At 43.1% G+C, this 56528-nt stretch carries 64 protein-coding genes (1 of these 64 only partly in view); 21 read left to right on the top strand and 43 right to left on the bottom strand.

The window, feature by feature from the left end; translation table 11 throughout:
* From J4N45_RS10285 to J4N45_RS10250, 8 genes are all read left to right on the top strand, one after another.
* A protein-coding gene (locus tag J4N45_RS10285; protein ID WP_252011314.1) for an Ig-like domain-containing protein crosses the window boundary here: on the top strand, positions 1-136 show its end. Its footprint begins 2321 nt before the window's first position; 136 of the gene's 2457 nt are visible here — the last part of the coding sequence; its start codon lies off the left edge, out of view; it ends in the stop codon at positions 134-136.
* Positions 137-305: 169 nt separating this feature from the next.
* Entirely contained in the window at positions 306-839 is a 534-nt protein-coding gene (locus J4N45_RS10280) for a hypothetical protein (protein ID WP_252011313.1), read from the top strand.
* Positions 832-2232: a conjugal transfer protein TraH gene (locus J4N45_RS10275; RefSeq protein ID WP_252011312.1), complete on the top strand. Its 1401-nt coding sequence runs from the start codon at positions 832-834 to the stop codon at positions 2230-2232. The genes J4N45_RS10280 and J4N45_RS10275 overlap by 8 nt, the downstream gene beginning before the upstream one ends.
* A 1-nt stretch (position 2233) precedes the next feature.
* Complete coding sequence (locus J4N45_RS10270; RefSeq protein WP_252011311.1) at positions 2234-8602, top strand: conjugal transfer protein TraG N-terminal domain-containing protein; 6369 nt, start codon at positions 2234-2236, stop codon at positions 8600-8602.
* A gap of 88 nt (positions 8603-8690) precedes the next feature.
* On the top strand, positions 8691-10136 hold the full coding sequence (locus J4N45_RS10265) for a hypothetical protein (protein WP_252011310.1): 1446 nt from the start codon (positions 8691-8693) through the stop codon (positions 10134-10136).
* Positions 10136-11431 carry a hypothetical protein gene (locus tag J4N45_RS10260; protein WP_252011309.1) on the top strand — a complete coding sequence of 432 codons (1296 nt, stop codon included), beginning with the start codon at positions 10136-10138 and terminating at the stop codon, positions 11429-11431. Before J4N45_RS10265 ends, J4N45_RS10260 begins: the two co-directional genes overlap by 1 nt.
* A gap of 530 nt (positions 11432-11961) precedes the next feature.
* Positions 11962-12885 (top strand): hypothetical protein, encoded by a 924-nt coding sequence (locus J4N45_RS10255; RefSeq protein ID WP_252011308.1) that lies wholly within the window; start codon positions 11962-11964, stop codon positions 12883-12885.
* Positions 12886-13352: 467 nt separating this feature from the next.
* Positions 13353-13646 (top strand): hypothetical protein, encoded by a 294-nt coding sequence (locus J4N45_RS10250; protein WP_252011307.1) that lies wholly within the window; start codon positions 13353-13355, stop codon positions 13644-13646.
* A gap of 5 nt (positions 13647-13651) precedes the next feature.
* On the opposite strand, the gene J4N45_RS10245 is transcribed toward J4N45_RS10250, so the two are convergent.
* Together J4N45_RS10245 and J4N45_RS10240 are read right to left on the bottom strand one after the other, a co-directional pair.
* Positions 13652-14680, bottom strand: a complete 1029-nt coding sequence (locus J4N45_RS10245) for an EAL domain-containing protein (RefSeq protein WP_252011306.1) — start codon at positions 14678-14680, stop codon at positions 13652-13654.
* 419 nt (positions 14681-15099) lie between these two features.
* On the bottom strand, positions 15100-15411 hold the full coding sequence (locus J4N45_RS10240; protein ID WP_252011305.1) for a hypothetical protein: 312 nt from the start codon (positions 15409-15411) through the stop codon (positions 15100-15102).
* A gap of 292 nt (positions 15412-15703) precedes the next feature.
* On the opposite strand from J4N45_RS10240, the gene J4N45_RS10235 reads away from it, so the two are divergent.
* Positions 15704-16078, top strand: coding sequence for a hypothetical protein (locus tag J4N45_RS10235; RefSeq protein ID WP_252011304.1), 375 nt, complete (start codon positions 15704-15706; stop codon positions 16076-16078).
* Between the two features lie 124 nt (positions 16079-16202).
* Here J4N45_RS10235 and J4N45_RS10230 read toward each other — a convergent pair whose 3' ends face one another.
* Positions 16203-17384, bottom strand: a complete 1182-nt coding sequence (locus J4N45_RS10230) for a coiled-coil domain-containing protein (protein ID WP_252011303.1) — start codon at positions 17382-17384, stop codon at positions 16203-16205.
* A gap of 754 nt (positions 17385-18138) precedes the next feature.
* Here J4N45_RS10230 and J4N45_RS10225 point away from each other — a divergent pair.
* On the top strand, positions 18139-19308 hold the full coding sequence (locus tag J4N45_RS10225) for a tyrosine-type recombinase/integrase (RefSeq protein WP_252011302.1): 1170 nt from the start codon (positions 18139-18141) through the stop codon (positions 19306-19308).
* A 64-nt stretch (positions 19309-19372) separates the two neighbouring features.
* Here J4N45_RS10225 and J4N45_RS10220 read toward each other — a convergent pair whose 3' ends face one another.
* The 8 genes from J4N45_RS10220 to J4N45_RS10185 all read right to left on the bottom strand — a co-directional run bounded on the left by J4N45_RS10220 (position 19373) and on the right by J4N45_RS10185 (position 23774).
* A complete protein-coding gene (locus J4N45_RS10220) occupies positions 19373-19915 on the bottom strand; it encodes a hypothetical protein (protein WP_252011301.1) in 543 nt (180 codons plus the stop codon).
* Positions 19916-20036: 121 nt separating this feature from the next.
* Positions 20037-20519: a hypothetical protein gene (locus J4N45_RS10215; RefSeq protein ID WP_252011300.1), complete on the bottom strand. Its 483-nt coding sequence runs from the start codon at positions 20517-20519 to the stop codon at positions 20037-20039.
* Positions 20520-20530: 11 nt separating this feature from the next.
* Positions 20531-20800: a hypothetical protein gene (locus J4N45_RS10210; protein WP_252011299.1), complete on the bottom strand. Its 270-nt coding sequence runs from the start codon at positions 20798-20800 to the stop codon at positions 20531-20533.
* Positions 20797-21018 (bottom strand): hypothetical protein, encoded by a 222-nt coding sequence (locus J4N45_RS10205; protein ID WP_252011298.1) that lies wholly within the window; start codon positions 21016-21018, stop codon positions 20797-20799. Before J4N45_RS10205 ends, J4N45_RS10210 begins: the two co-directional genes overlap by 4 nt.
* A gap of 48 nt (positions 21019-21066) precedes the next feature.
* Complete coding sequence (locus tag J4N45_RS10200; protein WP_252011297.1) at positions 21067-21312, bottom strand: hypothetical protein; 246 nt, start codon at positions 21310-21312, stop codon at positions 21067-21069.
* A 284-nt stretch (positions 21313-21596) separates the two neighbouring features.
* Positions 21597-22004 carry a hypothetical protein gene (locus J4N45_RS10195; RefSeq protein ID WP_252011296.1) on the bottom strand — a complete coding sequence of 136 codons (408 nt, stop codon included), beginning with the start codon at positions 22002-22004 and terminating at the stop codon, positions 21597-21599.
* A 97-nt stretch (positions 22005-22101) separates the two neighbouring features.
* Entirely contained in the window at positions 22102-23367 is a 1266-nt protein-coding gene (locus tag J4N45_RS10190) for a Y-family DNA polymerase (protein WP_252011295.1), read from the bottom strand.
* A complete protein-coding gene (locus tag J4N45_RS10185) occupies positions 23364-23774 on the bottom strand; it encodes a LexA family protein (protein WP_252011294.1) in 411 nt (136 codons plus the stop codon). Before J4N45_RS10185 ends, J4N45_RS10190 begins: the two co-directional genes overlap by 4 nt.
* Positions 23775-23995: 221 nt before the next feature.
* On the opposite strand from J4N45_RS10185, the gene J4N45_RS10180 reads away from it, so the two are divergent.
* On the top strand, positions 23996-25594 hold the full coding sequence (locus J4N45_RS10180) for a hypothetical protein (RefSeq protein ID WP_252011293.1): 1599 nt from the start codon (positions 23996-23998) through the stop codon (positions 25592-25594).
* A 32-nt stretch (positions 25595-25626) separates the two neighbouring features.
* Here the strand turns inward: J4N45_RS10180 and J4N45_RS10175 are convergent, their stop codons facing one another.
* Positions 25627-27009, bottom strand: a complete 1383-nt coding sequence (locus J4N45_RS10175; RefSeq protein ID WP_252011292.1) for a tetratricopeptide repeat protein — start codon at positions 27007-27009, stop codon at positions 25627-25629.
* Positions 27010-27210: 201 nt separating this feature from the next.
* On the opposite strand from J4N45_RS10175, the gene J4N45_RS10170 reads away from it, so the two are divergent.
* From J4N45_RS10170 to J4N45_RS10155, 4 genes are all read left to right on the top strand, one after another.
* Positions 27211-27708 (top strand): hypothetical protein, encoded by a 498-nt coding sequence (locus J4N45_RS10170; protein ID WP_252011291.1) that lies wholly within the window; start codon positions 27211-27213, stop codon positions 27706-27708.
* Positions 27708-28151 carry a hypothetical protein gene (locus J4N45_RS10165; protein WP_252011290.1) on the top strand — a complete coding sequence of 148 codons (444 nt, stop codon included), beginning with the start codon at positions 27708-27710 and terminating at the stop codon, positions 28149-28151. The genes J4N45_RS10170 and J4N45_RS10165 overlap by 1 nt, the downstream gene beginning before the upstream one ends.
* Before the next feature lie 43 nt (positions 28152-28194).
* Positions 28195-28476: a hypothetical protein gene (locus J4N45_RS10160; protein ID WP_252011289.1), complete on the top strand. Its 282-nt coding sequence runs from the start codon at positions 28195-28197 to the stop codon at positions 28474-28476.
* Positions 28477-28580: 104 nt separating this feature from the next.
* The gene (locus tag J4N45_RS10155) at positions 28581-29378 is read left to right on the top strand and encodes a hypothetical protein (RefSeq protein WP_252011288.1); all 798 of its coding nucleotides are present in this window, start codon (positions 28581-28583) and stop codon (positions 29376-29378) included.
* Here J4N45_RS10155 and J4N45_RS10150 read toward each other — a convergent pair.
* The 5 genes from J4N45_RS10150 to J4N45_RS10130 form a co-directional block, all read right to left on the bottom strand.
* On the bottom strand, positions 29359-30252 hold the full coding sequence (locus tag J4N45_RS10150) for a DNA cytosine methyltransferase (RefSeq protein ID WP_252011287.1): 894 nt from the start codon (positions 30250-30252) through the stop codon (positions 29359-29361). The two genes, J4N45_RS10155 and J4N45_RS10150, sit on opposite strands and share 20 nt — an antisense overlap.
* Positions 30253-30293: 41 nt before the next feature.
* Positions 30294-30716: a hypothetical protein gene (locus J4N45_RS10145; protein ID WP_252011286.1), complete on the bottom strand. Its 423-nt coding sequence runs from the start codon at positions 30714-30716 to the stop codon at positions 30294-30296.
* A 109-nt stretch (positions 30717-30825) separates the two neighbouring features.
* Complete coding sequence (locus J4N45_RS10140; RefSeq protein WP_252011285.1) at positions 30826-31359, bottom strand: Lcl C-terminal domain-containing protein; 534 nt, start codon at positions 31357-31359, stop codon at positions 30826-30828.
* Positions 31356-32951: an Lcl C-terminal domain-containing protein gene (locus J4N45_RS10135; RefSeq protein ID WP_252011284.1), complete on the bottom strand. Its 1596-nt coding sequence runs from the start codon at positions 32949-32951 to the stop codon at positions 31356-31358. The genes J4N45_RS10140 and J4N45_RS10135 overlap by 4 nt, the downstream gene beginning before the upstream one ends.
* Before the next feature lie 158 nt (positions 32952-33109).
* Entirely contained in the window at positions 33110-33394 is a 285-nt protein-coding gene (locus J4N45_RS10130) for a hypothetical protein (RefSeq protein ID WP_252011283.1), read from the bottom strand.
* Between the two features lie 189 nt (positions 33395-33583).
* Here J4N45_RS10130 and J4N45_RS10125 point away from each other — a divergent pair, with 189 nt between their 5' ends.
* From J4N45_RS10125 to J4N45_RS10115, 3 genes are all read left to right on the top strand, one after another.
* On the top strand, positions 33584-33793 hold the full coding sequence (locus J4N45_RS10125; protein ID WP_252011282.1) for a hypothetical protein: 210 nt from the start codon (positions 33584-33586) through the stop codon (positions 33791-33793).
* Between the two features lies 1 nt (position 33794).
* Entirely contained in the window at positions 33795-34145 is a 351-nt protein-coding gene (locus J4N45_RS10120; protein ID WP_252011281.1) for a hypothetical protein, read from the top strand.
* Positions 34146-34382: 237 nt separating this feature from the next.
* Entirely contained in the window at positions 34383-34742 is a 360-nt protein-coding gene (locus J4N45_RS10115) for a hypothetical protein (RefSeq protein ID WP_252011280.1), read from the top strand.
* Between the two features lie 30 nt (positions 34743-34772).
* On the opposite strand, the gene J4N45_RS10110 is transcribed toward J4N45_RS10115, so the two are convergent.
* The 5 genes from J4N45_RS10110 to J4N45_RS10090 form a co-directional block, all read right to left on the bottom strand.
* Entirely contained in the window at positions 34773-35351 is a 579-nt protein-coding gene (locus tag J4N45_RS10110; RefSeq protein ID WP_252011279.1) for a DUF2913 family protein, read from the bottom strand.
* Positions 35352-35536: 185 nt separating this feature from the next.
* Positions 35537-35908, bottom strand: coding sequence for a hypothetical protein (locus tag J4N45_RS10105; RefSeq protein ID WP_252011278.1), 372 nt, complete (start codon positions 35906-35908; stop codon positions 35537-35539).
* 13 nt (positions 35909-35921) lie between these two features.
* The gene (locus tag J4N45_RS10100) at positions 35922-36101 is read right to left on the bottom strand and encodes a hypothetical protein (protein WP_252011277.1); all 180 of its coding nucleotides are present in this window, start codon (positions 36099-36101) and stop codon (positions 35922-35924) included.
* A 2-nt stretch (positions 36102-36103) separates the two neighbouring features.
* Positions 36104-36286 carry a hypothetical protein gene (locus J4N45_RS10095; RefSeq protein ID WP_252011276.1) on the bottom strand — a complete coding sequence of 61 codons (183 nt, stop codon included), beginning with the start codon at positions 36284-36286 and terminating at the stop codon, positions 36104-36106.
* A gap of 344 nt (positions 36287-36630) precedes the next feature.
* Positions 36631-37329, bottom strand: coding sequence for a hypothetical protein (locus tag J4N45_RS10090; RefSeq protein ID WP_252011275.1), 699 nt, complete (start codon positions 37327-37329; stop codon positions 36631-36633).
* A gap of 268 nt (positions 37330-37597) precedes the next feature.
* Between J4N45_RS10090 and J4N45_RS10085 the strand changes: the two genes are divergently transcribed.
* From J4N45_RS10085 to J4N45_RS10075, 3 genes are read left to right on the top strand one after another with little or no spacing between them, the layout of a single operon-like run.
* Positions 37598-38170 (top strand): hypothetical protein, encoded by a 573-nt coding sequence (locus J4N45_RS10085; protein WP_252011274.1) that lies wholly within the window; start codon positions 37598-37600, stop codon positions 38168-38170.
* Positions 38171-38179: 9 nt separating this feature from the next.
* The gene (locus J4N45_RS10080) at positions 38180-38410 is read left to right on the top strand and encodes a hypothetical protein (RefSeq protein ID WP_252011273.1); all 231 of its coding nucleotides are present in this window, start codon (positions 38180-38182) and stop codon (positions 38408-38410) included.
* Positions 38411-38435: 25 nt separating this feature from the next.
* On the top strand, positions 38436-38885 hold the full coding sequence (locus tag J4N45_RS10075; RefSeq protein ID WP_252011272.1) for a hypothetical protein: 450 nt from the start codon (positions 38436-38438) through the stop codon (positions 38883-38885).
* 494 nt (positions 38886-39379) lie between these two features.
* Here the strand turns inward: J4N45_RS10075 and J4N45_RS10070 are convergent, their stop codons facing one another.
* From J4N45_RS10070 to J4N45_RS09970, 21 genes are all read right to left on the bottom strand, one after another.
* Positions 39380-39655, bottom strand: coding sequence for a hypothetical protein (locus J4N45_RS10070; RefSeq protein WP_252011271.1), 276 nt, complete (start codon positions 39653-39655; stop codon positions 39380-39382).
* Positions 39656-39735: 80 nt separating this feature from the next.
* Positions 39736-40179, bottom strand: coding sequence for a helix-turn-helix domain-containing protein (locus J4N45_RS10065; RefSeq protein WP_252011270.1), 444 nt, complete (start codon positions 40177-40179; stop codon positions 39736-39738).
* Positions 40180-40387: 208 nt separating this feature from the next.
* Positions 40388-40939, bottom strand: coding sequence for a hypothetical protein (locus J4N45_RS10060; protein ID WP_252011269.1), 552 nt, complete (start codon positions 40937-40939; stop codon positions 40388-40390).
* 100 nt (positions 40940-41039) lie between these two features.
* The gene (locus J4N45_RS10055) at positions 41040-41480 is read right to left on the bottom strand and encodes a hypothetical protein (RefSeq protein WP_252011268.1); all 441 of its coding nucleotides are present in this window, start codon (positions 41478-41480) and stop codon (positions 41040-41042) included.
* 16 nt (positions 41481-41496) lie between these two features.
* The gene (locus J4N45_RS10050) at positions 41497-41988 is read right to left on the bottom strand and encodes a hypothetical protein (RefSeq protein WP_252011267.1); all 492 of its coding nucleotides are present in this window, start codon (positions 41986-41988) and stop codon (positions 41497-41499) included.
* Positions 41989-42000: 12 nt separating this feature from the next.
* Positions 42001-42531, bottom strand: coding sequence for a hypothetical protein (locus J4N45_RS10045; RefSeq protein ID WP_252011266.1), 531 nt, complete (start codon positions 42529-42531; stop codon positions 42001-42003).
* A 99-nt stretch (positions 42532-42630) separates the two neighbouring features.
* Positions 42631-43311, bottom strand: a complete 681-nt coding sequence (locus tag J4N45_RS10040) for a hypothetical protein (protein WP_252011265.1) — start codon at positions 43309-43311, stop codon at positions 42631-42633.
* 100 nt (positions 43312-43411) lie between these two features.
* Positions 43412-43906: a hypothetical protein gene (locus J4N45_RS10035; protein WP_252011264.1), complete on the bottom strand. Its 495-nt coding sequence runs from the start codon at positions 43904-43906 to the stop codon at positions 43412-43414.
* Positions 43907-43954: 48 nt separating this feature from the next.
* Positions 43955-44182, bottom strand: a complete 228-nt coding sequence (locus J4N45_RS10030; RefSeq protein ID WP_252011263.1) for a 2Fe-2S iron-sulfur cluster-binding protein — start codon at positions 44180-44182, stop codon at positions 43955-43957.
* Complete coding sequence (locus J4N45_RS10025; RefSeq protein WP_252011262.1) at positions 44172-44633, bottom strand: DUF4314 domain-containing protein; 462 nt, start codon at positions 44631-44633, stop codon at positions 44172-44174. Before J4N45_RS10025 ends, J4N45_RS10030 begins: the two co-directional genes overlap by 11 nt.
* A 335-nt stretch (positions 44634-44968) precedes the next feature.
* Positions 44969-45364 (bottom strand): hypothetical protein, encoded by a 396-nt coding sequence (locus J4N45_RS10020; protein ID WP_252011261.1) that lies wholly within the window; start codon positions 45362-45364, stop codon positions 44969-44971.
* Positions 45365-45439: 75 nt separating this feature from the next.
* Positions 45440-47050 carry a hypothetical protein gene (locus J4N45_RS10015; protein WP_252011260.1) on the bottom strand — a complete coding sequence of 537 codons (1611 nt, stop codon included), beginning with the start codon at positions 47048-47050 and terminating at the stop codon, positions 45440-45442.
* 276 nt (positions 47051-47326) lie between these two features.
* Positions 47327-47989 carry a hypothetical protein gene (locus J4N45_RS10010; protein ID WP_252011259.1) on the bottom strand — a complete coding sequence of 221 codons (663 nt, stop codon included), beginning with the start codon at positions 47987-47989 and terminating at the stop codon, positions 47327-47329.
* A 133-nt stretch (positions 47990-48122) separates the two neighbouring features.
* Positions 48123-48527 (bottom strand): hypothetical protein, encoded by a 405-nt coding sequence (locus tag J4N45_RS10005; RefSeq protein ID WP_252011258.1) that lies wholly within the window; start codon positions 48525-48527, stop codon positions 48123-48125.
* A gap of 600 nt (positions 48528-49127) precedes the next feature.
* Positions 49128-50321, bottom strand: a complete 1194-nt coding sequence (locus J4N45_RS10000; RefSeq protein ID WP_252011257.1) for a DUF7146 domain-containing protein — start codon at positions 50319-50321, stop codon at positions 49128-49130.
* A 38-nt stretch (positions 50322-50359) separates the two neighbouring features.
* Positions 50360-52618 carry a hypothetical protein gene (locus J4N45_RS09995; RefSeq protein WP_252011256.1) on the bottom strand — a complete coding sequence of 753 codons (2259 nt, stop codon included), beginning with the start codon at positions 52616-52618 and terminating at the stop codon, positions 50360-50362.
* 60 nt (positions 52619-52678) lie between these two features.
* Positions 52679-53707, bottom strand: a complete 1029-nt coding sequence (locus J4N45_RS09990; protein WP_252011255.1) for a DUF3150 domain-containing protein — start codon at positions 53705-53707, stop codon at positions 52679-52681.
* A gap of 91 nt (positions 53708-53798) precedes the next feature.
* Positions 53799-54068 carry a hypothetical protein gene (locus tag J4N45_RS09985; protein WP_252011254.1) on the bottom strand — a complete coding sequence of 90 codons (270 nt, stop codon included), beginning with the start codon at positions 54066-54068 and terminating at the stop codon, positions 53799-53801.
* 71 nt (positions 54069-54139) lie between these two features.
* Positions 54140-55231, bottom strand: a complete 1092-nt coding sequence (locus tag J4N45_RS09980) for an AAA family ATPase (protein ID WP_252011253.1) — start codon at positions 55229-55231, stop codon at positions 54140-54142.
* A gap of 69 nt (positions 55232-55300) precedes the next feature.
* Positions 55301-55453, bottom strand: a complete 153-nt coding sequence (locus J4N45_RS09975) for a hypothetical protein (protein WP_252011252.1) — start codon at positions 55451-55453, stop codon at positions 55301-55303.
* A gap of 22 nt (positions 55454-55475) precedes the next feature.
* A complete protein-coding gene (locus J4N45_RS09970; protein WP_252011251.1) occupies positions 55476-56348 on the bottom strand; it encodes a single-stranded DNA-binding protein in 873 nt (290 codons plus the stop codon).
* Positions 56349-56528 lie beyond the last annotated feature (180 nt).

Genomic DNA, 56528 nt, shown 5'->3' with positions numbered 1-56528 from the left:
ACCGGGAGAAACAAAAACGATCCCTTACGTGATAGACAATATTGAGGGAAAACTGAATATCCCGCTGTTTCCCAAAGGTGATAACCAAACCGATACTGTGAGTCATTTCTCTGTGGAGATCATGACCATCAAGTAAGGGCAGCTTGGTGATTCATCAACTCTTACCATGAAGCTAACAGCCAGTGCTATCACTGGCTTTTTAGTCTGTGCACCTTAGTGCTCGAAAAAACGCCCCTTAATCGCCATTTTTGGATGTTTTTTTACCGACAATAGTGAAAGTTTGAACCCATCACGGACTGATCACTATGAAAATGTCGATATTCCCCCTGCTATTGTTGTCACTCATTGCGTGGAAGTCGTCAGCCGATTCAGCAATACCTAACACGGATGTCGACACTTTAGATAATCCAGTGCTACGGGTGATCCGAGTCGAGTTGCCAGATTATCGTGCGATGTTTGAAAACATCCAAGATGTGAAAGACAACAAAGAAGAGTTAAAGCGTGAATTACTCACGTTCTATTCAACCCTCTTACCAGTACTAAGAAAAAACGCATTCTCGCATCGCATTTATGAGGCGGAAGTGGCATATACACTAGCGGAACCATCTGGTTACGACCTTGTGAAGCTCCATTTAGTCGATGTTGATTCTATGACGGCCGAGGAATATAACTTTTTCGAACGTGTTGTTCTTAACAACTCTTACAGTGCTGCTCAAAAACTGGTTTTAGACCTACTCCCTCAGATACCAGAGACGGTTGATGCGTTTACCGGTGATCAAGTCGTAGTCAACAACACCTCCTTAATGAAGACAGCGACGGCTGGAGGCAGATATGACTAAGATATCTACAGTATTCGCTGGTATGTTGCTCGCCGCCTCTTTCGGCTCTGTAGCGAACCCAATGCAACGCGCATTTGATGGCTATACAACATCACATGGGACAGTTACTTATGAGACTGACAAACGACGCGCCATAGCGATGGGTTCGTTTTCGTATAGGTTCAAGTCTCACGATACCAATATTTTCTCATTTAGACCGCCTTCCATTAAAGCAGGCTGTAATGGTATTGATATGCAGCTAGGGTCGTTTTCAATGATTAAAGACCTTGCTGGCACCCTTCAAAATAGTATGCGCCAGATTGCCGCAGGGGCCGCGTCGTATGCGTTTAACCTCGCCCTCGATGCACTCTGTCCAACGTGTGCTGCCAACATAAAAGCTCTCAAAAAGAGCATGGATGACTGGAACAAGTTTTTCAAAGATAGCTGCGCCGCTGGTGAAGCTCTCGCCGCTCGAGCGGTAGGAGCATATGAAGGTGACAATGCCTTCATGACAAGAATGCAAGCCGTTGCTCAAGGTACTGGTGTGACAGAAGATGCCTCTTCGTGGGCACAACTGTCACCGGGCAAATCTTTGTTGGAGCTGGCCAATGAAGTTGGATTAGACGCAGCCAAGATGGAAGGGAACATTGTTGTATCCTTGAAGCGCCAAGGTGCAATTAACGTGAATATTTCGCGTGTGCCAGACCTTACAGAAATAGTCATGTCATTAGTGGGAACTCGCATTGTCTCAATACCTGGTACTTCGGGCACCAATGATGAAGGGTTAGCGCTTTCGGATTTAGAACGCACGGCCATTCCACCATCAACGAGTCTATTGGAACTCTCATTTAAGAAGAAAGACCCTGCTGGCATCTATCGTCTGAAATGTGCTGTCAATCCAGATACCAACCCTAGTTCAACCGACCACTGTCTTGAACCTACTAAGACCTTGGAATCTTCTTGGAAGCCCATGGCAGAAGAGGTGTTTGAAACGCTCAATGCTCAAAGCGGGGCATATACTGGTGTTCTTGAAATTTATCGAGCCGGTGGTAGAACGTCGTCTTTCACTACAGACCAAGACGCTCTTATGAAAAATGGGGTTGTAGATATCTACGGTTATGTTGAACAACTGGCTAAGCGTTATAAGCATAGTGAGAGCGTCACTGAATATTATAAAGCCATCTCAGATGCCTATGCTTATGATTTTGCAAATTTATATTATGAAGCGGTCAGAGGCTACTTGAAGGATATTGAAGCGATAGCTCGTTCAGAAAGTAACGCTGAAGCATTGGATTTCTGTGAAAAAGCAGAAAGGGAAATCATCCAACAATTCAATGATGTTAAGACATTCTACTCTAGCCGTGAGCATCAAGGCTTACTCACCGAATTAGTCAAAGAAAGTCGGGGGCACTAATATGGATCCTTTTGTTATTTACACCATAGGTAACTTTGAATGGATCGTTCAGGTTTTCACTGGACTTTCGATGGCGTTCGATACAGGCAGTGGTGAGTTTGGTATCACCAATTACGTGTTCGGTCTTGGATTGTTGCTGAGCTTCTTCGCTGCAATGTTGAAAAACATCATCGAAAAAGGTCAAATCGGTGGTTCTGCGTTAGCACCTGTTGTTCAAGGGTGGCTGATTTGGATGCTACTTTTCTATCCAAGGGTCGATGTAGCGCTCGAACATGCAGGAACCGGCGATACGGAATATTTTACTGATATACCTGTAGGCCTTGCCATAGGTGGCACCGTTTCAACGACATTACCCATCGCGTTTACGGATATTCTTCAAGATATTTTCATCATGCCAAATAGTTCTGGCCACCTAGATGCATTACGCACCCTAGTCGCTTTGGAAGGCAATGTTGATAATACCCCAATTAGAAACTGGGGAACCACTGACACAGACTTCATCCGTACGATGGACAACTACTACAACGATTGTGTGTTTAAAGATGTAACGATCGGCGGTGTCCTTCAAGAAGCAAAAGTTAGTAAGATGATGTCTTCTTATGATACTTGGCAAGCAATGAAGGTCACATCGACCGTTTGGTATACGGAAGCATTCTTAGGCGCATCTGGAACCGGTCTGTTCTCATGTAAGGATGCATACGATCTCATTTCCACCTATATCAACAACGATAATTCAGCTCTAGCGCAAGGTTTTTATGCCAGTCTAGAGCAGCAAGGCATTTCTGATCTGGATGTTGCTTCGGCTGCGCAACAACTTGGTCAACCTGCTGCAGACGCATACGGATTGCAGATTAAGAGTTTTCTTGACTATCACTTAAAGAAGAACGCTTATAATTTGCCAGCATCAGAAACTCCTAGAGGCATGCTTGTTGACGCGATGGAATTTGATGCGAAGCAAAAACGCCTTTATACAATGGCAGGTGATAGAAACCTTTGGCTTGAAATGGCTCCGGCAACAATAAGTTTCTTTGAAGCATTCGTTTGGTTCTGCGCCCCTCTAATGTCGTTCTTAGTTCTGTTTGGGCAAAGTGGTCTCAAGCTAGCAATGAGTTACATGAGATTTTTATTGCTGGTGGGTTTATATCCGGTCGTAATGATACTGATTAACCTCTATCTTGATTGGTCAATTGATAACAGTCTCCAAGCCTCTCTAGACAATCAAACAGCATGGACGATAGGTGGATTAAGCAACTTCTACACAGAGTCTCGTTCTTATATCGCACAAGCATCTTACCTTACCACGATGGTACCGTTGTTCGCCTATATGCTCTTAAAAGGTGGAGAGTACGGATTCGTTTCAGTTGCCAGTAAAATGGGAGGGTCAGCTAGTGTCAATGCTGGGTCTATTGCACCGCAAATTTCCCCTGAGATGAAAAATGGTAACTTGAAGATTGGTAATACTGCATGGACTATGACTGATAACGGTATGGTTCAATCTCAGAGCGCCGTTCAAGATATGAACATGCCAACTATTTCAGGGGTCGCAGGCTTACAAGGCTCGTTGTCAAATATGCGTTCTAGTGCTGAATCGCGAGTTCAAAACACGCAGCAAAGTGTTAATAGGTCATGGGGTGATTTCTCACAAACCATGCGCAACATTAACCGAAGCGCGGGTCATGGTACAAACGATAATGCTCAGTATTCGGAAAACATGCAATTTGCCTCTCAACTAGACACAGCGCTTCAGAAAACGAGTAATTTGAGTCAAGGGCAACGTGAAGCGTTGATTGCTAAGCTCATGATGGACGGCAAAATTGGTGCAGGTTTTGGCGCTGGTGGAGAGATGAGTGGTTCTGACCAAACTTCGTCAGGAACACAGAACACCACAACGAATAGCAGCTCAACCGGCACAAGTTCAGATACAAGGCATACAACCAGCCCAGCTCAACAGGGCCGTAGAAGAGGTAGCGTTGTTCAATCTAATGGTCAAGTTGTTGATGCTCGTAGTTCAAAAGAGCAGACCGATGTTAGAAATCAAAATAGTAACTCCTCAAAATCTAATGGAGGTTCTGGCGGGAAGTTGAATTTCAAGTTTGGTGCTGATGGCAATATCGTGGCGTCGGGTGCTGTTGATGCTGGTTTGAGTAAAGAGGAGAAAGAATCGCTCAACAAAGCGCTAGGTTTTATGGAGAAAGATTCGAATGGACTTGGGGCGTCATATACCCGCGCCGAATCTATTAATCGATTGAACCAATTGTCCGATGTGAACGGTTGGGGAGAACGAGGTCAAAACGCACTTACTGATTTGAAATCATTTAATAGTGCGGTCCAATATCAACATACAGTACAGCAAGGTTTCAATGCTACGACTGGTATTAACACTCAAGCGAGCACTAACCTCACCAATGCAGCACGTAATAACGAGTTTGCTCAATGGGTTATGAATGGTTACAACACTAAAGATGAGTTGGCCGCTATGTCTCCCGAGCAACGACAAGAGATCCAAGCTCAAAATGCACACCGTGCTCAAGAAATTCGACAAGGGGCGGCGCATTTCAATGGTGATGTTGGGCGTTCCGCAGCTGAATACTTTGTTCGTGACATGAAATCTCAATACGATAACGTTGCGAAATCAGAGAACATAGACACCATGTCTACCAGTCTTGGTGAATTGTCTGAGACCTTTAAAGAAGCTGGCCAAATACTTAATGACACCAACATTAAGAGCATGGGACAGAACTTTGATGCCATGGCATCGAAATTGGATGTGGTCAAAGACAAAACTTCCAATGAAGAGGTCATGGAAACTGCCCGTGATGCGAATCTTGCAGGCCAAGGTGACAAAGATACGTCTAGCGCAATTACAACGAATTCGTCCAATCTCAAAGTCAAGCAGGCAAAAGATGAAACCGCAGTCGTCAATGAAGTTGAGACCACCGACATCTATGCCGCGCACCAAGGCAACAAACAAAGAGTCGAAGAGAACAAGCAACATCATAGTCTTAAAACTGAAGATTGGTCTGCAATTGAGAAGCATATCGACAAAAATGTTGATGTTATGTCAATGCCTCCAGAAATCAGCGCCGTTGGTGATAAAGCTCGCGCTGTAATGGCTGAGACTGTTGCACCAATCGCAGCTAAGTTTGCTTCAGTAACCGAATCGGACCTCCAAAAATCCGGCACGACGGATACCACCAAATACATGGAAAGTGACCTGAAGCGTGGTTCACAATTCTTGACTGACCGAATGAATCTTGGCGATAACGATCTAGACCGTAACTTTGGTTGGAATGATGTCAAAGAAAACCGCGATCTCTATTCTGCGGCCATGATTGCAATGACAGTTAAGCCTGAAGATCTAGACGGCAGCAGTTTGACAACGAATGAAGAAATTCAACGTCATAACCGAGCTGTTGAAAATATCCAAGAGTTACGTGGGTATATGCAAGAGAACCCAGACTTCGAACGAGAGGTTCGAGGTCTTGTTAACGGTGCTTACTCACTTGATGCCTTACAAGACTACAAGCAATTTAAGGGCACATTTAACAATGGCTCCTTACATAACGTTGATATGGCGAATGTGGCAAACGTTGGTGGCACGCTTGGTGATATGTTCACAGACCCTAAAGAGGCCAGTAAACTTTTTGCTAGCACAGAAGTTGCGCAAGAATATCGTGAGGCAGTTTCAGCAGTTACACCTCAAGGTTATAGATACACTAACTTCTTACCTGATGCTCAAAAGATGGAAAGAGGTGAGGAAAACCGTTTATCCACGCTACAAAAGACCCGAGAGACTAAAGAGAATACTCCCAAGCCAGAGGCAATTGCACAGTTAGCGACTACTGGTAAAGAGGAAGACCAAAAGCAAATGGAAGTGGGTAGAACGAATGGCACGAAAACCCTCGAGACACCTTATCAACCAGCAACAACAGGTGTGAGCACAAGTGAGATAGCTAACCCTAATGCACAGCCAGATGGTCAGCCTACGCAAAGTGCCCCTGTTTCTACAGAGTCAAATCAAGTGAATTCGCCCCAACAGGTTAATGTCGCAAGTAACTCTGGCGCTCCAGGTTCATCACAACCAATCAATACCTTTCAGGTAAGTGATAGGAATGCATCTGTAGTTGCGAGTCTACAACCTGAAACCGCAAACGAGCCGGGAGCGAACGAGAAAACTACGGGTGAGACTAGCAACAGTTCTAATGATGTGACTGCTTCCAATTCTGGTTCGGAAGTTAAGGTCGCCCCAACGTCGAATGTTTCGCAGCCTGTTTCACCGGCTTCGAGCTCATCGACTGAAACCAGTAGTGAACCGACTTCGAACGAGAGTCCTTCTAGTGAAATCGCAAGTCAAACCAATAATCCCGCAGCAGTTAACGGTGATTCAGAGGTTAAGGTCGACAACAAGGCGACTGTATCTGATGTGTCTAACGGATCAGCAACAAATGTCGTTAATACTGGGAAACCATTAGAATCAAAGCCTGCTCCGAAAGTCGCAGGGGTAGCGGATCCTTCTTCTAAACAAGGAAACGCCGATTCGTCAGATGTTAGCGATAGCCCAAGTCAAAATCCCAAATCGACCAGTGAAGAACGCGAATTGGTAACTGACAATGTAGCTCCCATTAACGAAGGCAATGTGAAGGAGCAGGAGCCGCGAGGTCCGGGATATAAGGTGACAATTGAGTTCCCTAATTCAAATATTGAACCGCAGTCAACGTTCTATCCTGTGTCGGAACAGCAAATTCGCGGCGCATCAAGTACTGATGGAGGTAGTACCGGCAGAGTAGAAGATGGTGCAATCGCTACTCAAGGTTCTACAACGTCTGTTAATGAAACCCAAGAACTAGAAGTTTCTAGCCTAAGTGAAGTGACTAACGCGAGTGCTCCAGAAGCTAGTGCAGCAGTATCAAACCAAGGTGCTCTTTCGGTAACGAATGTGAGTGAGAGTTCAGCTGACAATAGTCCTCATGCCAATAGTCAGTTAGATGGTCGTTCGCAAAGTGAGGTGGGATATGAAACGGATCATGAAAATTCGGAAACAAATGGCTTTGAGACTCAAACAGCACAGACGAGCGGTCAGGTACAGTCGAACCGTGATGAGTCGTTAGTTGTCAACCCAACGGAAGGACATACACTTGCGAGTGTGACTCCTTCTCAGGGAGCGCAGGTTGACGTGACACGCGGTGAGAGCAACATAGAGCAGTCGCATGTGAACAACACAGACACGCAGGAGCACCAGTTCGAATCACGCGATGGTCAAGGTGAGCAGTCGTATGCTAGTGCTCAATCTCAAGCATCAGAGCCACAGAGTGAACCAGTAGTCGAGCAGGGTGAGTCCACTCAATTGTACGCGAGCAACCAAGCTACAGAGACGCAACAGTTCGAATCACGCGATGGTCAAGGTGAACAGTCGTATGCTAGTGCTCAACCACAAACCTCAGAGCCACAGAGTCAACCAGTAGTCGAGCAGGGTGAGTCCACTCAATTGTACGCGAGCAACCAAGCTACAGAGACGCAACAGTTCGAATCACGCGATGGTCAAGGTGAACAGTCGTATGCTAGTGCTCAACCACAAACCTCAGAGCCACAGAGTGAACCAGTAACCGAACAGGGTGATTCATCACAGTTGTATGCGAGTAACCAAGCTACAGAGTCTCAACAGTTCGAATCACGCGATGGTCAAGGTGAACAGTCGTATGCTAGTGCTCAACCACAAACCTCAGAGCCACAGAGTGAACCAGTAACCGAACAGGGTGATTCATCACAGTTGTATGCGAGTAACCAAGCTACAGAGTCTCAACAGTTCGAATCACGCGATGGTCAAGGTGAACAGTCGTATGCTAGTGCTCAATCTCAAGCATCAGAGCCACAAAGTGAACCCGTAGCCAAACAGGGTGATTCATCACAGCTGTACGCGAGCAACCAAGCTACAGAGACGCAACAGTTCGAGTCACGCGATGGTCAAGGTGAGCAGTCGTATGCTAGTGCTCAATCTCAACCATCAGAGCCACACAGTGAACCCGTAGCCGAACAGGGTGATTCATCACAGCTGTACGCGAGTAACCAAGCTACAGAGTCTCATGGGCTAGAAAGTTCCGATACCGCGTCAGGACAAGTTAGCAATGAACTATTGGGTAACGAACAATCCAATGAAGCTGGTAGTGACGGTACCTTGTTGGCTGGTCTTTCTGGAGAAAGGAATGTATCACTTGCAGATGCTCTTGTCTCAGGAACAAAGACCAATATGGAAATGTCTGGCGATGAAGCGCTGTTAGGCAGGCATCACAGCAATGATGTGGGTTTCGGCGGGTCTTTTACAGATGCGGATAGTAAACTTCACTATGACTCTGACGATAAGAAACTGAGTTAAGTGATGTAAATTAGACCTTAAAACCCTAAACAAAGAGCCCGAATGTGTATAAATAACATTCGGGCTCTTCAATTTTATGGGAATGCACATGAAGTACTTCAAGGGATTACTGCTAATGATGGTTGGTACCAATGCGTATAGCGGCGAGTTGTATGGAGACAGCTTGATCCCAGTGTTCGGAGAACCCAGTTCTTTCTCCGAAGTTCTAGGAGTGGAGTTGGCAAAAGAAGATGCTCTAAAGCCGGTGACGAGAAAATACACGATGTCAGATAATATTGATGTTACATACGCACATCGACCTATTGTTGAACAGACAAAGATCCTTCAGCAAAGGCTCGAAGAATGTGGTGAGCATGTGTGTCTGGTTACGAAGGTGCGTGTCGACGTTAGTGATGACGTTTCGGAAGATATTCGTTCTCGGATGCGTGACCTAGATACAGATTCATTGACGGACATCGTTGGTCAACAGACTGCAGCTCTCTCAGCGATGAAGCAGAAATATCGTATTAACTCGATATCTAAAAACATTAACCAAGCTCTATTAAATCGTTGGATAAGCTTTTCTGCAGACGAAGAGTTGGATTTATTAGAGCGCATTGAAAACAAGGAACACTTTGACGGTTTTAATGTTGATCCGCAAAGGCTTGATGTGTATCGAATTGATGATGATTTGATTGAAGTAGAAACGGGTAAGGACCAATACGCTGTTTATCGGGTTACTAATCCAAGGTTCGAACCAACGTTTGTTAACTTAATGATGGAACAGCGATATCGACAATTCAAAGATGAGCTTCGCTTTAACCATCATTACTCGCAAACAACATTTTCAAACCCGTACACAAAGCAAGAGACGATCATCTGGCGTGGTCGATATGATTGCTTGAGCTATAAAAATGTAGCCCAACTAATGGCTCATCAATCCGCGTCAAACGTTACCATGCTCCACACTCAACCCGAAGTGGATCTTGTAGTGAACGGACAGCGGATATCAATCGGGAGAGGGTATTATGACGATAGCATGCATAGTAACCAGTTCAACAATACTTTGGGTGTACATGGAAACCAATACCCAAATGCCTTCTGCCAGTTTGTACATGGTGAGCTAATTCTGAGAAGTGCTAACGGTGAACGCTCGACAGTCAATCTAGAAGCCAAACTGAACTATCGTGTGAAAATGTTTGATTTACCATCAACGTTCCGTGCTGAGAGCGAGGCATTGGCTCATTGGGTGCCAGTTCGTGCTGCTTATAACCAGGAATATTACCAACCCAAATTTACTAGAGAAGCTGTCGATTACTCAGAACGTTGCGCTGGAAGAAACTGTTCAAGTCTTTACTTTAATGATGATGTGTTAAACAAGATATTTAACGTATCACCGAGAATAAAACTTCCCGTAGATGGTCGTCGTGGTCTTTTCCCAATGAGAATTGAAACCTTTTCCCCCTCAAAGGCAAGAGAGGTATCCTCATCGCGACCTTGGTTCATAGAAGATTGCACTAGTGATGATTGTGGTTTTGAGAAAGGTGTTGAGTGATGAATAGATGGATGATCGGTGTTCTCTTTTTTTTATGCGTTCATGGCTACGCCAGTGAATACTCCGGTGAGGCAAGCACGGTTACTAGTAAGGAGCGAACAAGCCCTCTTTTGATTGCCCAGCTCTCTGATGAGGCGACAAGAAATGCGATAAAGAAAGCTCAGCTTCGCTCTGCTATTGGTAAAGCAAGTCTGCATGAAGAAGATATCGTGATGAGTAAAGTCTATTGGCCACTAATGGTAGACATCATCGATAAGAATGTTGACTCGCAGCCATGTAAAGAAGGGCTTATTTGTACAAAGGTTTCAGTCGTGGTCATGCTCGATGAAGCTACGTTTGTCGAACAGATGCAAGAGCTATGGATGTCTAACCAGATAGAAGTTAATGTCGACCGGTTCCATAAGCACCCTAGCCATGTTTTTGTATCACAACTAAAAGTTTTGGACTTGCGCATTGCACAGTTGGAGCAATTAGGTGAGAGCCCTCAAACTCTTAACCGGCTACGAGTAAAGAAAACCTATCTACGGGATCTAGTAAACCAGTCCAAACAACTACGTCTTGCCTATGAAATTAACAAGCACTACACCAACATGGGAATTTTTGGTGAACCATTGTTAATGGAGCGTGTTTCTGCAAAGGCATTGAACGTCACATTGGATGTTAGAGGTTTCGGTGATGGGCGGTTTTCAGACAAAATGGAACAACTACTAGTTGATATGGGTTACAGTGTCACTGCATTTTATCGTGCGGTACAACAAGGCACGGTAAAAGAAGGTTTAACTGTCGGGTTGGGATTTGGTGAAGGGCCAGTTCTGAAACTTGGGCAGTTTTGCGTTACTTTTGATAACGATGCTCAAGCAGAATCTTTAAAACCGGTTCTCAGTGGGCAATCAACCCTTACAATTCCGTTACTTGGTACCTATCACCATGTTCGTGTAGGAGATATTAGAGTGAAGGACGAGATGGTTTGGCCAAAGCAATCATCAAATACCCTTTGTGTATGGGATAAATTTGAATATCAGTATGATATCGAGGTCGACGAGACGCTGCTCGCGTTCTATGCACAGGATAGAATGGAAGGTCTACCATTAAGACTAATATTTGAGATGGGCGATGCTCTTGACGGTAGAGAGGTTGCCAAACAAACAGTGTTAATCCCCCAGCCAGAAGGTGAACTTGGGCTTGGCGTGAAATTACCATTGCTTGAAATCGACAGTAATCGATATCAGCATTACGTAGTGGTTGGTTGTGATGAAGCCACATTCAGCTGTCGCACTTCCAACAGTTGGTATTAGACAAACAAAGGTCGGGTATACGGTCAAGCACTGCCCGACCTAACAATATCCTTCCTTTACTTCTTAACACCTAACACCTAGCTCCGCTCATTTCGACTCGCACACTAGTAAAGCCATCTATCGAATCACCTTCCGACTATGGGCTAACAATAAAGTCTGATCGGTATTCGCTCCTTTAAAGCCAATCTAACGGGAATGAGTGCGTAAGGTTTGATCATTTTTGTGTAGTCAGTTCGCAAATAAATGCTTAAGTTTGCCAATATAGTTTGATCGTTTTTCTCACTTTAAACCTTGTCGCAACATGAAATCTCGGCTCGACAGTAGTTTTTGCGTAAAGAAAATGAACAAACTTTAATGGAAGTGATCAGACTTTATTGTAATTAGCCAAACTTTATTGGCTTCCGTCAAGAGTTTAAAGGGCCAACATTTTTTACTTTGCAGCTCCAATCTGAAAAAAAACGTCCTCAATTCGCTAAAAAGATCTCGATTTCCCGCCATTATCTTGAGAGTTAACACAGGCAGGAGGTTGTATGTCAGAGCTCGACACGCAAGTTCAATCATTTCTTTCTACTCAGGTATACCCAAGCTTTAATGAACAATTGTTCAGAGAATTGTTTTCGCACCTGGCTCCAAGCAATCTACAAGGAGACAGAGTGACTTTGATGTGTCCAAAGTGTGGTGGCAACGCAGAGTACTATATGGGTACTGGGTCTATATACTGTGAAGACTGCAAGTCTATTGATCTCTTAGATGCATTAACCCTATTTAATGAAGACAGCATCAAGAATAATGTCAGGGAAATGGCGACAGCTGCGTCCGTACAGCTCCCACTGAATGTATACACCAAATTGCTGCCTGAAAAGCCAAAATTGTTTGAGGTAATACGTGATTTAACGCGAGTTAGTGTTTTGTCCAGTAAGTTAGAGAGATTTGGACTAACAAATGATCAACTAAAGGCTTGCTCGAATTTAGTCTATATTCCAGATAGCAAGCAGTTGGCTGATGTATTGCAGAAGGTGTATGGCCCTCTACCTCGTGCAGTTTCAAAAAATTTGATGAAGCTTTGTAACTGTTACGCGGTTCTTGTCATGGCGCAATCTCGCATCACTTTTATCGAGTTAGATGGTACTTCTAGCGAACCTGTTCCGTTCGTGCGGAATTACATTAAAGGTAGTAACACCTCACCGAACGTTTACCTATCGAATGACCCTTTATTCATCGAATTATGTTGGTCTATGGGCTTGGTTGCCTACTTGATCGATCTAAAAGCACTTACCCCTAAAGCTGATTCCTATTTGGAAAAAACACTAGGTTCAAGAAATACCGTTGCAGTTTGGGGAAGGGAAGTGCCATCAAAAACTCAGTTAACTTTTATTAAACAATCTCACCACTACGACTGGTTCGCTAAGAAAGTACCCAGCTGTTATCGTCGAATCTTGGAGGTCTGCCAATGAGCATTATCCACACCACGTACTACACAACTATACCGGCTCTAAATTTCCTTAGAGGATGCTTGATTGTTGTGTTGGCTATCCTAGGGTACATGTGCCTGTTTAATTCAACATTAGGATATCAATTACCGCTGGGAGAAACCGCCGTCTTGTTAGGCGCAATTTGCTTATTGTCTTGGAAGGAAAAGATAACCGTGAACGATGGATGTATTCGCCGTAGCTTCGTGCACCAACTACTTCCAATCCTATGTATTTCATTGCCTGATATTCACTATCCTTCTTCGTCTTCTTTGAATGTCATTAAGGCCGACTTTGGATATTATGATTGGCAACTACAGACCAATGGATGGCCCAAAACTGTGATGAGTTCAGGAAAATCGGACTTATTTGCGCTAGGTTAGTAAATAACTACTTAATTTCAGTCAAAGACGTTGTATGAATGATTTATGACTCACGGTCGGAGATGGATTATGAAACATTTTTTTTCAACAGTGTCGCTGTCATTGACGGTCTTGCTGTCTGCCCACGTCACCGCGTCTCAGCATGTAGTTGATAAAACCTACGTAAGCGATGAGAGGTTCGGTGAATTGGCAGAGAGGTATGGCGACAAAATTGTCAGTGGATATGAGCACTATGCAGATAGCGAATTAGAACAGCAAGTGGATAGTGTGTTTCTGCTGATCGTCAAGGGAGGCGAATTGGAGGTTTTGGACGCTAAATATCGATCAGAAATCGCATCAAGCGCCGCAGAAGCAAAAAAATAGCAGCACTATTTCTCATAATTGAATTGGCGATAGTGCTTTTCGAACTCATAAGCGCAGGACGGTTTTGAAAACAAAAAGCCTTGTATGTTCTCTATCCCAGACGGTCGGTAGAAGTCGAGAGCTTCTACCGATTCAATCCCTTCTAATGTCGTCTCCATTCCTAATCGTTTTGAAAGTTCAACAAAAGACTTAATCATGTTGAAGCTAATATCCCTCCTCTTGGGAGCTGCAACTTCATTGGTCAGTAAGGACTTATCTAATTTTATCGTGTCGAAATCTATTTTGTTGAGCATGTGCATTGAACAATGACCTGCAGTGAAGTCATCGATCGCGAAGTTTGCTCCAGCTGCTCGAAGTGCTTGAATATGATCGTTTACGGTATCATTAAGATGCAGTACAGATTCTTCTGTGATCTCAATTTCTATTGTGACGATAGGGCAAGCAACACTAGAAACCGCATCCTTTATACGATTAACACACTTTTGGTCATTAAGTGTTTCGGCGCTGATGTTGAAAGAAAGGGTGAATGGTTCGGTTATTAACCCTCGACTGAGCCAGCGCTCAAGGTGATAGATCGATCGAATGGCTATTTCGCAGTCTATATCTTTTATTTGTCCAGTAAGTTTGGCGGTGGGTATGAACTCTGCAGGGCTCACTAGATTATCTCCGTCTTCCCATCTTGCAAGCGCTTCACAACCTGAGATTTTATTGGTGGTCTCTGAAACTCTAGATTGGAAGTATGGCTTGATATCTTGGTTCTCGATTGCCGTTCGAAGCCGGTTTCCATAATTGAGCATGGATTTGGTTTCAAAAACTTGCCTTGCCTGGGCAATGATAAGTTTGTTGCACAGGATAATACCTACGATCACACCTACAATGGCTGCTACTAAACCCGTATCTATGTGATTCAAACGAACGATGTTTTTATAATACAGAACGAGTAGTAAGCCGGTCGCGCAGGCAAGTGGAGTAACTATGGACCCTATTAGCGTCACTATTTCTTGTTTGTACTTAGAACGGTAGCAGAGCGCCATGACTTGGTTTCCTTTGGTCGAGAGAATAATTGCTAACTGATTTATATAACTTTTGTGTGTGGTTTTAAGTAAATAGAGCCACTAATTTAGCTATTTAACATTAAGATCGTGAACAACAATTAATACGATTGCATATTATGCTATCGCATATAAAGGGGGTCTTTTAAATCATCGCCCACTCAACCATTGACGAACTACGGGTCTTCAGTACTGGTAGAAGAAATTATCCACAGAAATTGTTGAAAACTTGTATATCTTTTGACCAAAAATGCAAAAGCCACACCTTTGGGAGTGCGGCCTTGGCTACGTCGTGATGAGCACGATTACACTTAGATATATAAGGTGGTTTGATACCTTACATGTTCATACTACTAAGTTACTTTAAGAAAAGTATCGATTAGTGCTTCGTTTTTCTCCGTTTAACGTGTTCCAGTTGCACAGAGAGATGGGTTTACCGAAAGTTTGATTTGCGTCACGCTAGAATCTAGTTCTTTAGCCCACTTTAGTATCGATGATTCTTGAAACCTAAGCCTTGTAAGCAGAATACTGTTTCCTACTTGAATGCTTAGTACACCATTGGAAAGATGTGCCACCTTACTTGCAATCCCAACCAGCCCGAACTGTTCGTGGAAACTCTTGTTCATTTCTTCCATTGTCGAGATATGGCTGTTTATGTGCGCTAGCTTTGAACGCGACATTGCTTCGGTAAGAGTAGTGCTGCGTTGTTTCATGATTCGCTCCGAATAATGGGATCTCAGACTTGTTATACAATCCATTTGACGTATTTAAGTGAGAATCTGATTATCAGACATTGAGTTACTTACCACGGGAGCTTAATTCTTATGAGATGATCGTTCGTCTATCCGCACAAACCCCAGGACCTCTAAGGTTTACTCAACGGGAAATTGTTATTCAATATGATTTGTGCAGCAATTAGGGAGCGAAAATAGGCTCCTTAATCAGCACATTCTATAGAGTTGTCTTGTATAACTAGGTTAGTGACTCATTAACTAGGTACGTATCATGAACGTTAAAACAATACAGGCACTTTCTTACCTTACAGCGACTCTTCTTATTGCAGGAGTCAGTTCTGGGCATGTGTATGCTGATTCAGTAGACGATACATCAGACCAGCGTAGTCAGGCAGATATCTTAAAAGTGGATATGCCAGAGTCAGCCATCAATAAAATTGCTGAAATGCAGAGGCTATCTCGCAGTATGATCGATGTCTCAAAAGACTTTGCAAAATGGAGTGTTGATAATCAGGACAAGGCCTTATCTGAATCAGACCGTAAAGCCCTTCTAGATAGATTCGCATATAGAAGGGCAGGGATGTCTCTTGAAGACTTAGCTCGTTCTTACGAGAAAGTATCCGAAGAAGTATTATCGAACTATTAGTGAAGCTGCGTCATCTAAACAATCTAATATTAATACTTAATTCAAGAGGTGAGCGCCTATGTTCTTCACAAAAAAGCCTATGGTGAATTGGGCCGTCAACTACAACGGCCAAACATGACATGTTCTATGAATCCGACTCGGGTTTGGGCAGCAGCTTGCTAAGTTTATCACTTAGGTCTTGACGCTCGAGTTCGAGTCGTTTAGTCATTCCTTCCATTCTCTCGATGGTACCACTTTGCTCACTAATCGTGATACGCATGTCAGTATTTTGCTGAGTGGCCATGGCTAGTTGGCCATTCAGTGTCTCTTTTTGAGTTTGAGCTAAGTTCAGATCTGTCTGTAACTGTATATTCTGCTTATAAGTATCAGAGAATTGTGTATTAACCTGCTCCAAGTCTATTTTAAGCTGATCCCTTGATGCTGTGAGTTGGCTAATCAACACTTCGTTTGTTTGTTTATCACCCTGAAGCTTCAACACTTCATTACCACTTTCGACAAGTTTGCCTTTCGTTGTTTCAAGGGAATTACGCAGTTCATCGACAACACTTCTCATCTCTGCGAGTTGTGATTTGGCGTGCTCCGTCTCGGCTGATGCTGCACCAACTTTCGTCATTGCTTCAGTGTAGTTGGCTTGCAGCTGTTGATTATCTTCCTGTAGTTTCGACACGGTAGCTTCATGATCAGATTTGAGATTAGAAAGGGCAGTTTGGTGCTCTTCATTGAGGGTCGCTAACTGAGCATTATGGTCTGTCTGACGCTGAGTAGTTTCTTTTTGGGCTGTCTCTAATTTATCTTGTGCCAAACGAAGTTCGGTCTTCATTTCTGCCATAAGAGTCGTAGCATCTGCTAGCTCAGCAGTTCGCAGTTCGAGTTCTAGTTCAGCTTTAACAAGACACTCGTTCGTTACATCTGCTTCATCTTTCAACAGAGAAACTTCTTCATTATGTTCGTGATCCTTTCTCGAACTTAATCGGTCGATTTCTTGGCACCATAACTGAACAAACTCATCGCTGAAGCCATTTTGTTGAAATGAGCTGAGTCTTTTTGCCTTCTGCTCATCATTCCATCTTCTGACATCGACGTTGATGGTAGATGTGGAGTTTACATCAGGCATTCTGGCCAAAACGTTCCGAACGGAAGTAGTCTGTCCAGTTCTAAAAAGCTCCTCACAAATGTGATATATCCTCTCGCGACGTTCTAACTGAGCCTTCTTGGTACCGGCTTTTTCACTCGTGTTCTCTACCTCATCACTGAGTTGGTGAGAGTTTTGTGGGGCGTTATCACTGCTAGAAGAGGTGTTGTTCATGTCAATGTCACTCAAAGAAATCGAGATTTTATCATAGCAGATGGCGAACAAAACACCAAATCGAACAGTCAAATCGAACAAACAGGTGTTCGGTGTTCGATTTATGCGTAGTAGACGAGATTTAGGCCACTAATCGGTTTTTTAGTCCGAAAGACCTATACCATAGCTAATACATACTAACAGCCTTGGCTTGAGTAAAGCAGTCACAGAGATTGCTCAAATCAGTCTTAGATGCAAACGGCGAGATAGCCATAGATACAGCCACTTATATAGATAGGATTAGAAGATGAAAGAACTAGTGGAAACTTTTCAACTACTACAACAGATACAACCTATCGAACAGTTTGCTTTACTCTTTGGGATCTTAACATCATTATCCGTATCCATACTTGGTATATACGTTGTCCTTCTGCTGATTCAAAGAAGCTTCACTAAAGACTCAGGTTCTACCAACGGGCTTACTAACAACGTCTGACGATGACTTGTTATAGAATCCACGTAAGTCACCTTGAAAATTCTCATCGCAACGAACTCCTCAAGCTTCTAATAATCGTGTCAAATGGTTGGATAAATACGATACTTTTCAAACGTTACGTTGTTACTTCTCAACTTCTCATAATTACAATTATAGGAAGTTGAGAAAATTAAGGCTACTGTGTATACTTACAGTTTCATGGGGCGTATGGACAATAAAGTCTGCCCAGATGGCCGGTTTTTACCAATAGAGTTTGCCCACAACGACTTTGAGTTAATTATGACAACGACACCTACGCTGATCACTCGACACGACAGTGAGGCTGAGCGAAACTATCCGCCTGCCCCTACGTTACCGCGTAACCTTAAAGAACTTCGTCCAGAACATGTGACTAAGGCTATCGAATACACTAGAGAGTATGGCGCATCCAAAGAGATGATGCAGCAAATCCGTGTTTGTATCGATTACCTACTTGTTGAGTTCAGTCAGCGCAAAGATCGTTACTCTGACAATACCATAGACCAGCTCAAAACGAACTGGGGTATTTTTGTTGAATGGTGCGCGGCTAACTCTCACAATTCGTTACCTGCGACTGCTGAGGTGTTGGAAGAGTTTCTGTCGTATAAAAGTAAGCAAATACATCGAAACTCCATCAAGTCCTATATTTGGGCTATTTCTAAGATGCATAGAATTACGGGATGCCCCGATCCCATGATGGATGAAATACTACGCGATAAATACGTTGGTATTATTCGAACTAAAGCCAAAAAAGGTGAAAGAATAAGACAGGCCACCGCTTTCAGGGAGCGTCATTTAGACCAGATTACCGAATATTGGAGAAAATCCCCTTCCCTTAAAGATCGCAGAAACTTAGCAGTTTTGACCTTGGGTTACGAATCTATGCTTCGTATATCTGAGATTGCTAACATCCGATTTCAGGACATTGAATATATTGGTGATGGTACAGCAATATTAACGATCCCCATTACTAAAACCAATCATTCTGGTGATCCTGACACTGTTCTATTAAGCGAAATTGCGGTATCAGTTCTCGCTGAATATATTGAAATGTCTAAGCTAGACGCAACGATATCCGAATCTTTCGTGTTCACCTCCCTCACAAAACATAACCGAGCCATTAAGCAAGTTGTAACAGTCAATAAGAAGACCGGTGAGCAAGATTATAGGAAACTAACCACGAGGCAGATGGAAGAGACCTTTTATGAATGCTGGGAAATTCTGGGGTTAGAGTCTGTTGGGATTTCCCGATTCTCAGGCCACTCTGCTCGTGTCGGGGCTTGTCAGGATTTGTTGGAGGAAGGTTATACGGTTCTGCAGGTTCAACAAGCCGGTAGGTGGTCCAGCCCCCAGATGGTTCTGCGTTATGGTAGGAACATCTTGGCTAGAGAATCGGCAATGGCCAGAAAACGTGCGAACCGTCGTTACTGATACCAGGTTATGGTTATCCAAACTAGGCCAACTAGACGATAGTAGTAGTTGGTCCACTATCTAATCAGCTACCATTTGGCTTGTTCAGGGAGGCGTTAGTCATTCCCCTTAACAATTGATAGTTGCGTACCCACACATCATACTTGCGTTGCTGACTGATTCCTTGTGTTGTCTGAATGATGGTTTCAACTTCTAGGTTGATCAATGGGCGCTTCATTGCGATGGTTTTGTCCACATACGAAGAGAGTTCTGAGTCGTTTTTTACTAAGTTCCATATATCGTTTGGTGAATAGTTACTCTGTTCAAGTTCTCGTTTGGATGGGAACTTGGTTACTTCTAACACTTGAACCAGTTTTCTAGGAATCAGACTATCAATTATCAACTTAGAGAACAGCAAGCTTCCAAAGGCTAGGTATGCCAGTATTATCGCCAGTGCTGAATCATCTTCACTCTCAGGGTTTATTCCTAAGCGAAGTGCAAATAGTAGTATGAAAAAAAACACGAAGAATTGAACTACGCTACAAATGTTGTCCTTGAACTCATTGTCCCTCTTTATGATATCAAGATCGTCTTTAGTAAATGGGTCTTTATTGAAGTCAATAATCATAATTACTATTCCTTTATTCCAATGGAACGTATGCCTTATTTATAGACGGCAAGTGTAGCTACAAATAAGTAAATGTCTTCGAGTTACATTGGGCTGATGCAGGGTTTTGGGCCTGCAAGATCTATTTGTTGTCTTTCAATGCAGAATAATCACTTATCCAATTGTTCAAGGCGTCTTTTTTTTTGGTTTGCTCAAAAGCTTCCTTGATTTCATTAACTTCTAGAACAATTAAGGAGCGTTTCATTGCTATAACTTTATCCACATATAGCAAAAGGTCCGGTCGATGCCTCACATATTGCCATACATCCTTCGGTGAGCAATTTGTATCTTCAAGCTGATGTCTTGAACGTAACTTAGTATTGGATAACGCAAATAGATCTCCAAGAAGCCAAATTCCAAAAAATGAAACCAAAATAATAGCCAATGCTTGAGTTATACCTTGTTCAGTTTCAGAATTCACTGCATGCTGAACCCCAAAGATAACCATAAAGATGAAGGCTATTACTTGGACACCAAACTTAATGTGTTCTATTCGCTTAGACTCTTTCTTAATATCTTCGAGTTCATCTTGGGTAAACGGGTCTTTGTTGAAGTCAATGATCATCGTTAATTCCTTTATTCTATTAAGCGGCACTCGCCAGATTTTGTCACTTCTAAATGAGGGAGCTCTATATGGCCAAGGTTGGTAAATGTCTTTGAACCTTCCAATGAAACGGTGTTTAGGCAGTTAGTATGGGCAATCACCTCATTCAAATGCTCAAGAACATCTACATCGACCTCTCCTTCATTGATTGACTGCTTTATAAGCGTTGATAATTCTGAGAGCTCTTTGCTTAGACTTTCTCTCAGTCCGTCCATTGATATTTCAACTTGATTGTTACTCATCGTTCCACACCTCGAAGGTCAATCAGATTGAAACGATGGTGACCTAGGTCGATTGATAGAACCTTTGCTGTGTCAACGATGCTCGCTTGAGCATGGTCACAAGCATCCATGCCGCCTTCAAGTTGATATGGGCTAAGTGGTTTTCCACCGGCCTCTCTGACACGTATTAGAGCATAAACGAGATTATTTGCCGTCTGCTCTAGTGTCTGTGGAGACATTAGAAATTGCTTCGTACTTTGTTGATATTTCATGACATGCGCCCTTCCCTATTTAAAACTTTCCCACTTCCTTTTGTCTGCGGTTTTTGCTTTATAGGCCCAGATGATTAAACAAGCTGTTGTAAGTGCGGTCGCTATATAATAACTGGGTGATGTTAACGCTTCTTCCAGTGTTCTCGCATGTGCTATGGCATTGGCTAAAAATGTCGCCACGTACCAAGCAATGGCATTCACAACTGCTTGCGGCCATGGGCCCATTAGTTGTTCAGTGAGTAGTTGTTCAATTTTGTTCATGTCATCAACCTTCTAGCATTTAAAGGGTCTTTGAATGGCTCTAAGTTTGGGCTCTTCACCAGAGTTCTGACGGCGAAAATATTTACCCCTTGGTCGACAGTCACTATCTGATAGTCTTTTCAGCCATTCTTTATACGCCGCGTTTTTGCCAGAATCATGCATACCTTGTTTACCTTGTTATGAGTATGAATAAGTTATACAACGGCGCTTGCTGTAAGTTATGAAATAGAGGCGTTAAAATCGCCCACTAATCTTTTTCGTAGTCATGGAGTGAAGTTCCAGTGCTAACGGAATGTGTTAACCGGCAGTTCATAGCTGCAACTTGTTGAAACTGGTGAGACCAAACAGATAATGTCTTGCGAGTGAAGGCTTTCTCTACGACGAACTTCAGTTCCTTTCTTCACATGCTCAAAGGGGACTGAAATTCCAACCAGCTGATTATCTTGGAGTGTTAAGAGAGTTCCCCGTACACTGACTTTCCTTGGACTAAACAGGCCGCTGCTATTTCCCAGTAAATATTGAGTGTCTTCGACTGTGCCTATTAACGGCAGTGAGTGTGCATTGAGCTCTGCGTCTTGAATTGCTTGTTTAGACTCTTTGAGAGCAACGTCGATGGTGTGAGCCGTATGCATCATTGACACAGCAGGAGCTACAGCCACTACGACTACTATGGCAATCATCAACTTCAACATGGTGTCCTTCCTATTATCTTATTTGGAGTAAGGACAGTGATACACATAACGTTGGATTATTAAGGTGAGATATGTTGCCGGTTATCAGTTAAACGTGTCAGCACTTTACAACAGGAATGTCATTCCACGATGTTGTGTAAAGGGGGCTCATTCGGTCGCGCCTCATTTTCCAATCTTGCTTTCCCGCTATTCCTTGTGCACCGAGAAAGATGGTGTTTTTGCCAAACCGAGAGTTGAGGTCATCGTATACCTTCATCAGCTCATTATTTGGCTGCGATGCAAAGAGATCATATTGTTCATGCTTACCTTCAACGAGTTCGATCAACCCTACCCCGATCTTGTAGAAGCGAACGCCACTCGTAAATATTTGCTCAGCCATACGGGACACTTGGCGTGTAATTTTTCCAACATCAGCAGTAGGGTAATCAAAATGATGGGTGATCTGTTTGTTGTAACGTGACTCTGCATCAAAAGGGGAATTGCCGGCAAAGACAATCATCGTTTTACAGAGGCTCTTTTGTTGTCTCGCTTTTGCTGAAGCTATGTCGGCATGCGCACTAAGTGCTTGTTGGAGTTTTTCTAGGGTAGTAATTCGCTCACCGACACTTCTTGTACTGTAAATTTGCTGTTTATCGGCCCTCCCGTTTTCAAAAGCAAAGCATTGTTCACCATTGAGCTCGCGAACAGTGCGTTCCATATCTACGCCGAACTCTTTACGCATTTTGCTGATGTTCGAACGTGCGAGATCTAACGCAGTAGTTACCCCCATATGTTTGAGCGTTTTCTCGCGCCGGTGACCAATACCCCACACAGAACCAATTTCAATTACCCTAAGTCCGTTTTCGATATCATTCTCAGACATTAAGGTACAGACACCATCGTAGCCAGGGACCTTCTTTGCGATATGATTAGCCACTTTGGCTAAGGTAGCAGTCTTCGAAATGCCCACACACACAGGTAGACGCGTATGTTTCCACACCGTTTCTCGAACTCTTTTCCCTTGCGATGCGTAGTCAAACAGCAATTCTGTATTTTTCCACAACAGAAACGCTTCATCGATTGAATAGTTTATGTGCTCTTCTCCAAAAGAAGCGATCACATCATGCATTTTCTTTGAAAGTGAACCGTAGAGTTCATATGTTGAAGAGAACACTGTCACTTTGTGTAGATCAAGAAGCGGCTTCATCTCAAAATAAGGTCTGAAGCGCTTTATTCCTAGGTTTTTCGCTTGCTTGTTGACGGCTATCAGCATGCCATCATTGTTGCTTAACACGACAATAGGCTTATTGCGCAACCGGAAATCAAATACCTGATGAGCTGCACAGTAAAAAGCATTGGCATCAACTAAGGCAATGGCACTCATTCGTTACCCTGAAACAGTCGGCATGGGCGGTTGAGATTGATAACCCGAGTCACGACACCCTCGATCGTGAATGTATCATCTTCCCTGATCTTGATTGACGGATAATGTGGCGACGCAGAGACCAATTGACGATTCTCGTAGTCAAGAAGCTTACACAACATTTCACCATTGTAATTGCAGATGATTGTATCCAAGTGTTCTGCGGTAACGCTGCGGTCAACCACCAGCACTGCATTATCAAGTATCCCTGCGCCTACCATACTGATGCCAGACGCACGAGCGAGAAAGGTCGCTGATGGATTGTCGATCAGAAGTTCATCAAGGCTCAATTCCAGACACTTGTAATCACTTGCTGGTGATTCAAAGCCATTAAATCCACAAGAAACTGGGATAGTTAAAACATTCATTGGACTAACACTGTTTATACATACAGTATCGATTGTGTATCTAATTCTAGGATAACTCAAGCCCTCCGTTGCTGACTGTTGACATAATAGACAGTTTCACGCGATGAAGGTGGAGTGGTGGCAAACGTCCCTCCCCCGTATATGCGATAGCATATTTTGAGATTGTATTAATAACACGCCGAATTGTGTATCACATGTGTTTATGACATGGGGACTTCTATATGAATGGGCCAAAAGCTGTTCTGATAATCGGCGAAGCTTTCGTTAAGAATGTTTCACCCTCTCAACATGCTCACTTTGAAGAGATACTGATACTATCAAGTTCCGAAGGTCTCGTCCCATACTCAAGCTACACTGTCACGCCTTGCGGTCATGCAATGACACCGAGAGAGTACAAGCGACTTCATCACAAAAACAGTATCACCCAACTACAACGCTTGCATAGTGAACGAGAAGTTTTTTGTCTTCTAACTTCCAGTGAGACTGCCTTGCTAGGCCTCCTCCTTGGAGCAAAAAAACAAAAGTGCCTTAATGCATTCGCTGCAAGTTATTTTAAATCGTCCATCTGTACCAGTTCAGAATTTCTTTCAAGCCTACATAGAATCACTCGATACCTTCGACGTGAGAAACGAAGTGAACCCATATATTTCCGTTCTGGTATTGCCGACTTATACGGGCTTGGCTTTGCCGCTGCAGGGTGCGCAATTGGTACCACGTTAGCGAGAACGAATCGGTCACTAAACACAAAGTTGCTATCTTCCGTTCTCAATACGGCCAAGCATCTACCCGTTTTCATTGATAACGGTTTGATCACCATGGTAAACCAAGGCAAATCAATAAACTCCAATTGGGTAATGGATGAATACCGGGCAATCACTCCACAACGTCGATGTCATTCAAAGAATCTGACATTTGTTATCCCTGATGCCCCTTACTGCGCGGCAGAAGCCGCTGACATTATCCAGCGACATCGAGTCGACATTCTGTGGCTAGCAGAGCGAACAAACATCGTATTACCAATTCATAGAACCAACAATATTGAACAGCATGCTTTGACTATGCTCGAAATACTTGGCTACCCGAGCAACATCACGCTTGGGGTTCCGTGTTTGAAGAATAAAGGGTTAGATTTTGAACTGAGCTGCAGTGATATTGAAAAGCTTTTGATGCTGAAGAACCCTCGCACGAGGAAACCAGCTTTTACCAAAGTTCACATGTTGGGGATAAGCGATTCTACATCTTCAAGCAAATTGAACCCGAGACTTCTGCTTATGCGCCTATACGGGATTGATTGTAGTTGTGACGCTTCTCGTTTTACCGCGATTTTCGGCCGATACAGTTCCGGCAACCTCCGAAAAGGGTCGATCGTGGTCAACAGACTTGAAGACGAGTACAAGCGTAAGCAGATAGTTAGTAGCAAACCTTATACAGAGTTCACCTATGAGCGTGATAGCTTTGGATATGATCAGTTTTCACTAATGGACGACTTCTATGAACTGGTAACCGAAGACGATATCGTGACATTTTGGACGTTGTTTAACGCATTGGTATCAGATGAAGCTCCCGCACTTTCAATGTCTGTGAATGAAAGTGACTGCAAGCTTGAGCTGGTGGAACTAGCTTGGCAGGTTCTAGGCTACGCAACTGTCCCTCGATTGCTTTTTGAGCAATACAAACGAATTAATTGGCATTTGTTTGAGCCTATGGTGCGTAAGGCAATCACAATTAGCGAGATGAGTTACTTTGATAAACGCTTCGATGCCCTTAAAACAATATTCGCAAAGAACACTACTAACCCTGTTCAACTGCCTTTATTGTAACGACCAAACATAGTTGACTATTGCTTTAGATCTCAAAAGTTATTGCTATAGTCTTCTAAAGCTTGCGCGTCATTTACGGCGCTTTGTTGATTCAACTTATTGAACACTACCGGATTTGTGTATTTTAATCGACCCATTCCCAATGGTGTTTCGCGCAAATACACATCGATTCCAGCGACATTTTGTGGGCTATTGTTTGCAGTACTAAAGGGACGGTTGTACTTAGCGCTTAGTGCAGGAGCTAGTTTTTTAAGTGAATCGTTATTAACCGTGTATTCTGCAGATGCAAAGACGTCGTTTAAGTACGTCACCGTCAGCGTCGTCGCACCATTGAGTAGTCGACTCGCGTCATAGACATCGATATCGCGGGATTGGTCGCTATGGTTTTTTCTTATCCCTCCTGCCGCAACTATCTTTTCGTTAATAGTTTGACGATCGGAACAGGCGAGCGGAATGGCAAATACCTCTAAGCTTTCCGGTAAACAACCTGATCTCAAATACTGTTGAGCCTCTGTTACACCGGCTGCGGCGGCTTGATTGATATAGGTTTGGCCTAAACGAAAATCTGTTGTTCCTGCGCTTCCTGTCAAATGTATCACCCCCAGGAGCCATCGAGCACTATTCCCTCCATAGGGCAATGATTTTTCTAGCCACAGTTTGGCATGCTTCCGGTCTTGCTTTGTTCCATGGCCATAATACAAGTAATGCCCCACCAGCTCATATGCCGCTGGTATCCCACCGGTAGCTGCGATATATAGGAACTCAAAAGCTCTAGTTAAGTCTTGAGGTATACCCTCTCCGTACTGATACAAAAGACCTATTTCAACGTTAGAGTATAGGTATCCATTTGTGGCCGACTTGGTATACCAGTACAAGGCTTTTTCTACATCTACTGCCGTACCCCATCCATTTTTGTGCATCTCCGCTAACCAAAACTGTCCCTCTGCATCATCTGCATTTGCTGATCTTTTAAACCAATAAAGTGCTTTGCTTTCATCTTTGGTAATTTTTGGAGCTGAACTTCCGTTCAAATACCCAAAGCCGATTACATTTTGGAATTCCGTATGACCACGCTCTGCTGTTCGATATAGGTAGTAGCCTAGTTTATCAATATCGTATACGTCCCCTTTTGAATCTGCGTAAATGCGCGTTAGCGTTACCAAATCATCAAGGTTTGGTTTATCACCTTGAGCGCGGCGCTCAAGTTCAGCAATTACACCTACATAACGGTGAGTTGCAAATGCGTTCTCCAGCCTCGATTCAAACGAAGGGTTAACCGCAGTCTCTTCTCTGGTCCCATGAAGAATCGTATCTTGTAGGATGCTTTTGCTAAGTTCTGCAACGTGTTGTTCTGCTGCATGACTGCTTGTCAGCGTCGCTATCAACAGCGACAGTCCTAGTCCGATTTTTTGCATGTAACTCACCTTGTCTTCCTTAACTTCCTACTTGAGTTTATCAAATGAGCGCAACAAAGTGCAGTGACACCACAACCACATAGGTATCTTTGCCTTTTCCATTGATTAGGTGACGAATATTCACTCTCTATTCGCTAAATCAACAATGAATCTTATGTATAAAGGTTAAAAGCATACTCAATACATCCACAAGGTAATCTAATGTCTGCGATAAATAGTGAGATAAGAAGAGGGATAGAATTATTGTGGCTTTGCCAAGAGTTACAGTCAGAGAAAGATGGTATCGAGAGACCTAGCCATCATCGAATGGACAAAGCCAAGGTGCTTGATGACTTCGCCCGTGATATTAGTCGCTCCGTAACCAATATGGGAAATCTACCACGTCTATTTGCCCTTGAAGATCGACTTTCAGCTATCGGTCGACAACTAGAGATGCATGGCTTGGTTCAAGTGGATTATGGAGACGACTATGCTGATAAAGCAATAGGATATCTTGAAAGTAAGCAATCTTTGATAGGAAACGCTCAGGAGTTGACACTCTTGAACGACCCTTCTACTTCAAACTGGCTAAAGCAACAATTGCAAGAGAGCAAAAATCGCGATCCTCTAGATGCTTTGAACGACGCTGAAATCCTCGTATCGGTCTTAACGGCAAACTTAGAAAAGTATCTCAACCCAGGCAAGAAGGGAGAAATGTAATGACTCGATTTGTTTTGATATATCTCGTGGGGCTCGCTACAGTCGTAGCAGTTACAATGTCTATGTTCTCTCCCCCATCTAACAAAACTATGCCGTTAGGAAGTGACTTCATTCTCCCAATCGGAGGAATAGTCATTTTAGAGTACAACGAAACTGACACTTTCCCTGTCTTAACCTTTGGCGGTCTCAAACCATTGGACTGTTCTGTGAAGGTACGGAAACGCATGAATTACACAACGAGTCGACTCAATATAGAAGCATCAGCCCTTGTCTGTTCTGAATATTCTATCCCATTAGAAGGATACGGGATGGGCCTAGACACTTCATTGGGTCTTAGAGTTGACCCACAGAATTCAGATTTACTCGACGAAGATAAACAGTTTAGCTTGATCGTCACTAATGGCGTCTCCCTTGGACTAATATCGTTTGACTACACCGAGTAGCAGTCAATCGTCTTCTAAGTAAAATATCGAAAGGAGCCAATTCATGATAGTAGAGCAATCATTGCCTCAAGGCCTTAACATCGAGCAGCTGAATGCAATGTCTAAGCGTAAGGAGAAGTATCGCCTAAAGACTGCAGCGTTTCTTGAATGGCAACACAAACTAAACCGCAATGACACCCTCCCCAGAGGCCGATTCTTTCGCAACAAGCGACCGGGTCCCCCTGTATTAGCTATCGATGAGGCTCATCGCTACTATTCAGGCAATTCGTTCCCGCAGATTCACGAAACTCTTACACTAAGACGGTATCGATCAAAAGCGAAGTGATGTTTGCCCTCTCGCCTAGCATGAACTAGCCCAAAATTGTGAGTCACGACCAGTTGATGTACAATCGCATTTTATGCTATTGCATCATATTTGGAGATGACGACATGAACCGATCTGATTGGGCTACCTTTTTTAGCCGAGAGGAGAGTTTTTTCGATTTTGTCACTTCGAACTGTACAGAGTTGGGTTGTTTTGGACTGAATGCCTACCCCAAGTACACCCCTGGCTTCAACATGGCTGGCAAAGTCGTTGTAAGCAAGCCACAACACGTTCGCTACATATGCCATGTTAATGGCAATCAAGCACTCTTTGATAAGATCAAATCGAAAGCTGCGGAATGTTATGATCTCTACGATTTATTGTCACTGAATGACAAACGATGCTCTAGGCAACCAATTTTCCTTGAAGATGCTACTCGTATCGCTGTTCATGTCGATAAAGCTCATTCGAGCCAGTTAATCACACATAAACCTACCGTTGCGATTGTTCGCGAGCGCAAGTTCGAGGACGCTGACAAGCAATTGGACTTGCTTCAGTCCCAAGTTCAAACGCTAAAACAACTCGGTTTAGAGTCAGCACAGGTTAATGTGGCCGTCACTACTATGGCTATTCACGTTGATTCATTAGAGCTGGTGGCATATTTTGGTCGTGAGGACGTCGTTTTTCGGAGACCAACGGGTTACCACTACCGATGCCGCGTGTTTTGGGAGCGTGAAGTCAAACCATCCAAACTAGGGTTTTTCATTTCACGCGATCCCATTGATTACCATGAAGTCTCCGCGCCAAGGTTGTCCCGCAAAGATTCGTACGAAAATAGTGGTATAAAGCTTGAATTTGGTGCTCCGTGCGACGGTGTATTTTGGGTGGCACAACACACTCGCATTACGCCGCAAGACGATTAAATTTTTGAATATAGCGCCGCATTTCTTTGCCAACCCACTCTCCGATCGGTTTTGAGACGCCATTGCCGATCTGTTTGTACGCACTAGTATCACAAACCGGAAAGACAAAGCTATCATCGAGACCCTGCAGACGAGCGTACTCCCTTACAGAGTACGGACGAACCCCTAATGGAAATCGGTTGTCGACTACAAGACGAGTCGACTTGTCTTTAGCGTAGTGAGCAACGCATGTGGGGGCGAGATCTCCTTTATTTGGATCTGATATTATGGGTAGGTCTCTATATTGACCACTCATCCTATTGTAGATCGCTTTGGGGAAGGTCACTCTTGGATCGTCTTCCAATATATCCTTGAGCGAGACTGGCCTGTGATTCTCAGGCGGTCTTATCGAGAACTCACGCCGTGTACCTATAATAATCAGCCTACTTCGCTTTTGGGGAAGCCAAAGTTCTGATTTTACGGGACAAAATACCTGAACATAGTACCCAGATAGTTTCGTCATGGCCTCCATGACAATAGGAAAAGCTTTGAGTCCCGGTACGTTCTCGATGACATAAAAATCTGGCGTGGCTATCGCCAAATGACGCAGCGCATGAAGGAAGAGATCATCACCGGTGCGCACCCCATGAATGTCGGCTATCGTTGAATATTTAGTGCATGGATAAGTGAATACCATACCGTGAGAACTATCTTGCTCCAGAACTAATTCCTCTGTTAAATCGCAGTGTTTTATGTGATTACCAAAATTTGCCCTGTAGGTTTTACAAGCATCCCCATCGAGCTCAAATGCCTGATTTATTTTTATACCTGACTCAACAAGGCCTGCATCAAACAATCCTGCGCCAGAAAAATAGCTATTCACGCTCACTTCCATACTCTTTCCTTATGTATAGTTATGCAGTTAACTTGAAGCACTTATTTACTGACTGGACCTAAAGGAAGTATGCCCAATGACTTATAGAAGTCTCCCCAGCCTTTGACCTCTTTTTGTTTCGAACCCCTTTCCAGCATTCTCATTTCATACTCCAGAGCCCACATCTCGTTCATGTCTTTGTTGAGCTGAAGGTGAGAATTCGCGGTTTGACGGAGTATGTGAACCTGTTTCATCGCTTGTTCACACAGGCTCGTAGCGAGTTTGTTGGAACATAACATCAAATACTCTTGGTGTTGTCGAAGTGCTTTATTCACTGCCTCTTCTTCATAAAGATCAGGCATTGCGTCAATCACATTTACTTCTAGATTGGCTATACGCCTCTCCAAAAGATCTTTGCTGGTGGGAATCTCTTCGGCTGCGCTAGTCGTTGTAATAAGAAGCCCCAAAATTAGTAGTACTCTCATGTTGTTACCCTTTCAGTTGCTATTAGGAGTGTTATACATACCTGATTGCGGTATTAAATAAAAAAGACACCCCAAACGTTTGGAGTGCCTTTTAACTGCTTGTACTTTGTTAGTTAAGCTTTCGTACCATTCGAATATAACGTCTAGTCACTGTGTCCGTAACGAACTCGGTACCGTCGTTAAAATCTATGAGCAGCCCTTCTAAACCAACAGCAGTATTAACATCAAACCCGTCTGGGGTATTCGTCCAATAGGGTGAGGATGGAGTATCTGGAAAATACGTAAGATCGATAGCAGGTGCTATACAACTGTGCTCAACGAGCGACGCGAGTTCTTTTATATTCGGCAAACGCCAGTCATCAAAACCACCAAATGAGGTATTCAGTGATGCTGCCTGTAAAGCCTGCTGCCATGTCTGGTAGCTCGTGGGAGTGCCCGAACAACTGGTACCATTGGCGGTCTGACCTAGTGTGCACAATCGCCATTCTAAGCCGTTGACGACATCAGTAACCGTCCCATTATCAGCTATGTACTGCCCCTCCGGATGGCTCGGTGTTATGTTCTCTGAGCACGTTTGCGCGAATGCTGCAGACGATGCGATTGCTGCGCCCACAACGGCGACATGAGTTAACAGTTTCATCATTGCTTATCTCCTCTGACTGCACGCAGGTAGGTGGCTAGATGTTTGTTACAATACATCGCTTGCCCATTAACTGAATTCATACACCAAGCTTGACCGGTACCGTTAGCAGATGGCGTCGCCGAAATGTAAGTACCCGCAGCCATATGGTCAAAGTACTCAACTTCTCCTACATCCGCAGTTGTCGTTCGGTAATTGATAATTGATCGAAGCTCATTAATAGCCGGCACCTTCCAATCTTGGAAACCGCAAAACGCTTCGGAATTTAGATGCTTAATGTAATCGTCGGTATTACAGTATTTCGCATTGCTTGTAATTGGGTAAGCGCAAATATTGGAGACGTTGTATTTCGAATGTGGCTTGTTCGCGTTGTCTGACCCACGAACTCCATCGCCTCCCCCGTTGGTATTGTCATCCATGTTATACCAGTAGTAGGTGTAGTTGTTGGCACGATAGCTAATGTTTGCTGATGAGTATGGATGAGCATCAACAGGGTCATTTGTGAAAAGGGAGCGCAAAGCATCATCCGTAGATACAGCTGGTAGAGCGGCAGATGCGTGTTTTCGCTCCCATACAAGTCCAGTTCGATTGTCTCTGATGCACTCATAGTTAGTTGCACTACTCGCCAATGCGTTACCGCTGATATCTAGCTTCGTCCATGAAAATCCAGCAGCTCCATCATAGACCGTGGTGCCAAATTCAGCATCATAACCAAACTCCGCATCCTGACCGGGATAACTACTGTTAGGTGCAGGATCAGTAAAAGTACTGCCATTGTAGTAAGACACGACCCCTGTATCGTTCAACCCTACTTCACCAGGGATAAGCAACGTTATCTTTGGAATAGCACCTAACGACGCATTGTCTGGAGTGCCTAACTGGATCTCTATTGATTCCCCGCCCTCTTTAATATCATCTGATTCTATGAAGAGTTTCAGCTGAATGGTGTCACTCCCCGACTCTAAAACGAGAGGACTTGCAGTGATTAGGCGATAGTCTTGCCCTTCAGTCGCCAAGCCACCAAGTGTAAATGGTACTTCTACCGCTTTTTCGCTAGCAGGCGTCACTTTTACGTTGAGCAAATAGAGGCCTGAACCTTCAGCAACGGTAACGAGATCTGTTTCGAAAGATACCGTGGCGTCATCATCACTATCTTTAATCGTAACGAGCGTCGTGTCTTTGAGGATTTCACCTGATGAGGCGTTACTGATTGTAATCTTAAACTGTTCGTCTGGTTCATCTAACTCATCGCCCATTACTTTGAACGGCAAATCATAGCTTCTTGAACCGGATGGAATGGTGATCGTTCCTGACTCAGTTACAAAATCTAGTCCGGGTGTTGCGTCAACAGGTTCGATCACATAATCCATAGTTACGTCTTGAGAAATACTCCCAGAGAACCTGATTGGTGTGGTAAATGTAACAACGCCGCTTTCCGGTTCTTTGACAGAGGTTTCATCATCCATTTTATAGGTGACAGTCTTTACCGAGGGATTGCTGTTACTTGATTGTGATGAATCATCGCCATCCTCTGATGAGCAACCTATAGCGGTCATCGCCATGAGCAATGCTAAGGTTAGTTTACTACGTTTCATGTTTTGCCCTTTTCCGTTGTGTGTGGCATATGTTTACTTTTTACACAACTTTCAAAGACATTTTCTCGATTAAAGGGTCAAATATCGGCGCTTAATCGTTAGAAGAAAAAAGCCCAGCTGCGATGCTGGGCAAAAGGACTGGAAGTAAGGATTTCGAGTTATGATTCTTGTTCAGTAGATTCTTGCGACGCTTTTTTCGCTTCAATGGTTTTGCGTGTACCAAATACAACCATCAGTAAACCGGCAAAGCAAGGTAGCAGTTTCAAAATTACTGATGACTTATCCGCCTGTTCGAGTGCGGATGGCATCATTGAGTCAATGACCAAACCGAATAGCGAGTAACCTAGATCCACGGCTTGAAAGTGCAGCAATGCTAAGAAAATGATCATTAGGCCAAAGCCAAAGATCGTGATTTGTTTTGGGTCTATGGATTGATTTGTCATGAGCGGCTTCCTTATTGAGTTGGTTTTCTATTTATACAGCCTATCTCGACACTTTTTAGCAATTAGCGGGACGTTTTTTGCTCACTAATCCAGTATTTCCAAAATAAGCGTCAATATTCGCTCCTCTATTCCCGATATCTACGCCAAATCCTCCATATAGTGGACTTATAGTAGTTATGGAGACATTACGTGCCCGTTGACCCTAATAAAAAGCAGGTATTCGAGAAAGTGGTAGAACACGACATGCTACCGCTATTTGCGGGCTTGGCCGACCAGTTTGGAAAGCTTTCAGGCGCACGTATTGAGGTTTATGAACAAGATAGTATTCGCACCGTTACCTATGAGTACGGCCGCATCGCTGATGGCTCCACCAGCGTCAAACCAGCTACGGGATATTGATATGACTGACCAATTAGAGAAAGAATCCAACGAGCCCCAGGTATACGTCTTACCTGACTATTTGCAGTTTACAGAAGAAGACGTAAAGCTTAGCGCAATTTACACATTGCTAAAGATTAACTCTGAAATGCCCCATTCAATCAGAGCACTACTCTTAGCCAATTTGCGAACGATAGCAGAGTACAATAACGACCGCGCAATGTTAGCGTCTTTAGATGTCGCCGACGAACAGATAGGTCATGAGATGCGGTACCGCATTAGCCTAGACGAAAATGGAATGCCTATAAAACCAACGCGAATTGAAGTCACGCCTGACGAATCAGTCACAGTCAGTGACCAAATAAGCGATTAATTTCTCAATTGAAGATGTATACCCATTGCTGTGACACGATTAACCCATTCATTCAATCAAAGGGAAACGTTATGAGCAGTCTATTCTCGAACGCATCTGACGCCAAACCTATTTTTACTGCAAAATAGCCGAAACAATGGCGAGTGAGTCCTCTTTATAAATTCATCCACAGTGTGTTTTGAATAGGATATCACTCGCCCCCTTCGCTGTAAGGGAACGACGAGATAGGAATAACTTATGAAAACTATGTTCATTGAATTAGGTAAAGAATTAGAAGCGATGCTTGGTGTTCATCTCAGCATTGTCTTCGCACTGGTAATTTCACTCTATGCATCCCTAATGATGATACCTACATCGATAGAGTTAATGGGATGGTTTGCCGTAATTATTGGGTTAGTTCTACATTTTCTTCCACTGGCCTTCGCGTTTAAATGGACGGAAGGTGAGCTTATTTCGATACTTGTAAGTGCAGGCATTTGGGGAAAGGCCATCTTCGCCGTATGTAGTTTTGCACTTTTCTTTGTGCTAGGCCAATTACTCACCGTTTTCGGATTCGTACCCGTTGGCTTGCTTGGATATGGACCGGCTCTGCTCTAATCACGAGATACCTCACTAATTGATTTGCTACTAGAGACCTAATACCACCAGTGCGCATTTCAAAAGCACTGGTTCGGTATCTGCAACAACATCCCTTTCAACAAGCTCATACTGCGCTTTTGTCGCCATAATTTCTTTAGCTAACGGCAAGCTTTCTTCACAAACATAAACGGTCAGTTCACGTAGAAACACGTCTTCATCTTTAATTCGCTCAATCTCTTCGGTATCAAAGTAAAACGTGTTCGGCTTGCATGTTTTTGGTGAGTGCAGCATCGTTGAGTCCCATGTGTGCTCTGCTTCAATCTCATGCAGCAGATCAAATAGCCGGTCAACTGTGTTGTAGAGGTAATCCAGTGTGTTTCTATTTAGCTCCTCAAGCTTTTGCCCCAAATCACCGTTCTTTCGGCCAATGTTGATCAAGAACTTGATTTCATTTTTAACCGGCTTCCACTTCGCCAATTTCAGTTTTGGTTTAAGGTATTTGATGTATTGAGCGTTAGACGTCGCCATGGGTACATATTGTTTGCTGGCTGCATTTAGCATAGCGACATGAAGGCGTGTATGAGTGACGAGTTCGTTTAACGTTAAGTGATACTGGTAATCTTTCAATGGGAATCGATCAAAGCTGATTTAATTTGGGAACCCTAGTATAACACCGGGCGCATAGTTGATGAAGGCAGAGAGTAGTTTTGTATTGAGTACCGTCATGAGCGAAACATCAGTTCGACCTCCAAATGGAGATGATGAGTTTCGCTACATGACAGTGACTTAGATTTAGCACCAACGGAATGGCATTATTTTGATGATAGTCCTTTCGCTTTAGCAAGAGGTTCGCTATAGACGTCTGAGGCGACGAGCACATCTCCAACATAGATAAAGGCTTCGCCAATGTTGATTGCATTGTCTGGTTTAAAATGAGGATTAGCTTTATATGTTCGTTTGCATTCTAAATTAAATACAATTCCATCCATATATTTAAGCCGACGCTCAATTTCGGTCTCAGAGAGTCCTTCGTTTTGTAAGTGCACCCGTGCATTACGTTCGTAAATAGGTTCTATCACTGAGATTGAGCTATTTACAGGTATGACTTCATCACCAAAGGTGCAATCAGCGGATACACTGAATGTGATGGCACAGCTGGTTAAGATGACAAATGTATTTTTCATAGAACACCCCTAATTACATGGCTTGAATTTCAAATTCCTGTCGACAAGACTGCAAAACAGTCTCAAGAGCTTCTTCAGGTAGTTCTGAAACATGACGAGACTGAAAGTAATCAACGACCACCTCCACATCTGCACCGGGTAGGTACATATCGATCGCGGGTTGTAGTGCTTTTTCGTTCACATTGATATTCATAATCATACTCTCGTGGTCATTCGGCGGATTCGCCAAGTAATGCCTTGCGGCAAGGTGCGTGCTACTCGGTATACATTCTCTTGTAGAGTGTCCTCAAACTTTCGTTGCTTTACGCTTCCATCTTTGCCTTTGTAAAACAAAATGAAATCAGCAAACGCTGAAGTTTGAATTTTGGGTTTGTTCATATTTCCTCCAAGGAAAATCGGAGGGATCAATAGCCCAAACGGGCATAATTGAATCCCGTGTGGGTTAGGTATTAGGTTGGTGTTTCGTACAGAAACAATCTTGGCAGTCAATGACTGAATGTATTTAAATGGCACATTAACCATACTGAGCTGTGGGTTTAACCACTCTACCAACGCTGGTAGTTTTTCACTCTAGAAGTACATGACAATAATGACTGAAAATAGCGGAAGAAATATCGATTAGAGAGACGATTTTTCACCTTTAACCGCGCAACCAGTAAAAAAGCGATGAGGAGATGAGTCGCCTATGAGAATGCAGGCGACCTCATGTGATGTCTTAGAGGTTAGTGAATCGTGTTAATGAGTTGAGTTGGCATACGTTGTAGTCCGGTTGCCACTTCGGAGCTGTGCACCATACTCTTGGTGATGTAATCGTGACTTCCTTTCAATCGAGTCAATACCTCAATATTTATTACGTTCAAGGTCTTTGGAATGATACCTTTCTCGTACTGACGTGACAGGTACTCTAGTTTATTGAAGATCTGGATTATGCTCGCCGCACACATTAGAGGGTTTGGCTCCTCTAGGATAAAGTTAAAATCTTGAAGCGGATTATCGAGATCTGAAAATTCTGTAGCGGCACATATCTGCTCCATTTTATCCATTGCTTGCCCCCCACACTGTGAATAGGGAAAGTACTGATCGGTGCCGGTATAACCCATCATCATCGACAACATCTCCCCATTTTCTTGGTTTACTGTGGCTAGTGGCTTCGCGACATCTACTACCCCAGTTTCTTTCATTAGATTTTCTAGAGCACAGCTTTGGCCACGTAACATTTGTGATGAAAGAATGACTGTCAGATTAGCGCAGTCTTCTAAATACTGATTGTCATCGAGCAACGCTGAGCTCACATTATGGATCCCCGTGTTCATATTGGCCCAGTAGAAGACAAAGGTTCGCATGGCATCGATCAAGTCGAGTTCTGTTCGCCATCTTTCAATGATGCTGGATGTTTCTACGATAATTTGATTCTTGGTCATGAAATGTCCTTTCGCCTGGTAAAGCATGGGTTGTATTGGCAAGTAACTGTAGTTATGCACGAAATTTGGATTTCTTTAGATGAAATTGAACAATTTCTTTCTGCAGAACCTTTGTTCCTATTCTATTTGACTTGATGATCGAACCCCCCAATTAGAGCAGCAAATATCGCTCCTTATTCGCTAAATCCTTATTCATTTCTGTGTATAACTGACAGTCGATAGACCAAAGGGTTGGAACAGGTTTGCAGATAGCTAATGAGGGTGACGAATGAAACCGAGATCAGAAAAGCAGCACCAAGTAGATACTCAGTCAGAGTATGTCTCAAAGGAAGGCAAGAAGTACAACATGTTCATAGACATAGATACTCCTCCAACTGAACAATCGATAAAAATGCAACGAAGAAAACTACGTGTTAACTCCTTTGTTCACTTACTAATCTTAGTGATTGGTATGGTTATCATCGCATTTCCTGCCATCCTCATTGATATAATTGCGATAAAAGTGGTATTCGTTTTTGGTGCCATTGTCTGGGGATTTGCATTGAATCACATCGCATTCGACTATCTGGAAAAGCACACTACTTTGTTGCCATCAGTGTCATTTCTTGACGTTGAATTTCATCATACCGGTGACCTAAAGCCGGTTAGTACCAAGTATAGTTACTTCAATAAACTGCTTGAACATGCTCCAGAACTTCGAAACTACGTTTTACGCGTGATCACTATGGACCGTAAGTTCTATCGCTTTGAAGTGGAAGCATTTGCAGTCTTTACTAGCAAAAAGGCCGAAGACGAAGAGAAGGCTAAACTGCAACGTCTGCTGAATAATAGGTCAATTTAGGAGATGAATATGGAACCGATTGAACAAGTTACCGTGACTCAAACTAAACTCGACAAGTTCAAGTTCAAAGCAATGTTCTATCTGTCAGTGAGCTTTGCCCTTCTTCTAGTCTTCATGTTGGGTATTCCTAGCAATACTTATCCGAAGGTAGTCGTAGGGAATGGGGCATTATGCCTGTTTCATTTTATTTTTGGATTGAAAAACCTGCTTAATTGGTTTGAGGGTATTTGCTCCAAATGAGTGACTGTGATTTGTGGGAAGCAATATGAAAACAACATTTATAGAACGATGGAAAGGAACTCAGATTGAGTTGGGATTTTTAGCAATGCTTATTGTTTGGGCGTCAGTAGCAGGAGTATGGGCGCTCGCATCTGGCCATCACTTTGCCTTCGATGTTCATTCGATAGTTCCAAAAGTGTTGAATGTGTTGGAGACCAGTGACTTTTTGCTTCTGAAGGTTGGATTTTCAATGTTAATTGTTGGTTTAATTATTGGGTTTAGGTTTGTACATGGCAAGCTTAACGTGCTCGCAAAGATACTTGCTACATTAGGTCTATTTCAGCTTCTTTATCCGCTATTTTTTTTGGCTGAAGCTGTAACAACTGATAGTAGGTTCGCCCAGTTTATAATGGTTATAGTCTGCTTAATGTTTCCAGTAGCTTTAACTACCTTAATAGTTAGCTTTTTGTTACCCAAAATCCAAAATGCACGATAGCCAACTCTGTTAACTTTCTGTCTAAAAGTAGTAAAACTACCCGACCAATAAAGGCCATTGGGTAGTTTTACTTTCTTACTTATTTTTTATAGATAGTATAATTATCTAAAAATTGCGTGATTAACAGTAGTACCACGAACATTACAAAGAAGCTGAACGACTTCAAAAATTCACCTTTCGTTACCTCATTGACTGCGTTCCCGAAACACACCATAGAAGCACCGTGCATAAGATTCACGATATTGAACCATTTTGCATTTCTGCTTTTCATCAATTGATAAAACAGATAAATTTCCGCTTTCAACATAATTTCGTAATATTTCATTTTAAGATTATTCATAATTTGGACCTCCTCATAGGTTTGTTTTTTTATGACTTTTCTTTGGAGATCCGTAGATAGCCTTCTGGTATCTATGTCACTCCGGGTTTCAAATTGCTCTTCATAACGAATCGCCTTTTGTAGTAAGCAAGCTCTAAACTTTGAGCGTGCTTGTTTATGACTTGACGAGAGAATCAAAGGTTGAACTTGGCATCAATACCAAGCGCATACCTTTAGGTAGATTCTCGCCCGTATCACGTTCATTCAATCTCCAATAGGAAATCAAATATTCAGGATTACCTTGTCGGTCACATTCAATCACCGAGGCCAATAACCCGTAGTTTCTGATCCCAAGGTGTGCCGCTACGCTAGCATGCATCTCGTTCTCAGTAACATCTTTATCAAGCTTGGCTATCCCTTTGATAACTTTTATAAACTCGAAATTAGACATACGTATTCTCCTTAAGTTGTTGTGAAGCCCCAAAGCTCAACTGCCAGAAGGCAGTTGAGTACAGCAATGGGGTTAAGTCGTTAATCACTATTCGCGTGGTTTTGGTCGACTTGTTTAAGATACTTATTCGAAAAGATCATCTTTCCATGAATGGAGTTCAGTGCTTTATCCATTTCTTGGCGAGCTTTCTTTTCAGTTTCACAACCTTTGCAGGTAGACATTTCTCTCAGACCATTTTTGGTTGTCCTTTTAACGTGCCAATGCTCTCGAGTCAGTGGGAAGAATTGATTACAAATGGCGCATCGCTTTTCGATACCGGCCACAGTAATTTTCATCACCCCAAGTTGAATGTTCTTTCTCAATACGTTGTCTGTGAACCCAAAATCAGTGATCTTGAGGCTTTGTCCAACGGCTGTGATTGCACATTCAAACTTCTTGGCTATTTCGTTAATAGGCATTCCATCTTCAGCTAAAGCTTTAATAAGCTCATGATCCGATTGGTCTAGAGATTGATTGTTAACCATAGTTCCTCCAAAGAGGGATCTATTCCCCATGAGGGTAAATAGAGAGCCCTCACGGTTCTGGTTGAGTGGGTTAGGTAGGGTTAGCCGTCTGCCAATACACACGCATAACTACAGCCACACAGGTGGTGCGTTAAGCGGTATTGACAAGTAGCTTTAGAGACAATGTAAATCGTCTCAGAGGTTGGTCGCGGGGAGCGACGGTAAGTAACTAGAAGTACCCTTGTTTTGGGCAATCTTTCGATGCTGGAAGGGATTCATAGTGTGCTGTGTCTTTGAAGCTAAACTTCAGTGGACGTTTAAGCTCGGGAACCGGGATCTTCAGGTTTCCAAACTTAGTCTTCGCTTCATTTACACTCATTTGTTCGCCATTGAAGTTGAACACATCTTGATGCGTCTCACAGATGACGTATCGGCTGGAACCATCAATTAGACCCAGGGCGATAAGAGTGGACTCTTCACTTCGTAATACAAAGGGTACAGAGTTGATGATTACACTAGAAAAACCGCAAGCCAGTTTAATTCCCAACAGTCGAAGTTCTTCATCACTAGCCAATGAATGGGTAACAATGCTAGGTAGGTTATTTAGAGCGAGCCATGCGTGAGCATCCACTCCACCAAATCTTCCATAGCCTTCATACGCCGGTTCGAAAATTGGCTCTTTCCCGTCTGGTTGAAGTAGGTAAACAGGTCTACATTTATTGGTAAATTTGTTCCAAATACTTCCACGGGTATCAGCAGTTTTCCAAGAAAAAAATCCCATCGTTAGTTCCTCTCAAGTATGGGTGAACCCATATAGGCACAACGATCCCATTATGGGACGGTGCCCATATGGGTAAGGGTTAATAACGCAATAGTGCGTGTTAGTTTTCTACTTCGTCATCGAGTATGCTTATTACGCTTCCCATCGCAGACTGTGCTGCGTTGATGTTTGCTAAAGCATCCAAATCGTTAAAGTCTTCTGCGTCATAGTAAATATCAGCAGTAACGCCGATGGTTAGGTTTTGAACAATGTCGTTTGGAAAGTTCGCTATGAACGATTCAATCGCCAGCTTGGCAAATGATTTCGCTGCAAATGCTGAATCATTAATCCTGCCAAAGATTTCTACTGGTGGTGTATCTTCAAAGTCTTCCGACAAATACAAACCAATATGTTGCAAAGCTCCTTGTTTATCATCATTCATGAATAACTCTGCAGGAACAGGTTTCGTTAGAAACTCGCCAGACACGTATTCATGAATTCGACCCGAAGCTACCAGTTTTTTTACAGTGTCATCGACTGACGCTAGATTTTTATTAAGCATAATTACGCCCTTATAGTTAAAAGAGTGAATGTAGGATTGACGAGATAAGATCAACCAAACTGATTATGCCTAAGACAAAACCAATCAAGCCCAAGCGGTAGGAGTACTTCACATTGAGGTCTTTATAGTTCCAAAACCATTTAGTGACATCCCACCAGCTCGCCTCTCGAACCGACAAACAACATTCTTGCTTATACTCAACATCCAACTCTTTAATGCCATCGTAATCGAGTGCAATACAGTCTTTGTTAAGTCCTTTCACAGTGCCGCCATTACCCATACTGTATCGAATGATCCATGAATCATTAGATCGATTAGTGATGCGTAACGCAGTTCTGCGTTTGATTTTGCCTTTGCCCATACGACTGTTTTCTAATCGTACGATGTTGTGCGAAAGTCCAGAGTCTTCATCCGGTAAACGCACTACCATTTGGGCGAAAAATAGGCTCATTCCATCATCGTAATATCGACGTGGTGGGCGTTTTACCGCTTGCATGTTTTTTTCCATTACTCTTTCCTTTTAGCGATTCCAGTATTCTCTTAACCACTTTGAGTGACCAATACAGTGCTCCATAAACGCAGCCATCACAGGATGGTTTGTGTCTTCGAACCAACGTTGCCATTGAGTCCAAGGTGCATCGCTACTAAGTGGGCAGTCTGCTAGTACATGAGAATGTATAGAAGCCTGCTCTAGTAGAGTGGTGACTTTAGTGATCAAAGATTCTTGAGTAAGAATGCTCTGAACAGGAAATGGGAATTGGCTTGCTAAATCTGCTGCTTGTGCATCATCAATAGGGTTAACTTCTGTTCCCTTGATATGGAAACATTGATGAGCACTATCGAAAGCAAAAGTAACGAAGTGAGGGTTAATGCCTTTCCCAATTGGAAATAAGACACTGCCGCACGACTTGATTACCCAGATAAATTGCAAGGAGTGATTCTCTTTTCGCAAACGATTTATGCTCTTGGCATCAATTTCGATTTCATCGACAGATGCGATTGGTAGACCATAAGGTTCAGCTTTTGCTTTAAGAGTTTGAGTGTTTAACATATGTAGTTCCTCCAAGAACAAGGTTTTAGAGGGACGACTTCCCTGAATGGGAAGAATGACGTCCCATGCAGGATTAGTTAGGTATTAAAGTATTTGCGGTTAGACGGCGTTTCGGTTCCAACACATGCTTGGTGAAGCAGCATTGATCCAGCGAAAGCCATGATCACGTTCAAGAAGTTGCTGGAACAGCCACATCTCAAACATACTTTTTGGGGTTAGTTCGACGAAACAATAATCGGTACCACACCATTTTTTTCTTCTTACAGTACCGCCAAAAGAGGCAAGTGCTTTTTGAAGCTTGAGAAGTTTGTGTTGATCTTCCCATGATGTAGGTATTGAGAGTCTTGCTTCCATATAGCCACAGGTTGGCATTCGTTGAAAACCAAAGGCGGATTTGAGTGTGCCGCGTAGTGATTTCAACCAACCTTCAGCTGTCACCCAGCGACCATTTGGTTTGATTGAGCCATCTTCAATATGTCTGGTCCATTCACATCCAAATTGTTTGAAAAGCTCGTATTCAGATTTAATACCATGGAACTGCCAGTCTCGAGCGCGTCTTCCGTCATCGTAATAACAGTTGCTTGAGCCAACGACCATGTAGAGCGAAATCAATTCTTCTTCGACAAATACTTTGTATTCGCTTTGAATAAACTGAATTGCGTCTTCATCTGAAAGGTACTTTTGACGAAAATGCGTCTGGATAAACTCATGTATTTGTGAGTAAAGGTCTTCTCTCGTAATTTTCGTCGCAAATTTTTCATAGATAATTTCGTATGACATAGTTTTTCCTCCAAGGAATAAGGATTCTTGTCTTTAAAAGACAATGGGGTTACTTAGGTTAGGTGTGACGGGAGGTCACAGAGTTGTGATGCAGATAGAGTTAAGCGGTCTTAGCAGCGAGTATTTTTCGCTCAAGGTTGTAGCTAAACTTGGCATCGAGGAGTTGTGATTTAATGTGGGTAAATGGTGAACGAAGGTTTAAGCACAAGAAAGTGTCAAACCAGTCGGCACAGGGCTCATACGTCAGCATTAACTTTAGTTCCGTAACATCTACGGCATTTACCAAAGAGGTATCAGCCAAACGAGTTATCAGGCGTTCGAGTTTTGATTCTGCCAACGACGCTTCATTGTAACCACGATGATTATCGTGAACCGCACCACAAGGGGTTTGTTCACAAACATCACACTCTTCTTTGTCACAATCGTGATATCCACAATGTGGGCAATTGATCGAAAAGATAGAGTTAATAGCTCCACCAATATTTGAATCTGAATGACGCTCTTTAGCAGATGAACCGCATTGTGGGCATTCAGTGGTAGATACATCACCTTGATAATCGAGCACATTGTCTAGGACAAAAGCCATATCTGACATAGTGGTACCCTCCAGTGGTTTTTGATGTCTCAAAGAGACCTTTGGTAACTAAAGTTCAATGTTGATGTCAGACTGAGAGTCTAAACAACACACTAACACTTCATCATCGGAGCAATAGCCAATTGGCTCTTGCTGGTAGATAGGTTTGCCTTTGGCTTTAAGACGACAAGCGCCACAAAAGCCCGATCGGCATTCTGACCTTACGTCATAGCCCGAAGACTCAAGCACTTGCAGTGCAGTGCCCTCGCCTCGGACCTCAATATCGTTAACACGCATGAAACACCTCGAAAAAATCATGGCTCATAACTACACCTAAACGGCGACCATCTTTCCAACATGTATGTAGAGTTCCTAAGTCATCGATATGATCGATTACTCCGATTGAACCAGGTTCAATTGGGCGGTCATCTGACATGTGTAGAAGGTGTATTTGGTCACCTTGGTGTAGGTGTTCACGGATATTTGGTACGGTAAGTTCAAAAACATTTTGACCTAAAAACCAAACAGGCTCACCGGCATCCGATAGTTGATCCATGAGAAATGGAACATCTAGTAGACCAGTATGGTCAGTTCGAAACGGCTTACGGCCCATAAGTTCTAATGTCGAATTCACCCAACGAGCTGAGCAGACAGCAACGTCTAAGTCGTGGGCATGGTGGGTATTGATATAGCGAGTCATAGACTCTCTATATGTCTTTATTGCAGCATTGATAACTAGATCACGCATGGATAGTTCCTCCAAAAAATACTTAAACTTACTCTCTGGAAGATACATTGACCCTGTGTAGGGATAGTATCCCTAAAGGGCAAGTGGTTAATGACTTTGTATAAAGTCAATCGTGGCATATCAAAAAGATATGGGAGAATTTCTTAAAGCTCTCCAACTTTGGAGAGAAACAATCACTTTAAAAAAGTGAAAAAGTTTCTCGGGGTAAACACCTTCAGTTAATCACTTTTTAGGAAGAATAATGTCGATTAGTGAGCGTTTTTTTTGCCTTTCGGCGTGCAAAACATATGAGTTGTGATAATCAGTGTCATCAATGGACCTTATGGGGAGTGTTACTAACGGGTGTCAGCGGAAAGATCTAGTCGTTCTATTGTGTCATCAATGAGGGCATTTAGTTGGTAATTCGCATGCATGATACGACGTTCTAGCCATGCATTAAAATACTGCTCAAAGGTGATTTCTAGTCGCATACCGATACGCATCGGCATCACTGCCCCACCGAGGTCAATATACTCTTCACAAGCCCTACCGCCGATCACATACTCGTTATCTGTATCAACTATGCAAAACCACTGCGCAAACTCATCTGTTGTGCAGTTAACCCCCACAACTCGGTAAACTCTGTGATCGGGTGTCGTATCAAATACTGAATGGCCATGCTCATCAATGTCGTCTTGCCACCCCTGTCCACAGTCATCACACGATACCACCTCCACTATCCTTGAAGTCATCATTACCTCCTAACTTGATGAGCTCCGAGTATGTGAATGACTCGGAGCTGTCTTTACCTGTACGAAATGCCAAGCTTAAGCGGCATTCGAAGTGCGTATGGTGATATTTCGAAAATAATACTCAACGTCAAACTCTTTACTGTCGGATGTTGATTTTATTCGATGTGATGCATTGGCTAGGAGATCTTGATTTTTTTCGTGTTCATCAGTTACTAAGAAAGGTGCGATCATTTGTCTTCGTGCGCAGCGAAGAGAATGACTAAACTCTTCTGTCATTGGACTCGTTACAAAATCAACGTGTAATATGATACATGGCGATGGTACTCTAAATATCCACTGAGTACCCCTGCTTCTGTTTAGCAAGGCTACTACTCTGGCAGTCAACATCGCCAAACTGCAATGGTCTGCATGATTCTTCTTATCAGACGCCTCAAATACTATACGGTCTCCACCAGCTTTGATTACGTCGATTAGTGGGCCGTAGTCGTCCACTTGAGCTTGAGAGTAGTGACGCGCAAGTTGAGAGGTGAACTTCTCATACAATTTCTTCTCATCAGAGTGAGACGATTCGACCCAGGCATTAATGCTATCCGATAGATTCGAAAAGGTTCCGTTGTACAACGTTCCAAAAATTAGACGTCTGAACTTTTCGTACTCGAAGTGTTCTTTATCAATCTCATTAATTGTTTTATCAATGCTCTCTGATGCAAAGGCCAAAACGATACCCTTTAAGTCAGCATAGGAATAGTCATCCTCTTCCAAGATCGGTAAGGTATCGATTAATTGAGAATAAAACGCTAACGGGTCAAAGGGAAACCTTAGACTGAACTTGTTACCGCCTTCAGGCACCGCCAGATTAGGCGATGAAACAGCAATGTATTTCATCCGATTCGAATTAATCAGATGCTCAACGTACTCATTGCAAAACTGCATAGCAGGTTGTCCTAGCCAGACACTTACCGGTGACCCGTCAAAGCTTGGGAGCGTCTGTAATACCGTAAGCTTACCGTAACGGTTCAACACGTAAGGTCTCTCAATTTTGTCTTGAAGCCTGTAATCGCATTCTGACGTTGGGTATTGAGTAATTAAAAGTTCAAGCCCCTCCAAAGTGAGCTCGGGATATAATCCGCGTAAGATTAATGACCGTGTTTTAATATTCTGGTGAGCAAAAAAGTTAGAACACAGCGTGAACAAGGATTTCTTTTCTACGCCTTGTTCTGCTAGAAGGCTTGAGCAGAGTTCGATATCCCTTGGGTCTTCGCATTGAATCAACAATCCTTTCACCACTAAGCCATGGCCATTAAACCGATTTTTTGATTTTCCCAGCTGAAAGCTGACATTAACCTTCTTGCTCTTCATATTTTTGACGACCGCTTCGACCCAATATTCCGTTGGCTTAAATCGAGACGTGAACTGATAGCTAGCACTAAACTTCAATTTCTCATGAGCATACTCTCGCTTCTCATCTATCTGGTGACTATCTGGAATATCGCACCCGCTTTTTGCATAGAACTCCAAAGTAAATGGCAAACTAAGATGAACGTTTTCACCTACATGTTCTCCGTTTTTATCGACTAGAATAGTGACTTCTGCCGAGTCGATTTTAGTTAGCTCACAGGCTTGATGAAGAAATTGAATGATTTGCGCTCGTTTCCCGTAGCAATTGTGCTTGCGATATTGTGTCATGATGTCCATTCCCTGTTATACCGGCCAAAGGTCAATGATTTCTTTGAATGACCTAACAAAATTCCAGTGGTAGCTGATATGACAGTTATACAATGCTTGAGAGCGTGAAATGACGAATAGAGGCGCTAAAATCGCTGCTTAATCGCGAGTTTACGCTCAAGGACGAAAAATTCGGGAAGGGATGATTACACTGTACCAGAGAGATGATTACCAAGGTTAATGTTGCGATAGCCGCCAGTTAAAGCAGCTACCTTTAATATGGGTGCACTTTTAGGTTTATGCGAACAGATAAAGAAAAGATGGTACTGCAATAGCAGCAAACGACAACGCTGCCATTTTCCAACGCCTTGAAATTATCATGCGTCTTTGTATGTTTTGGTTAAACAAAGAGTATGGGTTGGCCTCATCAATTCTCCGTTGATGGAAATATCCAGCTTTGTATGCGTCTTGTTCAATGGCGGATTTCTCTTGATTATCTATGTAGCCGAGGCCGTCTTTCGAAGCCTGGATCCCGCGAGCATAAGCCTCCGTGTTTTTAAACTTCATACCTGACCCTGGTTCATGACCGGCTTTTCGAGAGTAAAGGTAAAACTCCGAGGACTTCGAATACTCCATCGCATGCTCAATAATCTCTACAATGGGTGTTGACTCCAGTGAGTCGATGAGACCACAAGCGATAGCAACATACATTGAAGGTGGGTATTGCTCTTGTTTAAATCCATATTTTTCTAGAAACTGATGGCGCGATGGGATTGTATTAACATAGAGAGAGCTAGAACGTAGTATCTCACTCACTTCCATGATAATTTCCGCTCGTTCTCGATTCACATTGGGTAACGAAATGGTTCCATCGTTAAGTTCATTTGCGATCGAATGGATAAACTCCCCTGTTTGGAGTACAGCCATAGTCAATTCGGTGTTTCTATAATCACTGCTCATATCTCTGTCCTTCATTGGTGGCGATACTGACATCAAATCAATGCTACTTTTATACACAACAATGAATCTCGTGATTGGCAATAAAGGCTCAATTTTCGGCCATTAAACGGGATTACTAGCTTGGAGACAGCACTTATCGCCGAGCTCTTTCTTTAAGTGCATCATACACCTCAATTGGGTTCATTAATTCCCACACCGAATATGCCTTGTCAAAACTTGTCACTTTTACTCCAAGATACTCCAGCATTACCTCTTTTGCGTTTGGGTAATGCTGTATTGCAATGCTAGCTGCATTAAAACAATTCTTGTTCACTTTCGGTAAAAAATATCCGTTACAAGCTAGATAGACCTCTGCAAATTCCCTGTGAGTCGTTGATTTTCTTTTGATTGGATCAATTTGCATCCTCTCCACACTTTTGTAGTGGTTCATTGTTCTTGGGCTAAGCGATAATACATATGCGCCAACATATACAACTACCACCAGCATAAGCATTTGAGTACTACGCCCAAACATGTATTCTTCGATTTTCTTCGCCATAACTAACTGTCCTACGTATACTTAATGTCACATTGTTTTTTAAAATCGTCGGCAACATCATAGAACTTCGCCGTAGCCAACAGCCGACTCGCATTCCCTTCCTTTGATTCTTCCTTATAAATAGTTCGATATCTTGCAGCTACCTCAGATTCTTCTCTACCTGACAGTTCGCAAATAACGTTAATCCCAGACATATACTCACGTCTCTCTTTGACGTATCGATAATTGCACCACCCTAGATAAGACCCAGAAAAAAGACATGCGATGCCAACGATACATTCTGCACCAACGTTAAACCCAGTGAGTGTAAGAACGTAGACCCCGATGCCCATTATGAATAGTGACAAGACGTACTGAAACTCTATGAACATACTTAACAGAATGATCACACAGAGTGGTAATAAATAGGAACTTAGTATCTGTAACGTATCCATATCTTCTCCATCTAGGGTTGCGCTATCACTTTGGTGGGAACCTCTTAGATATACACATAAAGCGATGGTTTTTTAGCAGATAGACGGTCTATTTAGCGTGCTTATTGACCTAGTGACTGTGCTCCGGGCAAAAAAAAGCCTCTCAGAGAGAGAGGCTAGTTTGGGGTTAAGCTGCTTGACTATCATCGACTCTTTCGAGGTACCCGACAGGCGTAAGCTTATTTTTTTGAAGGTAGTGAATGAAGTTTTGAGATCTAGTCTCATTCCATTCATCTAACCAGTCTTGAGATTTAGCACCAGGCTTGATCGCACTGGGAGGTGTAGCAATCGTCACTTTGCAGTTTTGATTAGTTTCTTGCACCAAGCGTTTAAGTTCCAACGCTGCGCGGTCTCCTTCCGGCATTTCTTGTCCATCATGAAGCGTGTCCTTGTCTTTAAAAATAACGAGATCGGTCACTTCCATTGGTATATGCATACCATCCATAATGGTTGATGATAAGCCAGACCATACCGGTATTCCCTCGACGTGTTGGCAAGCCATACATGTTTCAGGACCTTCACCAGCTCCAAGAACAATACGAGTGTTGCCGTATTCATCATGACAAACCAAAGGCATGCCAAGTTGAATTGAACCGCCACGCATATCTTCCGTTGCTTTCATCTGCATTTTCGGTGTGTCCATCTCTTTGGACTTACTAGAACCATCCTCCGTCAAATAAATGCGGTGGAAAGCAATAGCGGTACCATCAAGTTTTTGGATATAGAATACCAATGCAGGTATCCAGATTTCGGTGCCATCATTTCTCCATGCCTTCATCTTGGGGTGAAACCCAACACAGCAGGGGATATCTATGTCACCTAATCCTCTTGACCTGAGATAGTTCATACCAATGGGTGATTGCGTAACATGCACAGCTTCTCTCTCAACTTTGGTCAGTATCCACATTCGCTTTTTAAGCTCTGTTTCACTAATTTGAGTTGATTTCTCTCTGTGCTGCACGACGGCTTTAACTTCACGCTGCGACACGTTATTCACGTCTTCGCCCAAAATCTCTAGGATGATGTCCATTGCCTTTGATTTTGACGTGTCTTCAAGCCAAGCAACCATATCAATGCCATCGCCAATACGACCTTCACTGTTATGATAACCACCACCACACTGTTCCCAATCTTTATAGAGTCGAAATACCGTTTTACCTTCATTTCGAACCGGACAGGGCACAGCCTTGGATGTTCCGTTTTGAGCGTTATCCATAGCATCTTTCAACTGCGAATATCGGCTAAAAACAGAGTACCAACCACCATGGCGTTGAACCAAGGCGTGTACTTCTTGAATTTTGGATCTGGTATAAGCACCCATAATTCCTCCTATAAGCGCTCCGAAGAGCGCACAATTGGTTAGTTAATGCAGATTGAATCAAGCATGTTTTCTCGAACAATATCTTCGAGTACTTGCGGTAATTCTTTCGCATCTTTCAGTACTTTGTAGTCATCAATTCCACCGTATTTACTCTCTTGGATTTGAATTGACGCAACATCAATACCTTCTTGTGAACATATAGCCACTTGGTCTTTGACTAGAGGCATTTGATCAGGCTGTCCATCTGTTATTACCAACAGCTGTTTGCGATCTATGCCTTCAAGTTTCATAAACTCAGTTCTAGCCACCCTAATTGCCATATCGGTCCTAGTTGTACCCGATGGAGCCAATTGCACACGATTGAGCACTTCATTCATCTGCTGCATGAATGACTTACCCATGTACGCTTCATTATCAAAATAGATAATCGCAACCGGAACATCTAATTCCTCTAACGAAGTCGCAATTGACAATGCGGCTTGTTGAGCAATAAACAACCTATCAAGATACTTAGTCTTCGATATCCACTCAGCGTCTTTACACATGGAGCCTGAGAAATCGACTGCAATAATGAAGGAGGACTTATAGGTTTCAACAATATCTTCCGTGTAGAAGATACGATTATTACCCGCCGTCACACCTGCTAGCAGATCATTATCAAACTCACTACCTGAATCATCATAAAGAACAGGTTGTGCTTCTTTCGCCCACATTTGTGATTCAATGATCCGACGTATCGAACGACTATCTTCACTAATACGTTGACGTAAGAGACTTGAACACGGACCTTCATCGACTTCCATGACTGGGTTGTAACTTCTGACCTGCTCCAACGTTGCTGGATCGGCCTTAGCTCTATCATTAATAGCTTGATCAATTGCATCATGCATATCCTGATAGCTATCACCCATATCTTGGAAATTCATTTCTGATAATGGATTCTTACCACCAGAACCGGACCCCGTAGCATTCGCACTAACGTTACCATCAGCTTCGTCGTCAGAGTCACCATCAGCACCCGAATCACCGTTACCATCAGCATCGTCATCAGAGTCACCATCAGCACCAGAATTACCGTTACCATCAGCTTCGTCGTCAGAGTCACCATCAGCACCAGAATTACCGTTACCATCAGCATCGTCGTCAGAGTCACCATCAGCACCAGAATCACCGTTACCATCAGCTTCGTCGTCAGAGTCACCATCAGCACCAGAATTACCGTTACCATCAGCTTCGTCGTCAGAGTCACCATCAGCACCAGAATTACCGTTACCATCAGCATCGTCGTCAGAGTCACCATCAGCACCAGAATCACCGTTACCATCAGCATCGTCGTCAGAGTCACCATCAGCACCAGAATCACCGTTACCATCAGCTTCGTCGTCAGAGTCACCATCAGCACCAGAATTACCGTTACCATCAGCTTCGTCGTCAGAGTCACCATCAGCACCAGAATCACCGTTACCATCAGCATCGTCGTCAGAGTCATCCTGTGAATCAGCTTGAGAACCAGAACTGGTGTTTTGGTCTTCAGCGTCATTGCCGGAGTCTGAATCATTGCCTGATTGCGATTGCCCTGATTGTTGCTGTTCATCTTGATCATCACTTGAATCACCTTGCTGCTGTTGCAGTTGAGGTGGTTGTTGTGGTTGATATTGATGAAGGCGTTTCAAGATAGTCATAACTTCTTTCGTTTCTTCGATTGAAGCCATTGTGTCCTTGAGGTGGGCCCAAGTTGGCATGCGCTCTTCAACCTCATCAAAGAGGTCACTTGGTAGTCCTAGATTCTCTAATTGTTCACGACAAAAATCACCGAGTTTCTTCAGGTGCTCTTGTCCATCGGTTGAAATTCCACGACCTGAATACAACAGCCACAAAAACAGCAAGCCGTCTGGCGGTGTATTCTCATCAGGAGTTTGGAAATAGCCTTCTTCAAGTAGATCGTATGTCATTGAACGAAAGACCCAGTACGCACCGGAGAATTCCTTCATACACGCGGTTTCAACTCGGCAATCTTCAATAATATTATTGATTGATGCAAAGGTGCTTGAAACATTCTTCATTTCTCGCCTAAAAACTTTGAAATCTGTATGGCGCAGATGGCCACCAGCTTCGTGTGTTATTTTTGCTTCAACAAGACGACGCCATACTTCATCTTCTGGATTGCCAGCATTGATGTAGATGGATTTGCCGTTTGTACAACAAGCTCCGCGAGCAAAGTGAATGTCAACATCATAACGAGCATGTATATCAGTAATCACACGCATCGTTTTTTCAATTTCAGCAATATTTGCCATAGGGATTTCCTCCAAAGGATAGGTTAAAGGCTCCCGTAGGAGCCTTGATTGGGGTAGGTATTACCAGTAGAAACCAGTAGCGGAAGTTTCGCCTTCGATTTCAGTGTAAGAATCAGGTTCATCGCTCTCAGACACCACGACGGTGTTCTTAATAGAGTCGAGTACTTCTGGTTCTTGAGTAGAACTTTCTGCATCTTCCATAACGGGCAAAATGTCACTTAACAATTTGCTTCGTTCTGTTAGATTTTTCACCAGCTTGACTGCATACACCATGTCACCATCAGCGATAGTTCCTGTACGGGGTAAGTTGTCGAAGCTTTCATCAAGCTGCTCTACAAGTCCATCCAGTTGGGTGTGCTTGAAGGACATTGAGAAAACATAGTCTCTCAGTGCTCGAATAGGTTTGAATGTTCTTTGGATCATGGAAGGCTTGCCTATGATCTTCTCATATACGACGTTAGCCTGATCGACTACGGTATCGAGAATGCCCTCAATGATGGTATTCACCGCAATTGCTTCATCTTCAGAAAAGTAAGGTTTGAAGACCATTGGAGGCAGTATCGTAAACTGAAAACGACGGAAGAAATCTTCCTTTGGTGTCTTCAGTGAATCGATAATATCTGCATCGTCTGGGAACGCTTTCTTATGCTCTTCGATGATAGTGTCATAACGTGAAGAACGCTCAGCCACTTCTTTGTAGAAGCCTGCTTTAATGCCCTCAAGTTCTGCGATTAGAATATCTACTTCGTCCACGGGTACTGCGGTTACGCGTCCATATCGGACACCACGAGCAGCAATGGCGCGGCGTGCTTTGGTCTCAAAAGTATTCTTGAACTGAAGTTCACCTTTTGGAAACCATTCGAAGCGATTATTCCTGCAAATCTTGGAGTCAACCTGACGGCCATCTACCAATGTTTTGCTGTTCGCTAGGGTTTTCTCTCCATCACGTCCTGACGTTTGAACATCGATAATGACCAAACCTTCTTGTAACCTCTTAGAGAAATCACCGTCTTGGTTTTTAACTTGGTCGTATTGATCATGTCCAACAGAATCGATATCAATGGTTTGAGAATCATGTAGATCTTTCATAGTTCCTCCGGGAACGGGTTAGGTATATTGGAGGGACTACTTCCCTGTAGGGAAGTAACAACGTCCCTATAGGGTTAGGTGGGTTAAGAAGTTAAGGCTGACTAAAGCTTAATTCTGACTCTTTAAAGACTCGCTTACATGTAAACGTATAGCCTTTAGCTTCTTTTTTGCGTGTGGTATCAACGACGTATTTAAACGCCTGTTGAGGGTTGGCATGGTTCTTACGATAAAAGTTTAGCTTTTTCGCTGAACGTGGTCCGTACACGGCATATGTGTCATCCCCACTAGCATAAATGCCCCAGACTTTATCTGAAGAACCTTGTTTACAGTGATACATGTCGAAGTCCAATGTTGAAAGCATAATGGTACCAAGTTCAGACTTGGGCCAATCTCTATCTTCAAACGGAACGTCTTCAGAGTTATCACTGCTGGTTACTTTTTTGCGTTTTTATCTCGAAGCCATGTGTAACCTTTGTCAAGAATGTGGCCATCCTTGTCTTTGAACACTTGGTCGATAATCTTCTCAATATCTTCTTTGTCACGAGTGTCACACCCATTCCAGAAAACATTATCAAAAGATGCACGCAATGGCGCTTGTTCACCGTTAATTTCGATGTAGTAGCACCAGTTGAGTAGTACACGAGTAGAGAACGCAGTTGCGATCCCAGCTTTTGTAGTACGTTTACGGTCAGGTCCAAGCATTGCATCACGCATGCTATTAGCAAACTGAAGCAACTTTTTCACTAATCGTTTATGGTTTTTCAGATATGGGAATTTACCAAGGACAACTTTTTCTTCAATTGCTTCCGGTAAGTACGGAAAATCAACCACGAATGAGCGGTTACGAAATGCCGTATCCCATCGACGAGATGAAGGGTAAAGCCCTGAAATATCACCTTCACCCGAAGTATTTCCGAGTGTGACGAATCGGAAGTTAGGGTGTGGGTAAATGGTTTCTCCAGTATCTTCAATAAGCCACGGTTTAGTCATTTCTGAAGGTAGGTGAAGTTTCGCTATAAAATCGAGCGATCCTTTATCACACTCATCCAACAGAACGCATTTCCCGTGTTTCATCGCGTCAGCAATGGGACCATACACATAGGTAGTTTCACCATTTTTTAAGACCCAGCGGCCTTGCATTTTCTCTGGACGAAGCGTCGGGTTAACAGACACTAAGTTCAAAGGCCAGCGAAGGCGAGAGCATAACCAAAGGTAGAAATCTGTTTTGCCTGAACCTGTTGGACCAACTCCATGAAAGAAGTTAGGACGGCGAGGCGAGCAAAACCAAGACACGGCCTGTTTAAGCAAAGCTTGATCAGGAATGTAACCGTGGACTTCTTTTGGTACATCTGGGTGACGGTGTTTAGGTATTTGAATAACCGCTTGTACCGAAGGTGGTACGAAAGGTTTAAATACGTCACACATTTTAACACTCACCATTTCCGAGTAGTCGATTTGTTCGACATTAGTTTCAGACGTTTGAGTATTAATCGTTTCAACAGGCGCAGTTGCTTGGTTAGACATAGTAATTCCTCCAAGGAAATTCAATTAAGTAAATTGTGAGCAGAATTGCTCGGGGGTTAGGTATTGAGATCAAGCACATTTAGCGAAAAATGCCTTATTGGCATCGTCCATTAACTGCTTGGCTTTGACCATTAGTTTTGTATCGTTGGTGATTTCTGCCTTACGTAAAAGACGCTGGGCGCGTCTTTTACGGGCGGCTGTCACCGATTTTGGATAATGCATAACAGCCTCCAGAGGAGTTAAGTTATTGTTGGTTGAATCCACGCTGACGGAATGCCGGACCTTGTTGTGGTCGGAATCCCTGCGGATTTGGATTTTGATTACTCGAAGCATTCTGATTGCCATTGTTGTTATGGCCAGAGTTCTGAGCTGGGGTTGGTCGGAAACCATTTTGAGGTGCATTTGGTTGACCATTGTTAGCAGCTTGAGGTGCGGATTGATTTGCTTGTTTAAGCATTTCAAATTCGTACTTTTTCACAATGCCTAACACGCGATTAACACGGAACTCATGCCCTTGGACACTGTTTCCGTGATTGTCGTTGTAAGTATTGGTAGAAAGTTCACATTCAAGCATTACGCTATCACCCTTGTCTAAACCCTGTTTGCAGTTCATTTCGAAAGTCTTTTGACTGATAGAAATACGAGCCCAATGGGTCTCATCCTGCCAATTCTGATTTTCATCTTTGAAGCTACGAGTCAGAGCGACGGTGGCGTTGTACCAAGTATTGCCATTGGCATTTTTCTGCTCGATTGAGCCGATGTTACCACCAAGAGTAAATAGAGCTAAGCTTGGAGCGCCAGCCGCTTGGATAGAATTAGGGTCAATAACACCTAGAACATCGATAAGGTCGTAATACGACACGGTGTACTGAGAGTTATTTTGGCCTTGCTGTTTCATGGTTTTATAAGCGACTTTTACTAGTAGGCCTTGACCTACGTTCGGTTGATAGTCGCTATTAACGAATAACATGATCTGATTAGTTCGTGTTTGTTCGTTATTGCTGTTGTCTAGCCAAGATGTAATTTGGTCAGCCCAAATAGTGGTATTACCATTATTTACTTGTGAGCCAGTTACGATTACAGCCATAAGACCAGTGTTTGAACGGAAATGTTTCATAGTATGTTCCTCAATTAAAGATATAAATGCGGAACTACAGATAGATTAATCCCACAGTGTGGGGTATCTAAAGTAGCCCACAGGTGGGTAGGTTGTTGTCAACGATTATTGACAATAGGGGCATATCAAAAGATATGGGAGAATTTCTGTAAGCTCTCCAACTTAGGAGAGAAACAACAT

It is taken from the genome of Vibrio sp. SCSIO 43140, assembly GCF_023716585.1.
Classification (GTDB): Bacteria; Pseudomonadota; Gammaproteobacteria; order Enterobacterales; family Vibrionaceae; genus Vibrio; species Vibrio maritimus_B.
This window is presented reverse-complemented; position numbering and strand designations above follow the sequence as displayed.

Excerpts from the sequence above, each read along its gene's own strand:
- J4N45_RS10280 (WP_252011313.1), top strand. The coding sequence starts at position 306 with ATGAAAATGTCGATATTCCCCCTGCTATTGTTGTCACTCATTGCGTGG.
- J4N45_RS10275 (WP_252011312.1), top strand. The coding sequence starts at position 832 with ATGACTAAGATATCTACAGTATTCGCTGGTATGTTGCTCGCCGCCTCT.
- J4N45_RS10270 (WP_252011311.1), top strand. The coding sequence starts at position 2,234 with ATGGATCCTTTTGTTATTTACACCATAGGTAACTTTGAATGGATCGTT.
- J4N45_RS10265 (WP_252011310.1), top strand. The coding sequence starts at position 8,691 with ATGAAGTACTTCAAGGGATTACTGCTAATGATGGTTGGTACCAATGCG.
- J4N45_RS10260 (WP_252011309.1), top strand. The coding sequence starts at position 10,136 with ATGAATAGATGGATGATCGGTGTTCTCTTTTTTTTATGCGTTCATGGC.
- J4N45_RS10255 (WP_252011308.1), top strand. The coding sequence starts at position 11,962 with ATGTCAGAGCTCGACACGCAAGTTCAATCATTTCTTTCTACTCAGGTA.
- J4N45_RS10250 (WP_252011307.1), top strand. The coding sequence starts at position 13,353 with ATGAAACATTTTTTTTCAACAGTGTCGCTGTCATTGACGGTCTTGCTG.
- J4N45_RS10245 (WP_252011306.1), bottom strand. The coding sequence starts at position 14,680 with ATGGCGCTCTGCTACCGTTCTAAGTACAAACAAGAAATAGTGACGCTA.
- J4N45_RS10240 (WP_252011305.1), bottom strand. The coding sequence starts at position 15,411 with ATGAAACAACGCAGCACTACTCTTACCGAAGCAATGTCGCGTTCAAAG.
- J4N45_RS10235 (WP_252011304.1), top strand. The coding sequence starts at position 15,704 with ATGAACGTTAAAACAATACAGGCACTTTCTTACCTTACAGCGACTCTT.
- J4N45_RS10230 (WP_252011303.1), bottom strand. The coding sequence starts at position 17,384 with ATGAACAACACCTCTTCTAGCAGTGATAACGCCCCACAAAACTCTCAC.
- J4N45_RS10225 (WP_252011302.1), top strand. The coding sequence starts at position 18,139 with ATGACAACGACACCTACGCTGATCACTCGACACGACAGTGAGGCTGAG.
- J4N45_RS10220 (WP_252011301.1), bottom strand. The coding sequence starts at position 19,915 with ATGATTATTGACTTCAATAAAGACCCATTTACTAAAGACGATCTTGAT.
- J4N45_RS10215 (WP_252011300.1), bottom strand. The coding sequence starts at position 20,519 with ATGATCATTGACTTCAACAAAGACCCGTTTACCCAAGATGAACTCGAA.
- J4N45_RS10210 (WP_252011299.1), bottom strand. The coding sequence starts at position 20,800 with ATGAGTAACAATCAAGTTGAAATATCAATGGACGGACTGAGAGAAAGT.
- J4N45_RS10205 (WP_252011298.1), bottom strand. The coding sequence starts at position 21,018 with ATGTCTCCACAGACACTAGAGCAGACGGCAAATAATCTCGTTTATGCT.
- J4N45_RS10200 (WP_252011297.1), bottom strand. The coding sequence starts at position 21,312 with ATGAACAAAATTGAACAACTACTCACTGAACAACTAATGGGCCCATGG.
- J4N45_RS10195 (WP_252011296.1), bottom strand. The coding sequence starts at position 22,004 with ATGTTGAAGTTGATGATTGCCATAGTAGTCGTAGTGGCTGTAGCTCCT.
- J4N45_RS10190 (WP_252011295.1), bottom strand. The coding sequence starts at position 23,367 with ATGAGTGCCATTGCCTTAGTTGATGCCAATGCTTTTTACTGTGCAGCT.
- J4N45_RS10185 (WP_252011294.1), bottom strand. The coding sequence starts at position 23,774 with ATGAATGTTTTAACTATCCCAGTTTCTTGTGGATTTAATGGCTTTGAA.
- J4N45_RS10180 (WP_252011293.1), top strand. The coding sequence starts at position 23,996 with ATGAATGGGCCAAAAGCTGTTCTGATAATCGGCGAAGCTTTCGTTAAG.
- J4N45_RS10175 (WP_252011292.1), bottom strand. The coding sequence starts at position 27,009 with ATGCAAAAAATCGGACTAGGACTGTCGCTGTTGATAGCGACGCTGACA.
- J4N45_RS10170 (WP_252011291.1), top strand. The coding sequence starts at position 27,211 with ATGTCTGCGATAAATAGTGAGATAAGAAGAGGGATAGAATTATTGTGG.
- J4N45_RS10165 (WP_252011290.1), top strand. The coding sequence starts at position 27,708 with ATGACTCGATTTGTTTTGATATATCTCGTGGGGCTCGCTACAGTCGTA.
- J4N45_RS10160 (WP_252011289.1), top strand. The coding sequence starts at position 28,195 with ATGATAGTAGAGCAATCATTGCCTCAAGGCCTTAACATCGAGCAGCTG.
- J4N45_RS10155 (WP_252011288.1), top strand. The coding sequence starts at position 28,581 with ATGAACCGATCTGATTGGGCTACCTTTTTTAGCCGAGAGGAGAGTTTT.
- J4N45_RS10150 (WP_252011287.1), bottom strand. The coding sequence starts at position 30,252 with ATGGAAGTGAGCGTGAATAGCTATTTTTCTGGCGCAGGATTGTTTGAT.
- J4N45_RS10145 (WP_252011286.1), bottom strand. The coding sequence starts at position 30,716 with ATGAGAGTACTACTAATTTTGGGGCTTCTTATTACAACGACTAGCGCA.
- J4N45_RS10140 (WP_252011285.1), bottom strand. The coding sequence starts at position 31,359 with ATGATGAAACTGTTAACTCATGTCGCCGTTGTGGGCGCAGCAATCGCA.
- J4N45_RS10135 (WP_252011284.1), bottom strand. The coding sequence starts at position 32,951 with ATGAAACGTAGTAAACTAACCTTAGCATTGCTCATGGCGATGACCGCT.
- J4N45_RS10130 (WP_252011283.1), bottom strand. The coding sequence starts at position 33,394 with ATGACAAATCAATCCATAGACCCAAAACAAATCACGATCTTTGGCTTT.
- J4N45_RS10120 (WP_252011281.1), top strand. The coding sequence starts at position 33,795 with ATGACTGACCAATTAGAGAAAGAATCCAACGAGCCCCAGGTATACGTC.
- J4N45_RS10115 (WP_252011280.1), top strand. The coding sequence starts at position 34,383 with ATGAAAACTATGTTCATTGAATTAGGTAAAGAATTAGAAGCGATGCTT.
- J4N45_RS10105 (WP_252011278.1), bottom strand. The coding sequence starts at position 35,908 with ATGAAAAATACATTTGTCATCTTAACCAGCTGTGCCATCACATTCAGT.
- J4N45_RS10100 (WP_252011277.1), bottom strand. The coding sequence starts at position 36,101 with ATGAATATCAATGTGAACGAAAAAGCACTACAACCCGCGATCGATATG.
- J4N45_RS10095 (WP_252011276.1), bottom strand. The coding sequence starts at position 36,286 with ATGAACAAACCCAAAATTCAAACTTCAGCGTTTGCTGATTTCATTTTG.
- J4N45_RS10090 (WP_252011275.1), bottom strand. The coding sequence starts at position 37,329 with ATGACCAAGAATCAAATTATCGTAGAAACATCCAGCATCATTGAAAGA.
- J4N45_RS10085 (WP_252011274.1), top strand. The coding sequence starts at position 37,598 with ATGAAACCGAGATCAGAAAAGCAGCACCAAGTAGATACTCAGTCAGAG.
- J4N45_RS10080 (WP_252011273.1), top strand. The coding sequence starts at position 38,180 with ATGGAACCGATTGAACAAGTTACCGTGACTCAAACTAAACTCGACAAG.
- J4N45_RS10075 (WP_252011272.1), top strand. The coding sequence starts at position 38,436 with ATGAAAACAACATTTATAGAACGATGGAAAGGAACTCAGATTGAGTTG.
- J4N45_RS10070 (WP_252011271.1), bottom strand. The coding sequence starts at position 39,655 with ATGTCTAATTTCGAGTTTATAAAAGTTATCAAAGGGATAGCCAAGCTT.
- J4N45_RS10065 (WP_252011270.1), bottom strand. The coding sequence starts at position 40,179 with ATGGTTAACAATCAATCTCTAGACCAATCGGATCATGAGCTTATTAAA.
- J4N45_RS10060 (WP_252011269.1), bottom strand. The coding sequence starts at position 40,939 with ATGGGATTTTTTTCTTGGAAAACTGCTGATACCCGTGGAAGTATTTGG.
- J4N45_RS10055 (WP_252011268.1), bottom strand. The coding sequence starts at position 41,480 with ATGCTTAATAAAAATCTAGCGTCAGTCGATGACACTGTAAAAAAACTG.
- J4N45_RS10050 (WP_252011267.1), bottom strand. The coding sequence starts at position 41,988 with ATGGAAAAAAACATGCAAGCGGTAAAACGCCCACCACGTCGATATTAC.
- J4N45_RS10045 (WP_252011266.1), bottom strand. The coding sequence starts at position 42,531 with ATGTTAAACACTCAAACTCTTAAAGCAAAAGCTGAACCTTATGGTCTA.
- J4N45_RS10040 (WP_252011265.1), bottom strand. The coding sequence starts at position 43,311 with ATGTCATACGAAATTATCTATGAAAAATTTGCGACGAAAATTACGAGA.
- J4N45_RS10035 (WP_252011264.1), bottom strand. The coding sequence starts at position 43,906 with ATGTCAGATATGGCTTTTGTCCTAGACAATGTGCTCGATTATCAAGGT.
- J4N45_RS10030 (WP_252011263.1), bottom strand. The coding sequence starts at position 44,182 with ATGCGTGTTAACGATATTGAGGTCCGAGGCGAGGGCACTGCACTGCAA.
- J4N45_RS10025 (WP_252011262.1), bottom strand. The coding sequence starts at position 44,633 with ATGCGTGATCTAGTTATCAATGCTGCAATAAAGACATATAGAGAGTCT.
- J4N45_RS10020 (WP_252011261.1), bottom strand. The coding sequence starts at position 45,364 with ATGACTTCAAGGATAGTGGAGGTGGTATCGTGTGATGACTGTGGACAG.
- J4N45_RS10015 (WP_252011260.1), bottom strand. The coding sequence starts at position 47,050 with ATGACACAATATCGCAAGCACAATTGCTACGGGAAACGAGCGCAAATC.
- J4N45_RS10010 (WP_252011259.1), bottom strand. The coding sequence starts at position 47,989 with ATGAGCAGTGATTATAGAAACACCGAATTGACTATGGCTGTACTCCAA.
- J4N45_RS10005 (WP_252011258.1), bottom strand. The coding sequence starts at position 48,527 with ATGGCGAAGAAAATCGAAGAATACATGTTTGGGCGTAGTACTCAAATG.
- J4N45_RS10000 (WP_252011257.1), bottom strand. The coding sequence starts at position 50,321 with ATGGGTGCTTATACCAGATCCAAAATTCAAGAAGTACACGCCTTGGTT.
- J4N45_RS09995 (WP_252011256.1), bottom strand. The coding sequence starts at position 52,618 with ATGGCAAATATTGCTGAAATTGAAAAAACGATGCGTGTGATTACTGAT.
- J4N45_RS09990 (WP_252011255.1), bottom strand. The coding sequence starts at position 53,707 with ATGAAAGATCTACATGATTCTCAAACCATTGATATCGATTCTGTTGGA.
- J4N45_RS09985 (WP_252011254.1), bottom strand. The coding sequence starts at position 54,068 with ATGCTTTCAACATTGGACTTCGACATGTATCACTGTAAACAAGGTTCT.
- J4N45_RS09980 (WP_252011253.1), bottom strand. The coding sequence starts at position 55,231 with ATGTCTAACCAAGCAACTGCGCCTGTTGAAACGATTAATACTCAAACG.
- J4N45_RS09975 (WP_252011252.1), bottom strand. The coding sequence starts at position 55,453 with ATGCATTATCCAAAATCGGTGACAGCCGCCCGTAAAAGACGCGCCCAG.
- J4N45_RS09970 (WP_252011251.1), bottom strand. The coding sequence starts at position 56,348 with ATGAAACATTTCCGTTCAAACACTGGTCTTATGGCTGTAATCGTAACT.